The organism is Peribacillus sp. R9-11 (genome assembly GCF_031345095.1).
GTDB classification, from domain to species: domain Bacteria; phylum Bacillota; class Bacilli; order Bacillales; family DSM-1321; genus Peribacillus; species Peribacillus butanolivorans.
The window spans coordinates 4,415,021-4,472,437 of record NZ_CP133763.1 but is presented as its reverse complement, the minus strand read 5'-3'; the positions used below and the strand labels follow the sequence as shown (position 1 = coordinate 4,472,437).

Below are 57,417 nucleotides of genomic sequence, written 5' to 3'. Positions count from 1 at the left end.
GCTCGATGTGGGTGTTAGATAGGATTGCACATACCAATTTAAACATTGATTGGAATGATAAAAAAGACGCAATCACCTATCAAGTGAAACGCCAAAAAACCAACGTCGCGGCAAAAATGAAAAATGGCAAACCTAAAATGTTGATAAAGGTCCTTGTTGAAGGAGATATCCGCGAGGCAAATGTGCCTGTGAATCTAAACAGTCCGCACGTTCTGATAGACATTGAAAAGAAGTTAGCAAAAGACTTAAAGAAGGAGATGGAAGATGCGATCGTTCGTGCCCAAAAAAATAAATCCGATATTTTTGGCTTTGGTGAAATCATGCACGAATCCCATCCGAAAGAATGGAAAAAAATCGAAAAGGACTGGGACGATGTTTCTTTTGCTAAGCTGGAAGTAGATGTGCAGGTAGAGACTTTCATTCGCCGTACAGGATTACGTAATAAGCCGTATCTTTCAAATTTAAAAAAGAGCGATCAATAATGGAAAGGAAGTGGCATCCTCGTGGAAAAGGCAAAAATCAGCGGTTACCAGCTATTCGTCCTTATTTTCCTGTTTGAAATAGGCAGTGCACTTTTGGTTCCGCTTGCAGGTGAAGCCAAACAGGGCGCTTGGCTAGTCATTCTCATTGCGATGATAGGCGGTTTTTTGTTATTTTTCGTTTATTATGGCCTTTTTCAATACTACCCTGATCAGCTGCTAACTGAATATGTAAGACATATAATGGGGGATTTTTTAGGAAGGATAGTAGCTTTTCTATACATCCTATATTTCATGTATCTTGCAGCAAGAGTGTTGAGGGATTTCGGAGAGACGCTGCTTACCTTTGCATATCCTCATGTTCCGTTATTTTTTGCGAACGCAGCATTCATTTTGGTCGTGGTGTATACGGTTCGTAAAGGGATAGAGGTACTGGCAAGGACGGGGGAACTATTCTTTGTTTTAGAGAATTTACTTTTCATGACATTCATTCTTCTGATTGTTGTTTCAGGTATGATTCATTTAAACAACTTAAAACCTGTTTTTGAAATCAGTGGGGTAGAGATGATGAAAATGTCCTTTACTGAAACCTTATTTTTTCCATTTGGCGAAATCATTGTCTTTTTAATGATTTTTCCTTATTTGAACGAACCTCAGAGGCTAAAAAAAATTGGTATAGGGAGTTTGGCTGCAAGCGGTATTTTTCTTGCGTTTATAATGGCTTTGAATGTAGCTGTGCTTGGAGTGGATCTTACAACACGTTCGCAATATCCTTTTCTTTCCCTCATTCAGTCAATTGAGATCGCTGGCTTTTTGGAACGACTCGATGTTTATTTTTTGGTTAAACTCATGATTGGAGGGTTCATCAAAATAAGTGTGTTTACCTATGTAGCTGTAACGGGTACGGCAAATGTTTTCAACTTTAAAGAACCTTCTCGGCTGGCCTATCCAGTTGGTTTTGTCATTTTACTAATATCCATTGTGATTGCAAGTAGCTATTCGGAACATATCCATGAAGGGCTAGGCGCCGTGCCGATTTATATCCACCTTCCATTTCAAGTGATCATCCCATTGCTTCTCTTGATCCTTGCTTTTTTTAAGAATCGAAAAAAAAGCAAGGCTAACACCAAAATAAGTTCCTAAAAGGTGGAGTTGATGAAAAATGAAAATCTTCGGTATTACGGTTTTGATGCTGATTCCTTTAGTGGCCTTTTCTTTAGGCATGGATATTCTTTTAGGGTTTGATTTGGATAATTCCATTAAACATGCCTTTAACCCTTTTCTGGTGAAGGACCCCGCTGAACTTATCCTTTTTCTCGTTCTTCTTTTCCTCCTTTTGTTTAGTTTCTTTTATCGAAGAAAAAAGAAAGGCAACAAAGCCAAAGGACAACAATAAAGATTTACATATTCCCGTTGCTGAACTATAGATGAACTCCATTTCAAATCTTGATTTGATTAAGGGCGTTTGTCTTTTTGCTTTTTTACCACCTCGGATTCCCATTTCATAGTATGATGATAAAATGAGCTTATTTTTCAAATAGAATGGAAAACCACCTTTACATAAATAACAATAGCACAGAGGTCCTCAGGAGGGAGAACGGCATTTTGAATATCAAATTAAATCAAAAAATCATTAAAGATATGTGCGGGACAGTCTCCTTCAAAAGGGGAGATGCTTTTTATCGTGCTAATAAAGTGACATTTGAAAGTTACCGTCCTGATGGTTGTGAAGCAACTGTTAAAGGAATAGAAGATTTCCATGTCTCTATTGAAGTGGATGCTGCCGGAGGCTTTCGCACGAAATGCAGCTGCCCAACGCTTGCTTCTTTTCAACGGGATTGTCAGCATATTGCGGCCGTATTACTGTCGGTATACGAACACCAGCGTCAAGGAACTATTCCTAAAGGTCTAAACGAACCTCAGTCTGACGCTTCAGCAAATATGAAGCTGACAGATGGTTTGCTTACGCTTTTCAATAATCAGCCTGTACGCTCAAGTGGCCATCAGCTCCACTTTGAAAACAGGCAGGTGCTTGATGCGGAGTTTACATGTAAGCCCATCACGATAGGCCAGGGCAGATACATGTTCGGAATTGAAGTGAAGATTGGTTCGGCAAATGTACCAAATCTCAGGGATTTTCTGAAGCAGGTAAAAGAAGGAAAATCTGCCCAAGTGTCCCTTTCATTTCTGTATGATCCTGATCTCCATTGTTTTCAGCGTGAAACAGATGCAGTGATTCAGCAGCTTATCCAAGTGACTTATGATGAACAGGTCTATCTTGACGCGCTTCCGTACAAATCTGACTATACAATGAGCAATCACCTGTTACTCATTCCGCCAACTTCTTTTGAAAGGCTTGTCCCTATCCTTACAATCGCACCATTGGTGAAGCTTGCGTATGACGGGAATACGTTTGATAGTTTTCAGATATCCGGTGAACCGCTTCCTTTGCAGTTTGAATTTGCCGAAAGTGAGGGCAAAGGATATAAACTGAATATTAAAGGGTTGAATGAAATAATTGTGATGAATGCATACAGCTCTGTTTTATCTGAAGGGAAATTGGTTCCCCTCGAAAGTGAAGACTGCCAACGTCTCTCAGATTTAAAACAGATGTTGGAAGATTCAGGAATGAATAAAATTCCAATTCATCAGGAGCAATTAGAGTTATTCCTGGAAAAAGTGGTACCAGGTTTGAAAAAACTAGGTGAGGTTCATTTCTCAGGGGCCATTTCTGAGCAGTTCGAGAAGACACCATTGATTGCTAAGCTATACTTAGATCGCGTGAAAAATAGGCTGCTTGCAGGTTTGGAGTTTCACTATGAAAATATTGTGATTAATCCTTTGGAAAATCAGGAACTCAAGTCAGTTTCCAAGCTTATAAGAGATGTGGATAAAGAGGAAGAGATCCTGCAACTGATGGATGATAGCATGTTTGCCAAGACAGACGGTGGATATTTTTTACATAATGAAGAGTTGGAGTATGAATTTTTGTACCATGTCGTTCCGAAACTTCAAAAGCTTGTTCAAATATATGCCACGACTGCTGTAAGAAATCGGATTTCCCGAGGGAATGCTGCTCCGCAAATTAGGGTGAAAATCAAAAAAGAACGGACTAATTGGCTGGAATTCAAATTTGAAATGGATGGCATTCCTGAAAAACAAATACGAGAAGTTCTAGAAGCTCTAGAGGAAAAAAGGAAGTATTATCGTTTGAGGAATGGATCGTTGCTTTCCCTTGAGACAAGGGAGTTTGAAGAAATCAATCGTTTTCTGAATACACTTCCGGTCCAGAATGAAGATTTGGAAAGTCGCTTAAATGTACCAATCGTAAGAGGGCTTCAGCTTCTTGATTCTGTAAATGACAGCAATACATTTACAATAGAGGAGTCATTCCGGAAGTTCTTGGAAAACATCCGCAATCCAAGTAACCTGGAGTTCGCGGTGCCAAAGAGTTTAGAGCCAATATTACGGGACTATCAAAAAAGCGGCTACAAATGGATGAAAATACTTGCTGGCTATGGCTTTGGAGGAATTCTCGCAGATGATATGGGACTGGGTAAAACACTGCAAAGCATCGCATTCATTTTATCCGAGCTTCCAGACATCCGTAAGAAGAAGCTCCCCGCTCTTATTGTTTGTCCATCATCTTTGACATATAACTGGCTGAGTGAATTCATGAAATTTTCCCCTGATATACAAGCCATCGTCGTGGATGGCAATAAAACAGAAAGGTCAAAGATACAGAAGGAAATAACGGGCATAGATGTTGTCATTACCTCATATCCGTTATTACGTAAGGACATTATGTGGTTTGAGAAACAAGATTTTCACACGGTATTTTTTGATGAGGCACAGGCATTTAAGAATCCAGGGACACAAACGGCACGAGCGGTGAAGAAGATACAAGCGGATCATCGCTTCGCCCTCACTGGTACCCCGGTTGAGAATTCACTAGAAGAGCTGTGGTCCCTTTTTCACGTTGTCTTTCCTGAACTATTCATGGGGTTAAAGGAATACAGTAACCTCTCAAGGGAAAAAATTGCTCGTAGGATCCGGCCATTTTTACTTCGGAGGTTGAAAGAAGATGTATTATCGGAGCTTCCAGAAAAAATCGAGTCGATGGAATCGATGGAACTGCTACCTGATCAGAAGAAACTGTATGCTGCTTATTTAGCAAAGCTGCGACAAGACACATTGAAACATCTGGATAAAAATACACTTCGGAAAAATCGTATTCGAATCCTCGCTGGCTTGACTCGGTTACGACAGATTTGTTGTCACCCGGCCTTATTTGTGGACGGTTATAAAGGAAGCTCAGCTAAATATGAGCAACTAATGCAGATTGTTGAGGAATCAAAGCTTTCTGGAAGAAGGGTACTGATTTTCTCACAGTTTACGAAAATGCTTCAGATCATTGGTAGAGATTTAGCGAATCAAGGGCAGCCCTTTTTCTACTTGGATGGACAAACACCATCAAAAGAACGCGTTGAAATCTGTAATCGATTTAATGCAGGCGAACGTGATATATTCCTCATTTCATTGAAAGCAGGCGGTACAGGTCTTAACCTGACGGGTGCCGATACTGTCATTTTATATGATCTTTGGTGGAATCCAGCAGTCGAGGAACAAGCAACAGACCGTGCTCATCGTATGGGACAGAAAAATGTTGTTCAGGTCATCAAACTTGTTGCCCGTGGCACAATCGAAGAAAAAATGAATGAACTGCAAGAGAAAAAGAGGCATCTGATTGAAGAAATCATCGACCCTGAGGAGAAATCGTCATCTGCTCTTACTGAAGAGGACATTCGGGAAATATTGATGATATAGAAAGCGAGGGCAATTACAGAATGTTAGCAGCAAAGTTCTAAAAAACAGATTATGTTTGCTATGTCCGTTTCATTACTAAACCCCCACGCGATACTTGCTACCGTTGGGGTTATTGGAATCAGTTCTCTTAGCTATACCGGGATAGAGAAAATGACGTTTACCGCTGCAACTATATTAATTTCTTGGATTTGGTTTTTCAGTCTGGCTATCGTGGGAAAAAAGGTAGCAGATATCGATACCGATGGGAGATTTATAAACGTAATCAACAAAGTATCTGCAATTATGATATGGATTGTCGCTCTATATATAGCATTCCAACTATACAAAATGTAGTAGGGTTTTTAACGGCGTTCCTAGTCAATTATAGTGTTAGCCCAAGAAGGCCGCCCTCCAATTGGCGGCCTTTTATGTTTTACCTATTGAAGGGTAACATGAAATTAGAGAGGGCTCCGGGCGCCACTATGAAAGAAGAAAGCCGATTAAGAAGAAAACAATCAGATCAGGTCATACTGCGAGGGAAATCTGTCATATACCATGATTCGCTGAAGGAATTCACTTATTGCTATAACCTTTTCTGATTTTGATCTCCGAAGAAAGGAAAGAGTATATGTGATAAATCCAAACGAACAAAAAGTAAAAAATAATAAAAACCCTATAACTATATAGGGTCAAATCGATTTCTTCATGCCGCACTCTCTGCATTTACGAATATATACATAGTTCTTAACCGAACTTTCAAATTGAGCTTTACCGCAATTGTCACAGCGACCACTAACGATGTCAGGGTAATCTTCGTAGTCATAAATAATTGTGGTGTCATATTCCTTTTTTTCTTCTGGAATTTCTTCAGACAAAGTAAAATCACCTTCACTATTTTATTTAACTAATTTATCATACCAAATTTTTATAGCAGTAGGTAGGTAGTGATAAAACCCAAATCGATTTGTTCTAAATTGATATAGAACTTTTTATACAAAGAAGGAGTGAGAACTTCTTATGAAACAAGTTTTAATCCTATTGCTGCACCTAACACCATTGCAATAAAAACGACTCTTCTCCAGTCTTTTGATTCACCATATAAAAGCATGCCGATTATTGCTCCACCAGACGCACCAATTCCTGTCCAGATTGCATAAGCCGTCCCCATAGGTAGTGTTTTCATGGCATAAGCAAGAAATAGAAAACTTGCCCCAAATCCGAAAAACAACAGCGCCAAGGATTGCCAATTACGGTCTTTATGCAATTTATTTATCATCGCAACACCAAACATTTCAAATAGCCCAGCTAAGATTAAAGAGACCCAAGCCATTAGGATTCATCTCCTTTTTCAACATTATCCTTAGTCACTAGTTTCAAGCCGATTACCCCTGCTAATAACAGTAAAATCAAAAGTGTTTTACTCAATTTAAATGATTCTCCAAAGAATATGATTTCGGAAAAAACGGTTCCTGCTGTCCCCATTCCTACAAATACTGCATATACGGTTCCAACGGGAAGTTTTCGTCCAGCCATTATCATTAAATAGAAGCTGATGATGATAGAAATAACAGTTCCAGTCCAAGTCCAAAAGTCATTTGAGTGTTTTAAACCAATAACCCAAAAAACTTCAAAAAAAGCAGCAATAAATACTTTAATCCAGTTTGTACTCATTAAAAATAACACCTCCAATTTTATTCTTACCAAAAAACAAAAAAAGCCTAAGAGATAACTGTAAAACAGTTTCTCCCAGGCTTTTATCCTTCCGTGACACAGCAAAGCTGTGAGTTTTCTCTCGGACCAGACTAGCACAGACGCTCGCTACGGAACCCTAGAAAACATTTAACATATACAATTAAATTATATTATACATACATTTTAAATTTACTCAAGGTTAAAGGGCTATTTACTTTTTCCAATGAATGTATGAATCTATTCGAAAAAGGCATCCAAATCCTTTCCAGCCTTCTATAATTACGATAACAGGATGAGGACAAATAAAAATGCTCGAATGAAACCTCAATAAATTACCGCTAATTAAGATTGAAAATTACATACTTTCTCAAGTGTTCCAATAAAAATGCATCTGATAAGTACCAACACATTGGTCTTATCAGATGCATTTATAGTCCTGCCTTACTCTTATATTAGTCACTCACTGACTGATTTCGAGGATTGACTTCTTTTATATGAGAAACATAACTATGCAAAATCATCCCAATAATAACGATAAAGATGCCGAACCACGATAAAGGAGAAGGGGATTGTAAAGATAAAAATAGTAATTCCCCGGCAAGAGCAAAAAGGACTTCCATTGATTGTGTGGCTTCAACGGAAGCTAACTTCTGCATATTTCCCCTTACCAAATCGGTCGCTTTGAAAAAAAGGACCGTTGCAATAACTCCAGAAAATAGTGCTACCAAAAGGGATTGAAAACTCTGCATTTTCGTTGGTGCTCCTACCGTAAAAAAACCATACAACGAAAGTAAGAACCAGAATGGCAGACTCGCTAAAGTCATCCCTAACACACGCTGATATGCATCTAAACGTCCTTGGGACACTTCCATCATTTTACGGTTCCCTAAAGGGTATGCAAATGAAGCGATGACGATTGGGATTACGCCCAACCAGAGATTTGCCATAGAAATATGCTTAGTGTGTTCTAGTTGCATAAGTATGATCCCCAAGAGAATGATAAGGGACATGAGAAGACCTTTCAAAGAAATCTCTCCTCTTTTCCTTACGAGTCCATCTTGTGTTTGAACATTTTCAAAAAATAACGGAGCAAGTAAAGCACCTGAGATAATCGTGATTTGCCAAGTACCGGCGATTAGCCAACCGGGTGAGTAGGCAGATGCAAAGCATAAGGGAGCATAGAACAATCCAAAGCCTACAAAACTCCAAAGCAACCAAGGCCCTGGTCGTTCTCTCATCACCTGCAAGAGTGGTCGGAGGTTTTTTCTACTTAGGACGATACATACTAGAAAAGGAACCATAAAGATATATCGAAGCGAAGCACTCCATATCCAACTTCCACCAGATAATTCCATTGACTGATTTAACACAAACGTAAATGCAAAAAAGAAAGCAGAGCAAATACCTAATATAATTGGTCGCAATCGACTCACCTCAATCTGTTTTATGAGCCAATAATTAGCCAAGCCTCTGAAGTATGGCAATCGTTTCGGCTTTCTTATGATTAGAAAAGAATTTAGAACATACCTTTTACGAGATTCAAACCATAAAAGTTTAGGGTTGGAGTAACGAACCAGGTTGTCATGTTTTAACGTACTTTCCCTTCAAGAGCTAATGAGGAGCTTTGTTACGGAAAGATAAGGTGAATATTCTAAATATTAAATCTAACAATCATACTAAATTGTCCTTCAGTTATACAAAAAAATCAACTGCATTCTTTAAGACTGTGAATATGTCTTCTGCAATATTCGACATAAATTATATCTTTAAATAAGAGTATTGACGTTTGGATATGGAAAAAATTAATATACCAATTTTATGTTTAGTATACAAAAAATACCTTATTAAAACTTTTAAAATAGCATAATAGCGCTATTTATAGAGGCTTTATTGAGATATAAGATAATAATCATATAGAGGTAGATAATATACGAAGATACGAGAATTGACGAATTTGGGAGGGAGTGGTATATTTATAGAGTGCAAATTATGTCGAATGTTGACGAAAAGTATAGATGTAAAATTTGAAAGAAAATTAGTGAGGTAAATAAAAATGAAATCTACAGGTATTGTACGTAAAGTTGACGAATTAGGACGGGTAGTAATTCCTATCGAATTACGCCGTACTCTAGGAATTAAAGAGAAAGATGCTTTGGAAATCTACGTAGAACAAGAGCGTATAATCCTTCAAAAATACAAAGCAAACATGACTTGTCAGGTAACGGGCGATATATCTGATGACAATATGAAACTTGCAAACGGTAAATTAATACTTAGCCGTGAAGGTGCTGAACTTCTAATTAAAGAAATTCAAGCAAGCTATGAAACTGCTAAATAATTAATTGAAAATAAAATGAAAAAAGTGTAGAGGAAGGAAATTTCTCTACACTTTTTTCATTTTAAATGGAGAAGTAATAAAAATAATTAGATTCTCGAATAAAACCAATTTTTTCGTAAAGTTTTTGTGCATTGCCGTTATCCTTATCTGTCTCAAGCGACACTCCTTTTGCACCAGTTTCTTTTGCAAAAGTAATAGCGGCTTTTAATAACTTCTCACCAAATCCCTTTTTGCGAGCATTTCCCTTCACAAATAAATCGTTTAACACCCATGAGCGCATCATGCTCACTGATGAAAATGAAGGATATAATTGAACAAAACCAATAGGGTTATCCCCATCAAAGGCCATAAAAATGACCGACTCTTCGTTCGTTAACCTTTCCTTTAAAAACTCCCTTGCACCCTCAAGATTTGACGTTTGCTCATAGAACACTCTGTATAAATCAAAAAGTTCTGTTAAGGAATCAAGCTCATTTAAAGTAGCTTTTTGAATACCCATATGTAATGAACCTCCAGTGTTTATTTTATAGAATACTCTTAATTTACCATTTATTGATAAGTGACTGTGAATAAACTGTTCGATTCATTGCCTAATGCTTCATAGATTGGATACTTCTTTTTTGACGTATGTTCGAAATTTCGTATCTGTTAGAAATTTAAGCTGAAACGCATTCATATTTTTGGATAGCTTTGCTTGTTCAATAGAGGTAAAATCGTTTGCAAAAAATGCAAGCTCTGTTTGGTTATTATCTTTATCCTTCGCATACATCGAAATCGTAAGAACAAAGGCAGTAGAGCCTCCCTTTTGACCTGCATGAACAAGCCATTCACGATTGCTTGGACTTTTCATTAACTGTTCTAATACCGGATCGAGATACAGATAAACGTTTTTATCAAAGTGCGTCTTGCTATTTAGTTTTTTCATTATGGAGACATAGTCTTCTGTAGTTGCTCGGGGCAAACGATCAGACCAATTTTTTTGAAAATCACTACCCATCATTTTCATTGCTTGTTTCTTTTCCTGATCTGTTGGGGGGTGAGTCTGCCACTTATTGTGAATAGCAATCGCCCGATCACGGTATTCACCTTTGTCCATATTTTTCAAGGCCTTTAGGGTATCTTGTTTAGTTAATTTTTTTTCTTTCATTAATTGGTCAGGTATGAACAGCGAACTTACAATGGGATACATTGGCTCATGACTGGTAATGCCTAAGCTCTCTGGAACATGATTGATGTTTTGAAGGCCAAGCATAGTTATTAAGTAATCTGTATTCGCATTAGAACTGTAAGCAATCATTCCATCTACTACTTCACTTAAAGGAACTCTATCTATCTCTTTATCCTTTTTGACCTGAGTAATCCATGCCTCATGTGCTCCCCCGTCTGTTTTAGGAACATAAAATCTGTCTAGGTCGGCTAATTTCACTTCTTGCTCTGGATTGATTTGCCCCACTGCCGCCTGTTGTGCATATTCAATGGCTACGATGATTTTGACGGTGCTTGCTAAAGGAAGCAACGTGTTGGCATTAACATTTACCCATTTCTCATCATTAAGATGGATGGATAAAGAAACGTTCTTATTCTCTGCATTCTCCTTGATAAACTGAACTATATATTCTGGATCCTCTTTGTTGATATCCTTCTTAAACATCCACATCCCAATTCCTAGAATCAAACATAGAGATAGTCCAATACCTCCGATTAAAAAGAGTAATATTTTCAAAATAACACCTGCCTTTTTACATATAAATACATATACGACTGCTCAATGATTAGGTTTCATTTTACTTATGAAGAACTTTTTAAGCATGTAAGCAGTGAGATAGCATAAATAAAATTGCCGGGTCTATGAAGTAGTTCTAAATAGTATACCTGCAATATCAAGGCTGCTGCGCCATCCTTTTTGGTTTGGATTCGAAAAGAAAAGGTAGTCAGAGAAGATATGTAGGCATAAAGGATTTAATGGTAAGGATAAAGAATGTAATAAATAAAGGTACTATAAAAACACCAGGAGGAAATAAAGATGGAAGCAAGATACCCAATAGGGAAGTTTCAGTTTGAAGGGGAGATAACGAAAAGTGTGACTGAGTGCTGGATTAAGGAAATTGAAGCTTTGCCTGGATTGCTGCGAGAGGCAGTACGAAACATGGATGAAGAACAGCTTGATACGGCTTATCGTACAGACGGATGGACTGTTCGCCAAGTCGTGCATCATCTTGCGGATAGTCATATGAATGCTTATATTCGCTTTAAATGGGCTCTTACGGAAGATAATCCTGTTATTAAGCCTTATGATGAAGGGAAGTGGGCAGAGCTTCCTGATAATAAATTGCCGGTTGATATTTCGCTATCCCTACTTGAAGCGGTACATATGCGCTGGGCCAAACTTTTATATAGTCTTAATTCAGCTGACCTGAAAAAAACATTTATCCATCCGGATTCAGGAGAAGTTTCAGTAGGTGAAAATATAGGTATTTACTCGTGGCATGGTCGACATCACCTTGCTCATATTACTTCGTTATCAAAGCGTCAGGGATGGTAAATGGATCTGTTGGAAAGTAAAGAGTCATCTACTGTTTTCTGTGATAAAAACACATCGGGTAGAATCCAACCGCAAATATTGATCTGCATGCTTAAACAATTTGAATGAGGAGGAATTACATATGCTAGCAGTAATAGAAAAAGTTGAAGGTGGAAATATCGCTCGCTTTGAACGTCTACTAAAGCATTCTGTAGAACAGGTCTGGGCTGTTTTAACAGAAAATGATAAGTTGGAAAAATGGATGTCGAATCTTGAAATTGTGGAACTTCGTAAAGAAGGGACCATAAAATTTAATATGAATGATGGGACGGGCTCATCTATTGATATGAAGATAAGAGTCTTCCAAAAACATTCCGTCCTAGAATTCGAATGGGGTGACGGTTGGGTTCGTTTCGAGTTATCCCCTAAAACTGAGGGTTGTTTATTAGTATTAAAAGAATCTATCCACACAATAAGTGACCATACATCAAAAGATTTGGCAGGATGGCATGTATGCCTCGATATGCTGAGTACATTATTGAATGGTCATTATATGGACTTTCCTAAGGATGAATGGGAAAAATGGCATGAGAAGTATATTATCGTAGTCAATCAGATTGAAGGATAAAAAGAATGTGATATCGAATTTGAAGTCATTCCTACAGTTGAAAAATATATGTAAAGGGAGAGGGTTTATGTATGTCACTTAAAGTGGAACTTACGAGATTTAAGGTTAAACCTGGGAAAACGGCGGTTGTTGACCAATGGATGAAGCTATTAAATGATAATATGAGTAGTTTTATTAACACTTAATGATGAAAAAATGTATGTAGAGACCATTTTTCGAGAAGAGATTGAAGGGATTGAATATCTTTATTGGTACTCTGTCCAAGGTGATGGTGGAATCGAGGTTCAAGATTCGAATCACGAAATTGATAAGAAGCACTTAGAATACTGGGAAGAATGTATAGATAATGAATTTCGACCTGTTGATTTAAAAACCGAAGTGATAATGATACAGGATAGTGTTCTTTCTACGATGAAGTAGACAGAGCTTTTGTTAGAAGCGGCTTTTTAGAAGTCGTAGTTTAGAAAAAGAAATATTCCAGGGAGGATTCTATGTGGGAGAAACAGTATGTGCAGTCCACTCAGTCCTCTAAATACCAAATTGAAAGAGATTTTCTCCATTTTAAAGTCTTCTAACTCTACATATTATTAATTTTTTTAACAACTTTCGGAAATATCCAATTTCATAGTGTTAAAAAAAGACCGACACATATCTCATTGTCGGTCTAATTTATGTAATTAAACGTACGCATTAATTGTTCTTATCATTTTCAGAATCCATTTCTTGTTTGATTTCATTCATTCTGTTTTTTCCCCACTCATACATCATTTCAACAATTGGCAGTAAAGTCATTCCAAGTTCAGTCATGGAATATTCAACTTTTGGAGGAACTTCAGGATAAACTTCTCGGTGAACAACACCATCTTCTATAAGTTCACGCAATTGATTCGTTAAGATTTTATGAGATATTTTTGGGAAAAGTCTTTGTAAGTCACTGAATCGGTGTGTGCCTTCTACACCCAAATGCCATAAAATAACGATTTTCCATTTGCCGCTGAAAATTGATAAAGTAAGTTCTTTTTCGCAATTATAATAGCCATTTAAGATTTTTTCTTTGATTTCATCTCTTAATGTTTCTGACATGGATATTTAGCTCCTTTTTTATTTTACCAGTTACTTTTAGGTAACCTCCGCACATAAAAGTGCGTTCTTCACAGGGTATATAACCAGCGCTACAATATGAGTAGTCAGACAGACAATCTATTTCAATTATTAGGAGGAAGACATATATGAGTAAAAAAGCATTACTTATTATACCACCAGAACGTTTTAATGAAGATGAATTATTTCAACCAAAAGAAGTATTAGAAAATGCAGGCGTTACAGTAACGATTGCAAGTACAAAGACAGGTGAGATTACTGGTGACTATCAAGGTAAGGCAAATGCTGAAGTGATCTTTTCTGACGTTTCAGCTAGTGATTTTGATGCTATAGCTGTAATTGGAGGATCTGGTACGAACGATCATCTATGGGGCAATCAAGAATTACAAAGCTACTTGAAACAAGCTCATGAGCAAAAGGTTCTTGTCACAGGAATTTGTGCAGGATCTGTAACTGTGGCTAAAACGGGTTTACTTTCTGGACGAAAAGCAGCATGTTACCCAGTTGATGTCCAAATTGACGAATTGAAAGCTAATCATGTTGAATATGTAGAACAACATGTTGTTGCACATGATGATATTATCACAGGTGACGGCCCAGATGGAGCTAAAGAATTTGGTGAAAGCTTAGCTGCAGCATTACGCTAAATCTTTTGCTTACAGCAACATAAATCATATTATTCCCCATGTGAAACCCTTGGATTCTATAGAATTCAAGGGTTTTTCCATTAGGGGTAAGAATGATAGAAGAAATAACAGCTGTATTTCGGCAAATAACTACTTCATCAAAAGAGATTGCATCGTCGATTGAGGAACAAGCGGCATCAGTCATTGAATTTGCTCAATATACGAATTAGCTTACACAATTAATAAATGACTTAGAGCATATGTTGGGAGAATTTTAGATGAAGAAATAGGTTAAGCAGATGGCCATATAGGGTTTGAAAAGGGGGGAAAGCACTATAGTGGTTTCTCCTTTTTCAAACCGGAATAGTGGGATCTATAAATCTTATTAGAAGATATGTGAAATGTAGTAGGTACCTAACCATGATTCAAAGGTCTAGACTTCTCTCTTTAGTGGACATTTTTACTAGAAGGACAAAGGTACAATTTAGAAGAAGTGGTTTACTATCTTGTGCTTTTTTAATAAGGAGGAATATATATATAGGGATCGGACAAGTAGGGTCCAATGGCTCAAGGCCCGAAAAGGGGAGAATAACATGCATATCGAAATTGGAATGACTATCTTTGTGTTCGTCATGACAATGATAGTCATATTATGGAGGCCAGGAGGTATAAATGAAGCGTGGCCAGCTTCAATCGGTGCGGGTATTATTTTACTAACTGGCATAGTATCACGTGGAGATATTTTGGATATTATCAATAAAATCGGGGGCGCATCGATCACCATCATGGCAACGATTGTCATGGCTGTCATACTAGAAAGTTTTGGTTTTTTTCATTGGGCGGCAGCAAAACTTTCTACCCTTGCTAGAGGTTCAGGATATCGCCTATATTGGTACATTCAATTATTATGTTTTTTAATGACCCTGTTATTTAATAACGATGGTAGCATCATGATTACGACACCCATATTGATATTGCTTCTGAAAAATCTTAGACTGAAACCGCATGAAGCCGTTCCATATCTTTTGAGCGGAGCACTGATTGCGACTGCTTCTAGCGCTCCTATTGGGGTTAGTAACATTGTCAATTTAATAGCATTGCAAATTGTGCATATGACACTTTATATGCATACAGCCATGATGTTTGTACCTGCAACATTGGGTTTAATCTTTATGTCATGGTTGATGTTCGTAGTGGTAAAGAAAAAATTGCCCAAAAAGTTGCCCGATCTTTCATATGACATTGAGGATAGTTTTTTCACTAAGAATTTCCATCCTTTAAAGGGAAAAATGTCGGTTAAAACAAAACGTCAACGTACTAAATTTATGTTAAAGGTATTGCTCTATGTCTTTGTGGTGCGCTGTTTACTCTTTGTTGCTTCGTATCTTTCCATACCAATTGAATTTGTTGCTGTACTTGGGTCTTTATCTTTACTGGTGTGGAGATGGTATCATTTGCGAACCAATCCTGTTGATATCTTAAAAAAGACACCATGGCATATTCTGATATTTGCATTCTCTATGTATGTCATTATTTATGGCCTCCATAATGTAGGACTTACAGCAATACTCGTGCAAATATGTGAACCAATTGTAAACCAGGGGTTATTAAGTGCGAGTTTTGTCATGGGAGGATTAGTTTCGATTCTATCAAACATTTTTAATAATCATCCAGCCTTAATGATTGGTACCATTACCTTAACAGAAATGGGACTTGATCCAATCACGTTAAAAACGATCTATCTCGCGAATATAATTGGGAGTGACATGGGCTCATTGTTATTACCTATTGGTACGCTTGCCTCCCTTATCTGGATGCATATCTTGAAACAAAATAAAATGAAAATAAGTTGGAAAGATTATTTAAACGTATCCCTAATAGTCATACCCTTAGCTACCTTGGTGACGCTGCTTTTATTATACTATTGGGTGCAAATGGTATTTAGCTAATAATACCCTAGGAGGAATTAGTAATTAGTGTGGAGGGCGCATTACTAGGTGAACAGATTGATGCTCAACTCTCAGGAAGTAAATCTTATAGAGGAATTCTTACTGATCTGAGTTCAGATATTCTTGTGTTATTTAATGGACAACAGTTTCTATATTTTCCGATGTTACATGTGTTTAGATTTAAGCAGGGTACTGACATAGATATTGAGAAAAGGGGGAAGCTGCAAATGTGGTTCCCCTTTTTTCTTCTAATAGATTAATGGGGAACTAACTAACGGATTAGGGTTATTTATCAAAAAACCATCGCCTTCATAATCAATTTCTGTTTGATCCGTAAATCGGGCATCTGATGGATCGATTAAAATTTTAATACCATGTAAAACTAGTTCTTCTTCTTGTTCTGTTTTAAATCTTGTCAAACTTAATGAATAGTTCATCTGGTTACAACATGCTCTACTTACACCAAATCTCAAAAATGTTTCCTCTTCCATACTTTGCTGCATGCCTTTAATTATTTCCTGGGCTTTAACTGTTATTGTTATCAAGATGTTCACTCCAATACATTAGGCTCACTTTATCATGATAAACATTACAATCGATACCATTTACTCTTTACTCAACCGATTTTTAGAACCTCTTAAAAAATTTGAATTTTTGAGGATATAATCCATGACAATAGTTCAATAAGTGGTATGCATTTTTTACTCCTTTGAAATCTTTAAATAAATGCGATAGTAGTGATTTCTTTAGATAAGGAATGACTCTAATGTAACTTCGACCATATGATTTCACCAGTCTGTGCATCAATGTATGATATTCTCCTAGAGGATTGTTTATAGACAAGTTCATAATATTCATCGCTTTTCTCTTTGTAGTTATTATCCCAGAGTAGTTCTAGCTCGAAAGCCGAAATGAATCGTTTCCTGGCCTGTTCAGGGGAAATTGCAGGCAGCGTTTGGATTTGCGACAGGGTAACTGGATCAAGATCAGGTCCGAAGAAGGAACCAATGTTACCGGTTGTTTCATTAACTGATAGATAAGCGAGCCCAAAAGGTATTCCTTCATATATCAGCGTAAAGTGAAAAGCGACCTTATGATTCTCTGTATCCGATATAACCTCATTAATATAAAAGTAACGGTTAGCATAAGGATATAGCTTGTAAAGAAATTGACTGGCGATTTTTTTACATTCTGTGATGGATAAGGACAGGGGGCCTCTCGTGTCTTCAAAATTGGCAAACGATGATACCATGCCAGTTTCTTTGTTTGTCTTGATTTTGAAGGCCTGGTCATTCTGAGTAATGAAATAGCTGTCTACACTTAAATCTTGAACTTTTGGCGGTTCTCCCTGTCTCCAAACCGTAACAAGTTCATCACCTAAATCGACTTCCCGTACTTTCGTATAGGCATCGAGGTCAAAACCGATAGCTTTATTAATATCCGGTAATGGCATTTCCTGTTGAGGAAGCGGCAATAATAATGAGTCCTCTTCATTTTCATCCTCTTGTTCATCCCTTTTCATTACAGATGAAGGGTCGGCAGGGTGGCTATAAAAGGGGAGAACCGGTTCATATACTAGACGAGGCAAGTCTTTGCCGTTTTCATGGACTTCCGAGTTAATCATAGCAATAGAAAGCTTCATATCGAGATCTTTCAGGCATTTTTCCATCACTAGCTCTTTAGCAAGAAGGTTTTCTGGCACGGTGATTTCTTTTGCAGCTCCATAATAATGGAAGTGGATAACCTCGCCGTCTAGAGCAGTTTCCACGAAAAATCCAGTGCGAGGAAGCGGTAAATTTAATTGCTGCTGAACATATGTAAATTGCATAGATTTCTTATCATTGTTCACGCTTATTTTTTCCAGGATAAAATTATCCAGTGCTTCGGGATAGTAGACCATGACATATTGTAAGGCTCTTTCATGAAGTGATTTTTCCGCTAATACCACTTTAGATACAGACTCCTTATCAAGATGAAAATCTAGCAGATTGCCGAATACATCCAGCTCTACGATTATCTCCTTAGATCCGCAAGCTGATTTCCAGGCGAACATCAATGTCCCACTTTTTTTATGAAAATCTTCAATTTCTAATGTATATCCACTATGTACCTTCCCTATTTCGATAGCCTTTTGTTTTAATGAATTTTTGTTCAACTAAATCCCTCCCCATTAAATTATATCCGTTTTCCATAAGAAGTGTTCTGATAAGGTAAGAGAAGGGGTCTCTTGAATTTCAGAAGAAGAGGCTCCTTTTTTATGTTTAATTGAAATCTTAGAATGGGAATTTTATCGACTAGATGTTGATTTATTATCATGTGATATGAGTATAAAAAACTATTAATGGTGTGGGAATTTGTTAAAAAACTAAACAAATATATATTTGTTGATAACAGGATAAAAGGCATAGGCTAATTACCGATATTATAAAAGAGGATGAGTATAAAGTGTAATGTTGAATAAGGTATTGAGATAAAAGTTATATATACCTGATTTATTTTAAAAAAACATCTTTATAATCAAGTGTTTTGACTAGATGACTGCATGTTTTAATAAATATTTCTGGTTATAAAGGAAGGGTTAAAATGGGTAAAAGAACATTAGGAAGTATTTTGCTTTTAGCACTAGCCATGTTTAGTTTTACTTTTTCCCCTGGTGTAAAAGTTGAAGCGGCTGATCGAGTTCATTCTGTATCCTCTCAAGACACGGTAGAATCGATTGCATTGACTTATGATATATCGACGGAACAATTAATGAAGACGAATGGTTTACCGGATACTAAGTTATATGAGGGGCAGAATTTACGAATCATTAAAATGGTTTATACTCCTACAAACTATCAATGGGCGGAGAGAGGAAAGCAAATTGCAAACTATGCGAGAACTTTTACAGGATTTAAAAAAACAGCTGGAGAAGAGACGCCTAAAAAAGGGTTTGACTCTAGCGGATTGATTCATTGGGTACTCTCCCAACAAAATGTGCCCATCGACCGTTTGACAGTAGAAGGTTATTATAAGCAAGGAATGGATACAGATACACCTAAGGTTGGAGATATTATATTTTTTCTAGAAAGAGGCAGTTCAAAAGTCGTGACCGCTGGTATCTATTTAGGGAAAGATCAATTTGTCAATTCTGGATATGGAGCAGAAACAGTTCAGGTGAGATCGACCACAGAAGAATATTTTGCAAAATACCAAGCCGTGTATAAAACGTATACACCTAAGGGAGAGCATATCGTCCAAAATGGGGAAACACTTAATAGCATATCGGTTAATTACGGTATTTCGATTAAGACAATCAAAAAGCGTAACGCTTTACCAACTGATAGCTTGATGCAGGGGCAGTATCTTCAAGTATACAGCAATACTTTGTATCCGTTTTATGAAAATCAAGAGGCTTCCTATGATAAAGCTTATGATGTCATTAAGTATGCCTACACTCTACGTGGATTTAACTATGTTTTCGGAGAAGATGATCCGATGATTGGAATGGATTGCAGCGGTTTCATCTATTGGGTCATGAAGGAGCAGGGCCTTTCAGTAAAACGCGGTTCAGCAGAGGACTACTTTTCCTTGTTGCCGAAAATCGAAAATCCAAAGGCAGGGGATTTAGTGTTTTTTAGGGATACGGGCACAAGACTAGGCGTGACCCACGTAGGTATATATCTAGGGGATGGCCGTTTTATCAATACAACAGAAAACGCTGGCGTTCATATATCCAATCTTGAGTCAGTTTATTTTGCCGAGAAGTTCGAAAGCTTTGGTCAAGTCGACAACCTTATGAACTAATGATATATACGAGTGATCACAAGACTAACTTAGATGTTTCTGGGTAGTCTTTTTTTGAATTAATTTTACATTATAAAAAATGTTATGAATAAAAGTTTTGTTTATAACTTATAGTCGCCTTTTCTAATGCGTTGACAAATCGGTCGAAAAGTTCCGATTGGTTTTTCCTGTTTTTTCTGGTGAAGTTATCTTCTTTGAAAAATTTTTTTCGTAGTTTAGTCGAGAGCTCTAATTGAACGCCTTCCCCAGTTTTACTTAAATTTGTGAGGTTCCTTTCACCCATGCCTGAAAGGTGCCTAGGTGCGTCATCCGTTTGAAATCCGGCTTGTTTTAGGGAATGTTCAATCAAGCTCTTGTAGGCTTCATCTCTCCCGCCAATATAGATTAGCGCATTATGAATGTCATAATGACCATGGATGGAGAGATTGGTCATTGCGTTAGATGCTATTCTAACACCGATTGGTTCATCGAATAAGTTGGATGTTATATGGAGGATTTGGTTATTTCTTTGTTTCAGACCTTCAAATAGATAGGTGCTAGCATTCAGTTTTTCTCCAAGAGCTACAGCAATTTCGCTTGTGCCTGGTTCGATATTTCCTCCATGTATGGCTAGGACTGCTATATCAGGATTTCTGTAATAAGCGGTGATGCTGTAATCAATTTTTTCTTGTTCTTTCTGTTGCAGTTCAGCAAAATTTGTATAGCTATTTTTCAGCATGATTTCCACTCCCAATTTGTAGATTATTACCCCTTGAAATCAAAAATAAAAAAAGCAGGGGAGAATGAACTATACCCCGGATAACGGACACACATAAAAAAGTGTCCCTTATCCGGGTTTTTTTATGTTTCAATAGATGTAATGAGTATGGACGGAGGGTTTCTATGAGTAAGAATATATATACTGAATTTCAGATTAAAGAACTTGAAAAGAATCCAAATATCATTAGTGCTTCCGAGCGATCTATTTCCTATAGTCCTGAATTTAAGACAAAAGCTGTTAAGGAATATAAAAAGGGGAAAGCCCCCTCTCAAATTTTCATTGACCAGGGAATTAATCTCGAAATAATTGGAAAGAAACAACCCAAACGTTGTCTACAGCGCTGGCGTAGTACCTTTGAAAGGTTTGGTGAGGAAGGCTTCCTTACGGAACGCCGTGGAAAAGGAAGTACAGGACGCCCCACTTCCAAGCCACAGTCTGTAGAGGATCAACTTAGGAAGGCCGAGGCGAGAATCAAATTCCTTGAAGCAGAAAATGACTTCCTAAAAAAGCTGGAAGAGCTAGAAAGGCAGGCTCTGAAAAAGAAATGATTCTAACTGCTGCTGAGAAGTTCTATCTGATTGAAAGGACGATCAGAATACACCAATTAAAGAAGGCTGTTTCTTATCTATGCAAATTGGCTGGTGTAAGTCGAAGTGGCTACTATGATTGGTTAAAGGCAGCTCCTTACCGTGAGCTTCGTGAAGAACAGGATGAATTGGACATAAAATTGATCAGAAATATCTTCATCAGTAAAAAGGAAAAAGTAGGCGCCCTCCAAATCAAAATGATTATGGAGAATGACTACTCGGCCGTAATGAATCATAAGAAAATCAGACGGTTGATGACAAAATATAATCTCCTAGCGAAAATCAGAAGGGCCAACCCGTATCGGAAGATGGCCAAGGCAACCAAGGAGCACCTTACTTGTCCAAACCTCCTTAATCGTGAATTCAATCAGGAGGTGCCAGGGAAGGTCCTGCTTACTGACATTACCTATCTTTATTATGGGAAAGGCCAAAAAGCGTATTTATCCTGCGTAAAAGATGCCGCCACAAAAGAAATCGTTACGTACCATTTATCTACTTCATTAGAAATGGATATCGCTTACGAGACTTTAAATAAGCTAAAGCAGGCTGTGTGTCACGAGTTCCACCCGAGTGCAATCCTTCATTCTGACCAGGGGTTCCATTACACCCATCCGCTATTTCAACGCAAAGTGAAGGAACTTGGGATAACCCAATCCATGTCCCGCAAGGGAAACTGTTGGGATAATGCGCCAATGGAAAGTTTCTTTGGCCACTTTAAGGATTTGGCAGAATATAAAACATGTACTAATTTAACGGATGTGAAGGAAGAAATTGATCGAGTTATTGAAGAATATAATGAACATCGTTATCAATGGGGGCTAAAGAAAATGGCCCCGGTACAATACCGGGACCACTTATTAGCCGCTTAGGCACTTTTTTATACTGTCCGTAAAATGGGGCACAGTTCAGAAATCCCGGCTTTTTTTATTCTTGGATATTAGTATATTGTTCTATTTTCTTTTGCTCATCCGGTGTTAATGTTTCCGACCGTTTAAACGTATTCATGGTTACAAGCAGGCCTGCTATAAGAATAACAGGGATAACCCAGCCTGCTACTTTTTTTACAATATTCATATTCTCGTCCCCTTATAGATCTTTAAAAATTTATATGTTTAAAGATGAACTGGTACGCCGGATGCTCTTTTTATTGCTGTGCTTTCCAGCTACCATTTCTTCTTTGATCTCCAGCTCCGGATAACCGGCCGTTCTTCTCGTTTTTAACTAGAACTTGAACTCCGCCATAATACATGGGGGAAACCTTTTGAACGACGTTATACCCTGAATCTTCTAATGATGAGATTATTTCATTTGAAAGCCGAGATTCCGTATAGATGGTCTTTCCATCAAAGACAAACCGATAGCGGTCAATAATATCCTGAAATGAGCCTTCATTCTGTGTATATGAATAAAGGACTTGCATCAGTACTTGAGGTATTCTGTCACCACCGGGTGAACCGATTCCAATCGTTTCTTCCCCTTGTTTTTTGAGAACCGTCGGTGCTGTAAAGGTTCTTGACCGTTTATACGCATCTTGAGAATTCAAACCGGATCGGAAATTTTTCAATTGATCGTTAAGGAAGAAACCATTCGTATAATCACCTGAACCGAAGAAGTTACTGAGCGTATTTGTTGCAGAAACGACAGTACCATATTTGTCCATAATCACAAAGTGAGTCGTACTTTCATGTTCTTCGGAATCTCCAGACTCTATATTTTTCCATTCTCCCTCTTGGATCTTATTTTTCAGGTTGCTTAGGTGAATGGGGGATAGTAGTTGTTCAGCCTTAGAGGCACTGATTCCATCCCCAGTATGAGTAACTCGGTCTTGATAGGCAGTGTTTGTGATGGCCCCTAGCTCCTTCATGTAATCTGATTTGCCGGAAGAATCACCAAGGTTTGTTTTCTCAGCAAGCATTAACATTTCAAGAACTGTAATTCCAGAAAAGGGAGGAGGGGCTGACAAAATGTCATACCCAGCAAATGTTCCTTGAACCGGCTCCCGTTCTTTCACCTCATAGTGCTTTAAATCCATCAAGTCGATGTCTGTTTTTCTTTTTATATCGCGTGCGATGTCCTGTTTATAAAAACCGTCAGGGCCTTTCTGCTGTATCAGTTTCAATGTTTCAGCAAGCTTTTCTTGAGTAAGAGTTTTGCCTGGTTTAATGGCATCACCATCAGGATAAAATATTTGGGTCTCTTCAGAAGAAACCCTTGATTGTGATGCGATTAAGCGTGATGTTAACATTTCATTGACTGTAAATCCTTCTTCAGCCAGGTCAATCGCCGGCTGAAGAAGATCTTCCATCGGTACGCTTCCATACTTATCGTGAACAACCTGCATGCCGGCTACTAAGCCAGGAATACCCGTATTGTGTTTTGAACTTGGGTCTTCAGGTGACGTTTCACGATAATCGATAAAATTGGGATCTTCGGATTCGGGTACAATCAGCATACCACCGCCGCCACCAATTCCTGATCCATAAGGTTCAGTTACACCTAATACATAAGATACGGCAATCGCGGCATCTGCAGCTGTTCCGCCGTTATCCAAAATCTCCATTCCAACATCTATTGCGATAGGGCTGGAAGAACTAACTCCATACGATTGATTGGCTGACTTACTGTCTATCGGTTTATTCGTGTCAGAAAGAGGGGATGGCTCCGAACATCCTGCTAAATATATAAGCAAACATAGGGAAAGAAGTACTTTCCTCGTCATACGATTAATCACTAATTGATCCCCTCTTTTCGGTGAGCATCTAAGTTGTGCGTCTCTAATAAGATTCTTATTCACGTGTTTGTTTATAGTTATTTACTGTATTGGTTGGATATCTTGTTGTACAGCAGTTTTCTCTGCTTGCGCTGCTTTCTTTTCTTGTTCAGCTTTTTTTTGTTGTGCAGCTTTCTTTTCTTGCGCTGCTTTTTCTTCTTGTTCACGTTGTGTCTTATGGTCGATTACCTTCTTATGATTCATGGTAATCTCAATATGATTCTCTTTTTTAGACCATTGAACTTTTTCACTAGTTTCCTTCGTCAACTGACGGTAAACTCGTGATTGGTCAATCGAAGAGGTAGCTGGTCTTGGTGTTGCTTCCTCAATTTGGAGGGGAACGACATCAATGGTAGCTTGTCCGTCTTCTGCTAAATGGTATTGAACCATGGCTGAATCTTTTGTGCGTGTCCAACCTTGGTCAAATACAAAGTTTCCTAAACTATAAAAGATTATTCCGTCATTATATACATCAAACGATTGAAGGACATGGGGGTGATGACCGATGATAACGTCCGCACCAGCATCAATGACTGCTTTAGCCAATTCTGTTTGACGTGATGTAGCAGATGTAGAGTATTCTTGTCCCCAGTGCATATTTACCACAACTAAGTCTGCGTTTCCTTGCTTAGCATCTCTAGCTTTACCAATCATTTCAAATAATAAATCCGGATTAGAGTTTAATAAACCAGCTTGATTATTTTTGGATACTGCATCCTTGCCATAGACATCGGTGAAGCCAAGAGTGGCCACACGTACGCCATTAACATCTGAATAATTGATACTTGCTTTAGCATCTGTAGTATTTGATCCAACACCGACGTAATCCATATCCACACTTTTGAATTCATCAATTGTATCAAGCAGGCCTTGTTCTTCAAAGTCCATCATATGGTTGTTGGCTAAGGTCATTACAGAGAAGCCAGCATTTTTTACAGCTTCTACACCACTTTGATATGAGTTTAATCGAATCGCTGTGTCTGCTTCTTTGTATTTAGATACATCTTCTTTTAAAGCAGGGTGTTCATAGTTTCCGCTAACATAATCTGAAGCAGTAAAATAGGGCTTCATGTAACGGAAGAGGTAATCATATCCGTGTTTATCTGTCACTTTTTCAACATATCGTCCCATCATCACATCACCGACCATTGTCATCGTTAATGTTTGATCCGATTTTGAAGCGACTGTGTTCACTTCTTCAGCCCGTCCCATCCAAGTGGTAATGACTAATGCTATTAGTAAAATAGGGAGAATGATTCCAGCATACTTAAGATTCTTTGTCTTCGTATGTTTAATAAAGATAAGTGTTTTTTCTTTTGCATTTAAAGTTCGTTTCATTTTATGCACCTCAGAATAGGTAGTACACGTTCATTAAGCCGAAAGTTAAACCGGATAATAGAAGTGTGCTGCCAAGTGTTAATGGCATTCCTTGTCTTTGAATGGTATTCGCTATTAAACCTGGTACGATTATACCGATTCCTCGAAACTCGAAAATTTCAAATGGCATGACAGGGTAGACGAAATCTAATAGGAGCTTTAAACAAATTCCGGTTACCATCATAGCTGCAAATTTTCTTCTTCCATATAAAATCACCCATCTTGAAAGGCCGTGAGTGACGATTAAATAAGTTACTACACTAATGATCAAGATGACCAGCATGATTTCCCATTGATCAAATACTAATGCCAAATAACCTGGCACAATAAGTCCTGCGGGTACGACACCCGTTTTTTCTGAAAAAATAAGGCTAAGCGTTACCCCTAGTACTAGGGCTACATATAAATCCGATCCAAACATTAAGGTTCCTCCTACTTAACTCGCTTTTTGCTTCGTTTTAGATTTCATAAATGCTTCAATTAATGGTTCTGCTGCACCATGAATGTTACCGACACCGTATACGATTCGGTTTTTCATTAATGGGCGGAGACGGGCTACGATTTCTTCAGTTGACCAGTTTTCTAAATCCCAATACTCTTTTGTATCTAATTTACCTTGCTCAAATACCCGGGTTATCGGTGATGTAGTTTCACCAATGGCAATGACGATTTCAGATTTAATGTAAGGCAATACATCTCTTGCAAACTGCTCTGTACGGTCCACACGGTCAGCACGGCAGTTCATTATGACGATAGGAGCTTCTGTGCTGTATCCAAAGGTACTTACACGTTCCCAGATGTTTAACGTCGACGAAGCGTCATTTGCGGCAAAGCCATTTACAAAGAACGTTGGCTGAATTGGGTCTCCGAATTTAGTGATACGCATGGCACCTGGATCCGGATGTGCATTTAACATGCCACGGAAAGCCGTTTTTTCATCAATGCCCAATGCTTCTGCAACGGCCAAAGCAAGGGATGCGTTATCCGGGAATACCATATAGTCGAATTCGCGTAAAAAGTCTTCCGAAATTTTTGAATTATCAGCAACAATTACTTTCGAATTACGTTTCTTTGCAATTTGTTTGAAAAATTCCAAATATTCACTTTCGATGGTTATTAAATGCCCATTATAGGGAATAGTTGCTGTAAAGGCTTGTGCAACCTCATCCAATGTTGGTCCCATGACATCCATATGATCCTCTAGTACATTTACGATAACTCCGATGTTGGCTTGAATCATTTTATTTTGGAAGATTAGTTGATAGTCAGGCTGTACAGCCATACATTCACAAACTAGTGCTTCTGTTCCTAAATCGGCAACTTCTTTAACTACACGGCGTTGCTCTCCAATATTCGGTCCCTCTGGACGGCGTTTAATCGGTTTTTCTTTGTCCGTAAACCAATAGATCATTCTTGCTGATGTTCCGGTTGTTTTACCTACTGTTTTGTACTTAGCTTCCTGAATCACACCTGTAATTAGACGCGTTACAGTCGATTTCCCTCGAATCCCATTCACATTCACACGTACCGGGATGGAGTCGAGACGCTTCTGATGGCGTTTTTGTTCGAAAATGCCATAGCCAAGCAAAAAGATCGCACAAATAAATATTGGTGCCATTTTTTAACCTCTCTTTTTTTCAAATATTTGAATTACTGAATACACACTACATGATTTTAAACTTAAGAAGCAAGGGTCAAAAATTCTATCGCAATATAGTTATTATTGTATTTTACAAATAAATGTATATATAAGTGTAATAGTATCTAAATGATTAAATGTTTTATGAGACCAAAGATATGGGTGAAAATCCAGTAAAACCTTGGTTTATTTACACTAAAATATGGAAAGTGTAAATAAATACTCATTTTGAATAGCATAAAAATAGTTTCGTGAGTATTTGAACCCAATTCTTAATGGCTATATTTGTATAATTAATTGTTTCTGAAAGTGAGGTTTATTACAGTTTAATAATTGTTTATACCCATTTATTTGACTTCTACGTAACAATAATCATGCATTTGTCATTCTATGTAAGAGATTGCATCTATCGACTCAAATAGTTGTACTCTTTTGAATATGAACAAAGATGAGTAAAAGAACACCCCTCTTTTTTTTATGATTTTCGGTTTTTTAGATGAGAAATACCCATGGGGCTATAGTGTGACTTCTTTCTTTGAAATGAAATAAACTAAATTCAAGCAAATTTTTTTGGAAAAATGCCTAGTTTCTTCTATTAATATAGTGTAAATAGAAGAATGAAAAGAAAAAAAGCTCAGAAGGATATCTGAGCTTTCCGTTTGTATTTTTTAGAATAATAGAATGGGTAAGAAATCTCCGCTAGTTATGGAGTATTCGTAATTTGTGGGAAAGGAGCCACGACGAAAGTAGCTGATTCTGGATTAATTAAGGTTAACTGGATTTCTTTCTGTCAGAAATCTCAGGATTGGAGTCCTTTTTACCACCATCAATAACATAAAGCTTAGGAGCTAATCTCGCTTTTTTTCCTTGTTTTTCAGAATTCATCTTCATATAATTTTCGTATTCTTTGCGAAAGAACTCGTCCGTTTCTCGTTCTAGGGCTTTCCGTTCGTTAAACTCTGCTATGAATTTGAAAAAACGTTTCATATGAATTCCTCCTTTTTGGGTTAAAAAAGTCTTAGTTTAATAGTAACATAGGTTTGGTGAAACTTAGCCCTTTTTTACAATAATGGAGAGAAAAGTACGTTTTATTAGTTATTTGGTTGTGTTTTATTCACTCTTGAAAGAATAATACTAAAGAACCTTCTTGAGAAGAAGTTCCTATGCAATTGGTTGAAATGGATGCTTGGATCATGAGCGTTTGATACTGGAACTTGCCAGTAAGTAGGTGAGTGGAAGTAGATGATACTATTAATTTTAGTGGTAAAAAAATATTCCTGTAGTTATATATATTATACACTAAATATTCTGAAAATAAATCAAAATGTTTTTTGATACGTGCCTGAATCCATTTGTTTTTTATTAATGTGTCTAGTAATATATTCCCCAAATTAACGAAAACGAAACACAATCTATAAAAGAGACATTAGGGAAATAGAAGGTGGGAAAAGAAAAGAAAAAAAGCAATTTCCCGCGTGCAACACGCAGGAAATTGCTAGTATCATAATTGGAACTTTTTAACCTGGTCAGTTAGCTGCTCAGCAGCAGAGGCGAGCTCACGGGCATGATTAGTGATTTCATCCATCGAAGAGCTGGATTGCTGGGCGGAGGCGGAGACTTGTTCAATACCTGCCGCAGACTCTTCAGACACGGCTGCGATGTCTTCGATAGCTTGATTGATTTTTATACTATTGGTAGTGATATAGTTTAAGTCATTTGTAATATGCTGTACTTTTGTACCCATGTTCCCGACTGAATTATTAATTGTTTCAAATGTTTGGCCGGTGAGGGTAATCTGTCTCGTACCTGCATCTACCTGTGTGTATCCATCTTCTAAAGAGTGGACGACGGTTTTTGAACCAGTTTGGATAGCTGTGACAATATTTGTGATATCCCCAACTGAATGTGTGACCTCTTCTGCGAGTTTTCGTACTTCTTCTGCAACGACGGCGAAGCCCTTTCCATGTTCGCCGGCTCGTGCAGCTTCTATAGCCGCATTTAAGGCCAATAAATTGGTTTGATTGGAAATATCCTTGATGACCTGTACAAGCTGTGAGATTTCCTTTGATTGTGAGTCAAGTCCTTTCACTTGTTCGACAGCATTTTTGACAATCTCATCAATCATTTTCATTTGTTGGACCGAGTTACGCATTAATATGATTCCTTCCTTGGTCAAGGATAGAATCTCGGTGGAGCTTTGGGAAACTTCTTCCCCGCAAGAATAGGCCTGCTGGATCTTTCTGGTGAACTCTTCCATCATATGGACCATATCAGCTGCTCGGTGGGCTTGAGACTCTGAACCTTCCGATAGCTCGAACATGGTAGTCGCAATCTGTCTGCTGCCTTGTTGGACCTCATTTGCTGATTGAGTTAAGTCTTCGCTTTGGTTCGAAACGGATTCAGATACAACTAGCATTTTTTCGATAGTATCACTAAGGTTTTTCTGCATCTGGTTGGAGGACAGAGTTAATTCTCCAATTTCATCATTTGACTTTTGCTCTAAAGGTTCATGGTTCAGCTCACCTTTCGCCACTACTTTCATTCTGTCCCTAATTTTAAGGAGAGGTTTTGTAATAATATTGGCTGTTACAAGCGCAAGCAGAAGGCCTATGATGACAGCGGCAATGGATATAATGATACTAGTCGTTTTAACTGATTCTCCACTTGCGATGACGATTTCTCCGGAAGCGACAATTGATTTCTCGCGTTCGGAAGCTAGCTCCCTAAACCCATCCATCAATTCATTGCTTATTGGTGCAACTTCATCCTTTAGTATTTCTTTAGCGCGTTCTTCATTTCCTTGATCATATTGTGTAAATACGCGGTCAATAATAATCGTTCTCCAATCCACGCTTTTCTGAATCAATTCCTTCATTTTGTCAGAATCACTTAGGGATAAAAGATCCTCCTGAATGACTTTGCTTTCTTCGGTATATTTTAAGAACCTCTCTTTATTACTTTCGTCGCCAAATAGAATATAGCCTCTCGCGAGTGCGCTTCTTTGTGCAAGATTATTGAGTAGTTGTTCTTCATCAATAAGAACCGGTAATTCATGTTTAATAATATCTTTGGAATGCACAAGTGACTTATTGCTACTATAGATATTAAATGCTCCTAAGATGATACACAAAGATATAATGAGTGAAAATGCCACCAATATCTTTCCTTTAATACTTCTCACGTTAATGGACCCCTTTTGCTATATTTTTTGTTTACCCTTTTTTATCGGAAAAATAATAGGATATTTAAGGAGGTAAGGGAAGATATGTTGTATAACAAACTTTACCATTCGGTCTTATAATCAGTTTGATATAAACTTCTTGATTTCTTTTCATATTCAAGTTACTATTAATTTGGAAAATTATAATATTCCGCTAGGCGGAAGAGGTTCTAGCTACCCTCTCAAAAAAACTAAGGAGAAACAGTACTCTATTCTTAGGGTGCTGTTTTTTTCCGTAAAAAGGAGTTTTATAGAAATGATGAAGAAGGAAAAGGCAGTGGTTGTGTTTAGCGGGGGACAGGATAGTACGACGTGTTTGTTCTGGGCAATGGAGCGATTTGAGAAAGTAGAAGCGGTTACGTTTGATTATAATCAGCGGCACAGCTTGGAAATCGAATGCGCGCAAAAGATTGCTAAGGAACTGGGCATTACCCATCATATTCTGGATATGTCGCTGTTGAACCAACTAGCGCCGAATGCGTTAACGCGAAGTGATATCGCAGTAGAGGACGGAGAAGACGGGGAACTGCCGTCAACGTTTGTACCAGGGCGGAATTTGCTGTTCCTTTCGTTTGCCGGTGTATTGGCAAGCCAAATTGGGGCTAAGCATATTGTCACTGGTGTCTGCGAGACGGATTTCAGCGGATATCCAGACTGTCGCGATGTATTCATTAAATCGTTGAACGTGACCTTGAATTTGTCGATGGACCAGTCATTTGTGATTGATACGCCGCTTATGTGGCTGAATAAAGAGGAAACATGGGAGCTTGCGGATCAGCTTGGCGCATTTGATTTCGTCCGTGAGAAGACTCTGACTTGTTATAACGGGATTATATCCGACGGCTGTGGTGAGTGTCCGGCATGTAAGCTTCGGAAAAAAGGGTTGGATGACTATGTAAGCAGACGGCAGGTGCTTAAATAATGTACGGTTTTACTATCGTGGATAAGCTTCAAAAAATAGATAAAGATATTCAGCGGAATCAATTAAACTACTCAAGTAAGCGGGTCATGGTCAGCAAGGAATTCACCTTTGATGCCGCGCACCATCTTCATGACTATGAAGGCAAATGCAAGAACTTGCATGGCCACACGTATAGGGTCATTTTCGGATTGAGCGGATATACGGATTCACGCGGTTTGATGATAGATTTTGGTGACATCAAAGAAATTTGGAAAAATGAGATTGAAATACACCTTGATCATCGTTATTTGAATGAAACATTGCCGCTCATGAATACAACAGCTGAAAATATGGTTGTCTGGATTTATGAAAAAATGGCCGAAGCCCTTTTAACCAAGAATTATGAGGGTGCTAGAGTCGAATTTGTTCGTCTATATGAAACGCCGACGAGTTATGCTGAAGCTAGACGGGAGTGGATGGAAAGTGAGTAAGCTGCCTGTTATGGAAATCTTCGGCCCGACAATACAAGGGGAGGGCATGGTCATCGGACAAAAGACCATGTTTGTTCGGACGGCAGGATGCGATTATTCTTGTGCCTGGTGTGATTCCGCGTTTACTTGGGACGGGACTGGTAAGGAAGATACAGTTCAAATGACTGCCGAAGATATATGGGATGAGCTGAAGCGAATTGGCGGTGAGGGCTTTTCCTTCGTTACAATATCAGGTGGAAATCCAGCACTGCTGAAAAATCTAGATGGCTTGATAGCAATTTTAAAAGATAATGGAATGAAAACCGGCGTGGAAACACAGGGAAGCCGTTGGCAGGATTGGTTTCTCGATATTGATGAACTGACTATTTCACCTAAGCCACCGAGTTCTAGGATGAACACGGACTTTGAGGTGCTTGATCGAATAATATCTAATCTTGCCAATCGACATCCCGATAATCATGTCTCGTTGAAGGTTGTAATCTTTGATGATGAAGATTATCAGTATGCGAAAAACGTACATTTCCGGTACCCGGATATTCCTTTTTATTTGCAGGTTGGCAATGATGACAGCAGGACGGCTAATGATCAGCAGCTGATTAGCGGACTTTTGAAAAAATATGAAAAGCTAATTGATAAAGTAATAGCTGATGATGAACTTAGAAATGTGAAAGTGCTGCCGCAGCTGCATACGTATATATGGGGAAATAAGCGGGGAGTGTAAAGGAAGAGAGTAAGAAGCAGTGTGATGCGCAAGATCAATCACACTGCTTTTTTTATGCGGACAATAAACTAAATACCACTATTATACCTCCTGAATGTGTGTAGCCTTGAAAGCCGTTGTGTATTTAAGGCCATATCCTAAAAAACGATCCATTCCAATATGAGCCGTCCAAATTAAACCTACCATTAAAATTGTATCCTGGTTTAGAGAAACAGCTAGTAAAATGATGAGTATTGATATTGTATAAGTATGAAACAAGTTATAAACCTTGGCACCAATTTGATTATTGATTAGATAGGCTAACATAGAAATGTCAGGTGTTAATAGTAATAAAAGGAAAATCAACCAGCTAAATTCATTTATTGAATAGATATAAATTATCGCTATAAGAACTATAAGCCCTTCAGAATGTATTAATTTTTTCACCATATTTAAGCCTCCTAATCTTTATTAACCATTGGTCAATGTATGTGCAAAAAATTATACAATACTCTTCATAATATTTTTAACGTGAAAATTAGCTAAGCTTTTTACATCTTGATATGAAAGTTGTGTATTAATATAAAATGTTATAAAGCCGTGGAGCGAAAGGAAAATAGACCATATTGATGCAGGGTTTAGTTTATTTTCTGTAAGGTCAGTCAGAGAACTGATTAGTTTTTCATATGTTTTATTAGAATCAAGTTGAAGTAAATGTTGAATTTCTTTTTCTTTAGATAAAAACATGATTGCATAATGATTTTGCTGGGTTAACCCAAACTCTATAAAGCATAGTAATATCTTCTCTATTTTTTGAGAAGCATTATTTTCAGTTAGGATGATATCATCTATTTTATTATTCAATAGAGAAAAATCCGTTTTTACCAAACTATAAAATATTTCGGCCTTATTTTTAAAATGATAATAAATGGCGCCATGACTACAATCTAATGTTTTAGCTAATTGCCGCATTGAAACTTTTGAATACCCAACGGATGCAAAAAGTTTCCGGGCTTCATTCAATACCATTTCCTTAGATAGTTCTATTCCTTCTGATTTCCTTGGCGACATAGTATCACCTCCATATTTATTGACCAGTGGTTAATAACATCATATAGCATTGTTTTTCAATTGTCAAATATTAGAATAAAATGATTTGACAGGAGCTACTCCAATCCACATATGTAGTAACAAAATTCGAAACATCAGCCATAAGTCTAATTATTAATAAAGTATTTACTGAATTCGTTTTAGAAATAGGTAATGTGGAAACTTCTTGATTTCCATTCGTTTTCAAGCTACGATAAATTAGGAAAAAGATAATCCGCTCATGCGGAAGAGGTTCTAGCTACCCTCTCAAAAAAACTAAGAAGAACAGTACTCTTTCTTAGGGTGCTGTTTTTTTTGTATAAGGAGAATGTAAGAAATGTTAAGAATTATATTGTATTTAGTGTCCATTGTCACCGCGAATGTGGTTACAGCAGCTTTTGCACCATTACAGCTTGGTGTGTTTATTATTCCGATGGGGACATTACTAATCGGGGGAACCTTCATCTTTCGGGATCTAGTTCAGAATAAATTTGGCAGAGTGAAGACGTATGTGTGCATTGTCACGGCACTAATATTATCAGCGTGCGTATCATTTTTATTAGGAGATACCCTTTTAATTGTGTTTGCTTCCGCACTATCGTTCGTGGTGGCAGAAACAGCTGATACTGAAATTTATACCCGGTTAAAACTTCCGATGAGTTGGAGAGTATTTTACAGCGGGATTGTCGGAGGATTTTTCGATTCGGTGATATTTGTTGTGATTGGACTTAGCCCACTTGGTGCCAACGTTCTGCCATGGGAAGCCGTACCCGCTGCGATTTTTGGCCAAATCATTGTTAAAACAGTCATTCAGTCAATCGGTGCCGCGCTGTTGGGCCGAATCAATGTAAGACTGGAGAAGCGCGTTATCTCCGGTTAAAATAGTAGGAGGGAAGCACTCAATGGATGGACCCAAAAAGGAAGAAGATAGATGCTATTGCCTGGAAGCTTTTCGTGAAAAATATGGTCCGGATGTCCAAGGAGACTGTATGAAGCTATCCTGCGCCAATTATCGGAAGCATAAGGGAATAGACAATCAAGATAAACGTAAACATTAATATAAATAGGAAACGATCTGTATAAGTAGAGAAGGAAGGACCAAATTTGGTTCTTTTTTTTTGTGTGAATTATAGGTTCGCGAGTAAATCGTGAAAATTCACGAGTAAATCAGCCAAATTCACGAGTAAATCGTGAAAATTCACGAGTAAACCAGAAACTTACGAGTAAATCGTGAAAATTCACGAGAAAAACAGAAACTCACGAGTAAATTAGCCAAACTTACAAGTAAATCGTGAAAACTTACGAGTAAATCAGCCAAACTCACGAGTAAATCGTGAAAATTCACGAGTAAATCAGAAATTCACGAGTAAATCGTGAAAATTCACGAGAAAAACAGAAACTCACGAGTAAATTAGCCAAACTTACAAGTAAATCGTGAAAACTCACGAGTAAATTAGCCAAACTTACAAGTAAATCGTGAAAACTTACGAGTAAATCGTGAAAACTCACGAGTAAATTAGCCAAATTCACGAGTAACCCCATAAAAAAAGCTTCCGGCACCGTCAATAATTGGTGTCGGAAGCCTTTTTATTAATTAGGTAACAAAATTTCTTCCGGGTTGTCTCCATCAATCCCCACTTTATATAGGTGATACTGTGGATCGCTTTTGCCGAATTTCTTATCTACCATAAAATAGACCGTTTTTGAATCGCTGCTGATGACTGGGCGATCTGTGTATTCTTGAAGATGGGTCAGCTGCTTTTCGGTCTTGGTTTTGAGGTCATAGCTATAAAGCTCATAAATATAGGTACTACCTGATTGCTCGTTGGAGATGGACTGGAAAATCATCGTTTTTTCATCCGGGGTAATTGTGAAATCAAAAATATCGACATCACGTTTAGAGTCTGTAACGGTTTCGATACCTGTTTGGTCAAATTTCACTTTGAAAATCCGTTGATGCGTTTCGAAAATCTCATCAGCCGTTTTAGCATCCGCATCATCATCGGTTTGATAATAAGCGGCTTTTCCATCTGTGGTGACATTTAGGGAACTAAGACCATATTTCTTAAAAGAGGTCAGCTGGGTGGACTCCTTTTTTTCTATATCAAATTCATAAATATCGAGATCGTGAGGGCGGGGACCCGTGATCGGCGAATAGTTTTTAAACGAACCGGCTCCAATATAAAAGAGAGAGCGGCCGCTTTTTGTGAAATCGAGTTCTGTGATCAGGAAGTCTGCTTTGAATAATTCACTGATTTTCTGTGATTTCATATCAAGAAGCTGAATGGAACTAGTTGAATCTTCTTCTTGGTTTTTTTTAGCTACAATAAAGGCAAGCATATTTCCATCGTAGGAATAAGTCGGGTCGAGGATTTGTTCATCGTTGCTCAATTCAAGGACTTTTTCTTCAACGGATAATGTTGGATTATAGAGTTTTAATTGTGGTTTTCCCTTAAAGTGTGTGACGTATGCAATTGTACCCTGAGTGGATACGTCGTATTGATTGGTTAAGCCCTGCTGCTTTTCATTTTCTTCTTTTTTAAAGATCAAGCCGGCGATGACAAACAAGACAGTCACAATCGCAAGCGTGATCAGAATGAGATAGATGTGCTTCTTTTTCATTTGAAGGACTCCTTAACGGTAGAGTATCATCATCGTAAAAATAATTGCTAGAACAAGTAATACCTGTAGAACAGCACATATATTTGATGCCGTAGGATGCTTTTTTAACAGTTTAATCTGTAGGATATATAACGAAATCCATAAGACAGTCGGGATGAAAAATAATAGCATAAACGGCTGGACTTCACTTGAGAAGATTAAAAAAGCATATAAGAAAAATAAGGTAACTGACAAAATAAAGATGCCGAGTGTAATATTGGAAATGTGCAGAAGTTTTACTTTTTTTAAATTCTTTCCACTATATCCTGGAAGAACCAAGGCTGTTTTGTAAATGAGGTAAAGGGATAGTAGGAGAATCGCTGCCATAATCAGGCTGAATAAAGGAAATAATGTAAAGTCAAGGGCGGACGCAATTCCCCATCCATATATATAGACAAGGGCATGGGTCACTAACACGGTGTTGACCATGATTTTCCGGTTGATAGAGACTAGGAGGTTAAGTGTAAGTGAGAGTAAAGTTGCACTAGTCAGTATCGAAAAAAGAAGCCAGCCGATGTAAGCATCTCCTTCTTGGAATAGTTGCAGCGCATACACCGAAAACGTAAAAAGAATTGAAACGATGGATAAAGTCAGCATAAGCTCTTTTCGGTATGGAAAAATGGCCTGCTGAATTTGACTGCCGATTTCCCATTCGTCGCCAAAAAGGATTAATGCCATTTTCTCGGCTTCTTTTGGGGTCTTCCCCTGCTTTATTAAATCATCCCGGCTCAACTCCAGATGGAGAAGCAGTTCTTCAAACATATCTTCTTTTTCTTCCTTGGTACAATCGGTTTGGTTGACTATTTTTTTTACATACTTTTCAAATGTTGTTTTCATCAGAAATCCTCTGCGCTTTTCCGAACTAAATTTTCAAGGAAGGTAAAGCTGCTGCGTTTACGTTCAAGCTCGGTTTGGCCGCTGTCTGTGATACGATAATATTTCCTGCGTCCGGACTCGGACTCTTTCCAATACCCTTCTATAAATTCCTTTCTTTCTAAACGCTTAAGAGCCGGATATAGGGTGCCTTCACTGATTTCGTATTGCCCCTCGCTCATTTGCCTTAGAATCTTCGTCATTTCATAGCCATACAGCTCTTTTTGTGAAAGAAGTGAAAGCAGGAGGAGGTCAATACTTCCCTTCATCAATTCTTTATCCAAAAAATCACCTTCTTTTTTCATTTGCTTTAGTGTAATACGATGTACATCGTATTACAAGGTATATTTTACTTTTTTAAAAAAAAATGGTTAAATGACGATTGCTAAATAAAATCAATCATAGTAAAATGTGCTTCTGAACGGATGAGTTGTAAAGAGTGTGGTAAGGATACTATATACTTGATTTAACTGTTTTAATGAAAATACGGAATAGGATAGAAGAAATCCCACTCAAGGGGTATTAATTGATTTTTTTTTGAAAATCATTTAGATTCTATTTATCAACAAGAGCAGAAAGAAGGTCCTAGATAGATGAAAGTGAAAGCACCTGAGTCATTCACATACAGAGGTGGAAATAGAGCTGTTCTTTTACTTCACGGGTTTACCGGAAGTACAGGAGATATGAAAAAATTAGGGAAATACCTGAATGATCGCGACTATACCTGTCACGGGCCTCTTTATAGAGGGCACGGAGTATCAGCCGAGGAACTTGCTAAAACAGGTCCAAAGGAATGGTGGAAAGACGTAGTGGATGGTTATCAATTCCTTAAAGATGAAGGCTACGAGGAAATTGCTGTTGTAGGAATTTCTTTAGGAGGAGTGTTCTCATTAAAAGTAGGAATTGAACTTCCTGTGATAGGGGTGGTTTCAATGTGTGCTCCGACGCAAGGAAAAAGTATCGATCGACAAAAAAACCGCTTGCTCAATTATGCACAGGCTTATAAGAAGTTTGAAGGCAAAGATGCAGACCAAATTGCTGCCGAAGTGAAGCTGTTGGAAGAAGAGCCTATGACTCAACTGAAAGATGTGGTGAATATAATAAATGAGACTGGTGAAAATTTAGATTTAATCACATCACCAACTCTTGTTCTACAAGGGCGCTTGGATGATCCCGATTATACGAACAGTGCTACAGCGATTTTCAGTGAAGTCGATACGCAGCATAAACACTTGATATGGTACGAAAACTCTGGCCATATAATCACATTAGGCAAAGAACGTGAGCAGGTTTATGAGGATGTGTATAAGTTCTTAAATACACTACTTTGGTAGAAGCAGAGGGAAGTTTTCTCTATGTATAAACAGGGGTAATCTTGTCCTAAGAAGGCCACCAATTTGATGGCCTTTAACATTCAGGGTATAAAACTACTCTCTTCCTTAAGTAAAAGTAAATCGTATTAAATAGAGGCATAGCTAAGAGGACTTACTTTATATGGTTTAGCTTCAAAATCTATTTGTATAAAAAGATTTTCACTGTATCGTTATTATCAATGGTTGCTAATAAAATATCATATACGTCCTCACTGTATGCAGTTTTTATTCGGTTTTTAAGCCATTCTTCGTCTTTACCAATGCGGGTTAATTCACTAAAATCAATTTTTCCCTCTTTAATAATCGTTCTAGGAAAAGAAAAGGTTTTTGTTACTAGTTCTAAATCGGCAGGGGTTACGGCTTCATATTGAGGGTTTAAAAAAAATGAAATTGTACCATCTGGTTCCCATAATGCAAGCGCAACTTTTTGAATATCTTCAATTTTTTCTTTTCTTAATTCAGATAATAAAAAATCGATAGAGATTCTTGCTTTGGCTAAGCTTTTATAAACAATTTGCCCATTTTCTATAAGGGGAAAAGGAGAGTTTTCAAAAAAACTTCGAAGTTTTCCCCACTTTAGGCTCAAAAAAACGCAAAAAATATATAAAAGTACTAATACGGCTGTCGTTATCAATGGTCCCTTTAAACCTAACTGTTCATCAGATAAAGGATGGGCAAGGATGTTTCCAATAATTAATGCTATTAAAAAATCAAGTAATCTTAACTGAGAAATAGCTCGTTGCCCCATTATTTTAGCTGCAAATAGTAAAAAGAAGTAAGACACAATGGCCCTTAAGATCCACTGAATTATAGTAAGTGCTTCTTGGCCGTGAAAAAAGTCCATCTAAACTCACATCCTTTTTTTAATGGGGTTTAAGGTTTAGTATGGAGCTTTTGACCAATGATTATCACAAGAAAATAATATAGATGAAGTACAAATTAATTAGATTTTCAGATAAAAGATGGACTTCCATATGGAGTCCATCTTTTATTCGCTTTGAAATTATTATTCCTACAAACTAATCTTCCATTTGCGGCTGTAAATCTGTTTCGAAAGCATTATTCATTTGATGCTGTCTAATAAATTTTCTGACCTGTTCTTTTGTTATTCCGCTTTGTTTCGCTTCAATGATAAGCGCAATCCACATTCTTTCGAGCGGTTCCTGCTGCGATTGCTTTATAGAATTCATAATAATACTCCCTATCAACTATATTTTAAATAATAGTTAGAAAAGTAAAATGAATTATTAGGTCTTAACTAACAATCCGTCCAACAAAAGGTGTACAATTTCATTCGCTAATATTTCAGGCTGAATGTTTTCTTCAAAAATTTGAGTTATGGTTAAACGTTCAATAATTCCGACCAAGCTTTCAGCTATAATCAACATGTTAGCATCTGGATGGAAATAGCCATTTTGTTGTTCATAAATCAGGTTTTCTTTTATTTGTGCAGCTAACTGCTTCTTTATTTCTTCAGCCTCTTGAGAGAGAAAAAAACCAATTCGAGTTAAACTTTGATTTTCAGCAAAGAAACGAAATATCGCGGCTAATCCTTGGGTGATTTTGAGGGGAATAGCGTTTAAATCAAGCCCAGTTTCAAGCCGGCTCTGTATAGTAAGATTAAATAATTCATATCGGAATTTCTTAACTAACTCCTTAAAAATGGCCTCTTTACTTTCAAAATACAGATAAAAAGTAGGCTGACTTAAATTTGCTCTATGAACGATTGTACTAACTTTTGTTTCAAAATAACCCTTCCGAGCAAACTCATCTGCCGCGATGAAGAGTAGTAAAGCTCGACTCTGTTCACCGTTGGCACCCTTTTTTCTACCTCTTTTCATCATAAATCCGTTACCCCAAAGTTTAATTTGTCATTATATTACTCTTAAGTATTATCTTATAGTGTTAAAGTTCCAGTCAAGAAAAATAAACTGAATATTATAAAAATAAAAAGCAACTATAATGTAAAGAAGATAACTCTAGGACGGTGTTGAGATTCTTTTAAAATCAGGAGGATAGAATCAAAAAAGGCCGTGCGGGATTTCTCCAGAAACGGCTTTTTGATATTACTTCGTTAAATAATTTTCTGTATAATACGGTTTTGCATTATCTTCAAAGGCGACGCCGACTCCGAGAGATTCAAAATCTTTTTGTAATTTATTTTCCCTGTGTCCGATGGAGTTCATTAACCCTTCATGAGCAAAGATACTGCTGTTCTGACCGGCTGCGAGGTTTTCCCCAGCCATTCGAAAAGTGATTTTGTCATCTTCCATTCGGTCAAAGGGGGATTCTCCTTCAAGGTTATTATGGTTGAAGTAATGATTCACTGCCATATCGGCACTGTGATCCTGAGCGGTCACTTTCACTTGTTTATCCCAAGAAAGGACCGAGAGATCATGGTTAACCCTTGATGCATTAGTCAGGTCAAATAGTTGATATTCAAAGCCGTTCTTTAACTCCGGACTGGCTTCTGCAAAATAGGCACTCTTTTGTTTTTCCAATTTTGCGTCGATAATTTGGATTGATGCAACTGTATTTTTCTCATGTTTGTCATAGAAGATAGTCACATAGCTCTTATCCATTTCAAACATATCGTATTCGCCATCGCTTCGAATCTGGTAATAGACGTTTCCTTTAAGGAGTTTTGTTACAGGATCTCCTAATTTTTCAGTCACTGCTTCTTTAGGCGTGCCGCGTTTAATTCCTTGTTTTGAGGAGATTAAATCTTGGTTCGTATATAATCCAACAACTTTATCGTCAGTATCGTAGGCAACCATGAAGAAATTTTGATAATTTTCGTGATAAGCGAACCAGTCTACGCCATATTCATTCCGGGTTTGCCGCTTTGCTACACCAGCCAGTTTTTCAACAGCAGCCTTAGTGTCGCCAATTTCGATATTACGGACTGAAAAGGAGGCCTCAGCGGGAGCTTCCAATGTTGGTTTTTTCACTTGTTCCGTTTCAGGTTGTTCTTCTTTAGAAGCGTTATCCAACGTTTCTGTTAGCTCGCCTATCAGGTAGTTGACTCCGGTATTCAGCTTGTCCAGGGCAGTCGAAACCTCTGGTCCGTTTATAAGGGAGCGAACATCGGATGCAAAGGATCTAACCCCGGCCTTAAACCCAGACTCCTGAATGTCATTACCATAACCGTACCAAAATCCACCGAGTAGGAGTAAGAGAACAACAATATTAAACAGTTTCCGCAAATCGTTCACTCCTGCTCTATTTGAAATTCAGGAACTATTCTCCTGTTTATTGTTGGTTAAATAGATAAGCTTAAAAGGGGTGGTGAAACTAACAATAAGAGTGAACACAGGATCAGTGACAGTGAGACCTTTTTGGGCAGCTTTTCTCTCCCATTTCCAGTGTACCATCCACTGAACTGCAACTTGTTTCTATACCAAACAAATAATAAAAAAAGTATCGCAATAGAACCTAGCCAGCCATACTGATCCATGTTAACGCCTATGCTTGTATATATGGCGATTAGTACGGTGGAAATAATCGCTCCGCCTAATCCTAATATTAATAAAATACGTATCAACTCTAAAATGACCCTCATATTTCCTCCATAAGTTTATTTATGACTTTTAATTGATTTGGTTTTAATACGATCATGCTATTATACCAAAAGAAAAAGAACTAATAAAAGCATGTTATGCAATCTCATGACCATGGAAAAATGGCAATCCAGTGTGTTGCAAAGTTTGATTGATTCGATATGGGAATATGGAATATGCTGATTCAATCTAGGGTGGCTTTATTTATTTGATCAAGAGGTGACTCATTTACTTGGCACTCATTTTTCCCTAACCAAAAACGAAATCCCTCTATAGTGGATTTCGTTTTTGGTGTTTTTAGATTCTTAATTTTAATTTAAGTGAATTACTTTAATCATTTAATATACTTTCCTCAAGAACGGCAAACTTATCCCCATATACTTTGGTTATATGATTTTCTCCCCACGTACATAGCGCGGTTAAAATACTTTCTAAACTCTGTCCATATTCACTAAGTTCATATTCAACTTTGGGCGGAACTTGGTTGTAAACGATCCGATTGATCACTCCGTCTTTTTCTAACTCACGTAATTGTTGGGTCAACATTTTTTGCGTAATGTTTGGCATAAGACGTTTTAATTCGCTTGTACGTTTTTTACCATGTGTTAGATGGCAAAGAATCACACATTTCCATTTTCCACCTAGTACCTCCAGTGTAGCTTCGACTGAAATATTGTACTTCTTTTTCTGCATAATTTTTTAACTCTCCTTACTTTATAGGCACTTAAAGGTGCCTATAACACTTTAAAGTACGTACTGTTTTTTATTTCTATTATAAATCATAATAACATTTGTCGACAGATTATCACTGTACATTTTATTGCTATAAGCAATTTCATGATAGAACAAATCAATTAAAAGGAGAAGATAATATGATTATAGATAAAAAAAGAAGTACGTTGGCATTACTGGCTTTAGCAATCAGTGCCTTTGCAATTGGAACAACAGAGTTTATTAGTGTGGGACTGTTACCACTAATTTCAAAAGATCTACACATTACAGTGACAACTGCCGGATTAACAGTTTCCTTATATGCTTTAGGTGTAATGTTCGGAGCACCTATTCTGACGTCTCTAACATCTAATATGTCTCGCAAATCTTTATTACTCTGGATTATGATAGTGTTTATTGCTGGAAATACACTTGCGGCTAGTGCTACTGGCATCGGGGTATTACTGACAGCCCGTGTCATCTCTGCCTTAGCTCATGGTGTTTTCATGTCAATAGGTGCTACGATTGCAGCAGATTTAGTACCTGAAAATCGCAGAGCGAGTGCGATTGCCATTATGTTTACAGGGCTAACGGTAGCGACTGTGACAGGTGTTCCTTTTGGAACTTTTATAGGGCAACATTTTGGTTGGAGATTTGCTTTTATTATTATTGTGGCAATCGGCATAATTGCTTTCCTTGGGAACAGCATCCTTGTTCCGTCTGATTTACAAAAAGCTACTCGCACCACGTTCCGTGATCAAATCAAATTAGTAACAAATGGCCGCTTATTGCTTGTATTCATTATTACAGCATTAGGATATGGAGGTACATTCGTTGTCTTTACTTATTTATCTCCCTTGCTACAGCAGGTGACAGGATTTAAAGAAGGAACAGTTGCCGTAATTTTGCTAGTATATGGAGTGGCCATTGCTATAGGGAACACAATTGGCGGAAAGCTAGCTAATCGCAATCCTATTAATGCCCTATTCTATATGTTTCTTATACAGGCTATTGTACTTGTGATTTTATCTTTCACGGCTCCGTTTAAGGTAGCTGGATTAATTACTATTATTTTAATGGGGTTATTTGCCTTCATGAATGTGCCAGGACTTCAAGTCTATGTTGTGACGTTAGCTGAGCGTTTTGTCCCGAGTGCAGTTGACGTGGCGTCTGCTATCAATATTGCTGCATTTAATGCAGGAATTGCTATTGGTGCCTACTTAGGTGGAATCATTACGGATTCTATCGGGCTCATCCATACAGCTTGGATAGGTGGAGTGATGGTGTTTGTAGCCGTAATATTAACAGGTTGGAGTCGATCTCTCGAAAGTAAAGATAGAAAGCGGGAAGGAATGAAAGAAGGGAATAGTAAGAAAGGTGAAGCGTGTTAGGGTAAGAAACTTATTAATAATTTCCACGGTCAAATAATATGTCAAGGGATCATTGCATCCCTTCAGTGAATGCGGAAGATTCCTTGAAGGGATGTAATGATCCTTTAGGGCATTATATGATTTCAATTAATAGAAATTTTGGAGGTAGATTGATTATGGTGAAAAATTTACAAGATACAACAACGTTGCACAACGGTGTTAAAATGCCTTGGTTCGGCTTGGGCGTATTTAAGGTAGAAGAAGGTCCTGAATTAGTAAATGCGGTCAAAGTGGCGATTAAACATGGCTATCGCAGCATTGATACGGCAGCAATTTACGAAAATGAAGAAGGAGTTGGGCAAGGAATCCGTGAGGGGCTAAAAGAAGCTGGAATCTCAAGAGAGGATTTATTTGTAACTTCAAAAGTTTGGAATGCTGATTTAGGATACGAATCCACAATCGCAGCATACGAAACAAGCTTAAAGAAACTTGGCTTAGAGTATTTAGATTTATATCTTATACATTGGCCTGTCGAAGGAAAATATAAAGAAGCTTGGAAAGCATTAGAGACTCTTTATAAAGAAGGAAAAGTTAAAGCAATCGGAGTAAGTAATTTCCAGATTCATCATCTTAAAGACGTAATAAAGGACGCAGAAGTGAAGCCTATGGTCAATCAAGTCGAATGTCATCCACGCTTGACTCAAAAAGAAGTACAAGCATTTTGTAAGGAACAAGGCATTCAACTAGAAGCTTGGTCTCCATTAATGCAAGGTGAATTACTGGATAATGAGGTATTACAAGAAATTGCGACTAAGTATGGCAAATCTGTTGCACAAGTCATTTTACGTTGGGATTTACAAAATGGGATTGTAACGATTCCAAAATCAACAAAAGAACACCGTATAGTAGAAAACTCATCAGTATTTGATTTCGAATTGACTGAAGAAGATATGAACCGAATCAGCGACTTGAATCAGAATCATCGGGTTGGTCCAGATCCTGACAATTTCGACTTTTAATTAATGTAGGGAGATAGACGAGAGTGTGCGTCTATCTCATTTTCAATATCTGTTATTACTTCTTCCCATAACCTTATTTAGGAAGTCGGACATAGGAAATAAGCCCGCATTCTGATGAATGGGGCGCAAAATTTAATGTAACCTATACAGCGTTATCCAGATGAGTCATTCATTCTCCTGAAGACTGCTCTTTACATTAATAAAGAATTTCAGTGCAGTGTCGATATCACTGGTCTTTAATGATTTTTCAAGTGTTTCATTAACCGTTGTTAGTATTTCTTGAAGTCGTAGCTCTCCCCGGTCTGTTATGGTTGCACATACACCACGGCGATCATCTTCATATCCAAGCCTTTGAATGACACCACAACTTTTATTTTCCATTCTTACAGAAAGTCTGGACATCGCACTTTGGCTTAAGCCTACTAACTGCTGCAATTCTAATAGCCTCAGTTTTTTTTCCGGAGTTTTCGATAAAAATAATAGAACATAAAACTCATTTAAAGTCGTTTGGTGTCTTGCTTGCAATATTCGATCTAGCTCATTTGAGAGCTCGGCATGAATACGTGTAAAGGATAGCCATGTATTTATAAGGTTTTGTTCACTGGACAATTATTTTCGCCTACCTCTGCTTACTTATTTTAAATATAACATAAATAAAAATAAATGTACCAACAGAGGATAACGTTTACAACATCAGAATTAGGTGTTCAAGAGAATCTGATTAATTGACACAAAGTTATCAAGATGATATAAATGCATGTGCATGCATTAAAAAATAATCTGTAAGGGAGATATAAAAAATATGACTCATTTATTTTCACCTTATCGTATAAAAGAGCTTGAACTTAAAAATAGGGTTGTTATGCCACCAATGTGCCAATACTCTGTCGAAGCTGAGGATGGTATCCCTACAAATTGGCATCTTCATCATTATGTAAGCAGAGCAGTTGGCGGAGCTGGATTAATTATAGTGGAAATGACCGATGTAGAGCCGGACGGACGTATTTCGAATGGTGATCTTGGATTGTGGTCTGACGATCAAGTTGAAGCTTTCGCCAAAATTGTTAAAGAAGTTCATCAATACGGTGCAAAAATCGGTATCCAAATTGCTCATGCAGGGCGTAAAGCGCAGGATGCAGAAACGCCGGTAGCGCCATCAGCCATCGCGTTTGACGAAACGTTTAAGACACCAAGAGCTTTGGAGACAGAAGAAGTTAGGGAAATGGTCGATAAATTCCGTAACTCAGTTAGAAGAGCCGTTCAAGCAGGCTTTGACGTTATTGAATTGCATGGGGCACACGGATATTTAATTCACCAATTCACCTCGCCACTTACGAATAAACGTGAAGATGAATACGGAAAAGACTTAACTAAATTTGGAGTAGAAGTAATTAAAGCAGTGAAAAGCGAAATGCCAGCTGATATGCCTTTAATTATGCGTATTTCTGCAAAAGAATACGTGGAAGGCGGATACGGTCTGGAAGAAAGTATTGAGTTTTCCAAAGTCTTTAAAGAAGCCGGTGTGGATATGTTCCATGTCAGCTCTGGCGGAGAAGGCCCGATTGGAGCAGACGGAAGACCGGGCACGCATGCTAGCTATCAAACGCCATTGGCTAGGGAAATTAAAAAAGCTTTGGATATTCCAGTGATTGCTGTAGGTAGATTAGATGATCCAATTCTTGCAAACTCAATCATTGGAAATGAAGAAGCAGATTTGGTGGCCGTAGGAAGAGGGATGTTGCGCAACCCTTACTGGTCTCTAGAAGCATCAAAAACTTTGAATAAACAAGTTGAGATTCCTAAACAATATGAGCGAGGTTTCAGACATTAAGAATGATTTATTAGTTCAAAATAAAACGCTAGCGAAAATGATATTCGCTGGCGTTTTATTTTTTAAATTAGCTGCCTTGTTAGGTGCGCTTTTATCAGAATGGTTATAGACATAATAAAAAGATGAGTGTTTTTAAAAATAGGGGTTCAGTTCCTCACCATCTAAATGGATGGAGGACTGGACTTTTTTCATGTAGTATAAATGTGGAAACATATTACAAATAAGGCTGAACTTCCGAGGGTATATACCATACTATTACACATGTACTTCGTGAAAGAACTTTAGTTAATGGAAGGAGGAGTAACGTGGGGGAAAATAAAAAACAATTTCTAGGATTAGCATGTTTTTTAACATTTCTAATGATAATGTGCATGCTTTTTATTAATTCTTATTATAGTCATCGGGGTATAATGGATGCCAGTAATAAATGTTTTGATCATAATGGAATGCCTATGGTAGAAAAAAGTGAAAATGCATTTTCAATTAGCTGGTCGGTTGTATGTGAACCTTAAATATCCATAATCCATAAAGTAATGTTTGGCTGGAATATTTGTTATAATAAATAAGAAAAATTAAACAATAATTTGAGGTGCTAAGTATGGAAGAAATCAAAATCGTTACAACAGAAGAAGTGGAAGCTAAGCTTGAGGCAGGCGAAGCTATGGAGCTTGTTGATGTACGTGAAGACGAAGAAGTGCAAGAAGGCATGATTGAGGGCGCTAAACATATTCGTATGAATGATATCCCAGCCAACCTTGACTATTTTGATAAAGAAAAAGAATATATTTTTATCTGCCGTTCAGGACGCCGCAGTGAAAATGTGTGCCATTATCTTCAGGAACAAGGCTATAAAGTGGCAAACATGGTTGGCGGAATGCTTGAATGGGACGGCGAAGTTATCGTTAAGTAATGGGTTTTTTCAAAAAAACTTGTTACTTTTGTAAGCGGAAATCTAAGAACGTAACGTTTTATTACGATAAAGAAAGAAAAAAGATTACTGTTTGTTCACAATGCCGGGAATATGCGGAAAGACGTGCATATTTAAAAGCATGACGCAGGAGCCCTTTCACCATGAAAGGGCTCTTTTGTCTTTAGTCAATCCTATATCTATATAACCTTTTATCAAGGTTATAACTAGGGAATTCTCCGGAAAATCCTTAACGCAGATACTCTTAAACCCATGCTTTTTCATAAAAATAGCGTAGTGGTTCCGAGATAGATTTTTTTCTCTCACCCAACTCATGGCTGTTTCAAATAGAAGATTTGCGGCTTTATAGGTGAAGCAGCGGAAAACGGATATTTGGCTGAGCTTGAAAGAGGGAAATGGTGATATATGTTAAAATTAGGGTGCTGAAATCTGAAAATATAGATAAAGGAGCGTCCGCTGAATGAATGTTTATAAAATAGCGGTCATTGCGGGAGATGGAATTGGTCCCGAAGTGATCAATGAAGGCGTGAAAGTACTAAACAAGGTGGCTGAATTAGCTGGGGATTTTTCGTTCGAGTTTACATATTTTCCTTGGGGCTGCGAATATTATCTCGAGCATGGGAAGATGCTGCCCGACGATGGTATGGAGCAGTTGAAGAAGTATGAAGCCGTGTATCTTGGGGCTGTCGGTTATCCTGGAGTTCCGGACCATATCTCACTAAGGGAACTTCTGCTGAAAATCAGAAAGCAATTCGATCAATATGTGAATGTTCGTCCTGTTAAATTGCTTCAGGGAGCACCTTGTCCGTTAAAAGACGTGACGCGTGATCAAATCGATATGGTAGTCATCCGTGAGAACAGCGAAGGCGAATATGCAGGTGCTGGTGATTGGTTATTCAAAGGGAAGCCAGAAGAAGTCGTGCTGCAGACGGGGGTTTTTTCGCGAAAAGGAACGGAGAGGATCATCCGCTATGCGTATGAACTGGCGCGCAAAACAGGAAGAACACTAACTAGTATAAGTAAGGCGAACGCATTGAATTATTCGATGGTTTTTTGGGATCAGGTTTTTGAAGAAGTCGGACAGGAATATCCTGATGTAGAAACACACTCCTATTTGGTTGATGCGGCAAGCATGTTTTTTGTTAAACAGCCGGAACGGTTTCAAATCGTTGTCACATCCAATTTGTTTGGTGATATCATCACCGATTTAGGTGCAGCCATTGCAGGTGGGATGGGTCTGGCGGCCGGTGCCAATTTAAATCCGGAACGAGTCTATCCTTCGATGTTTGAGCCGATTCATGGTTCAGCGCCGGATATTGCTCATCAAGGCATTGCCAATCCACTTGCTGCTCTTTGGTCAGCGAGTCAGATTCTTGATTTCTTTGGGCATGAAAATTGGGGCGCAAAAGTATTAGATGTGATCGAACAGGTAATGGTTGATAAAAAGACCCTGACTCCTGATATGGGCGGGGTGTCTTCTACAGAAGAAGTCGGCAATGAAGTAGTGGCTTTATTATCCGCTTTGAAAACCAGTCAGGTATAATTTTAAGGAAAAATGGGAATCCTGCTCAATAACTATCATTATAGTAAAAAGGGCAGGGGAGAGCCGATGATTCAAGTGAAATTATTTGATTATGAGCATGAACAGGACTTAGAAGATGAAATGAATGTCTTCCTTGAAGACATCCGTGATAATCAAATTGTCGATATCAAATACAATGTCGCCACTACAGGTGAAGAGGAAGAGAAACAGATTTACTGCTTTAGCGCGATGATTATTTATAAGAAAAGATAAAGGCTGAACTGCCCTATCATTTTAAGTCATATAAATAAAACCATTATTAGACTACCCTTTGCTTTTAACCGAGCGGACTGAGGTAGTCTAATTTTGTAGCTCTACAACCTTCAAAACCGAAAGCGATCTTGTAAGGAATCGCAAAAGATATACTCCTAAGGTACTAACATAATCATTGGAGTAGTCAAATGAAAAAGGGGGGCATGTCGTCTAAGTTGCGTAAATCCTAGATTTATAGAGAGCCGTTAGGATGATGTCACTTCCCCGCCATTGACATGAAGTGTTTGTCCGGTAACAAAACGTGAATCATCGGAAGCGAGATAGACAAAGGTAGGGGCTAGTTCAAAGGGCTGGCCTTGGCGTTCCATTGGATTGTCAACTTGGGTAACTTCGTCTGCGGAGAAACTAGAGGGGATGAGGGGCGTCCATACCCGTCCAGGAGCAACAGCGTTCACCCGGATGCCTTTATCTACTAGACTGTTTGCCAGTGCACGAGTAAAACCAATGTTAGCCCCTTTAGTTGCTGTGTAATCAATCAATTGTTTATGACCTTTAAAGGCCACAACGGAAGATGTATTAATGATAGAACTTCCTGCTTTTAAGTACGGAAGGGCTGCTCGAGTTGTGTAAAAGTGTGAATAGATGTTTACTTTAAAGGTATTATCGAACTGCTCATCCGTGATCTCTAGCAAGCTTAATTGCTGAAATTGAATACCGACGTGGTTACAAAGAATATCTAGCTTTCCAAATGTTTCGATGGTTTCTTCCACGATATGGATACATTGCTGTTTTTCTCTTAAGTCACCAGGCAATAATAAGCAATGTTGTCCAAGCTCTTCAATTCTCGATTTTGTTCGATTGGCATCCTCATGTTCATCCAAATAAGCAATAGAAACATCTGCGCCTTCTTTTGCAAAAGCAATCGCTACTGCTGCACCAATTCCGCTGTCACCTCCTGTTATAAGTGCGACCTTTCCTGTTAATTTCCCGCTGCCGCAGTAATTAAGGTTTTCAATGATTGGTTGGGGCACCATTAGTTTTTCTACACCGGGTTGGCGATATTGGCGCTGTTCCGGAACCGTGATAGGAAGGTCTTGGTAACGTGTGATCTTTCCATAGTTGGGATACATGGGATAGTCTTGATCGGATGACTTCTTTTGATTGTCTTGTGACATGAGGAATCCTCCTAAAAAGAATATAGTCGGTTTACCTTATGTCAAATAGGCTATTGCCGTGCATGATAAAATCGAATAAACCAGCTTAAGTACCGGCTCATTGCTGTGCAATTTGAATATGCTGAAGGGTAGAAAAAAAAGATTTGGAGGCATCATTATGCAATATTATTTTAGCGAAGAAGTGAAGTTGCTCTTGGTCGGACAGTCGGATGAAAAAGTAGAGTTGTTATACGATTCTGATTCCTACACTTTTGAAATGCCCCTCATAGGACCTAGACAGCCTTATTATTGTAATCCACGTTATGTACCCTATTATCCTGTGATTTAAATTGTGATTATAGTGCACAGCCTAAATAAATTAGTAGTTTAAAGAGAGACGCTTAACATCGGAATTTGTACATTAAGCAATATATCATACTGGATTAGGCTACCTTTGCTTCGTAAACAAGCGGACAGAGGTAGTTCGCTATACTATTATATTGCAAATATTCACACTAGCTTCTACATAAATTTTGTATATTATTTAGTGAAAACAGATTATAGTATACAATGAATTTTACAAACACGCGAATAATAGGTAAAGTTAAACATAATACACTGTGGTGACTGATGTATTAAAAGGGGAGATCCATTTTGGATAACAATATGAAACAACTGATTAAAGATATACAGCAATCGAACGGGGCCCATATATTATACTGTTTTAATGAACTGGAAACCTACATGGAGAAAGAGGCTATGTTCATTATTTCCGGTGTTGAGCAGGGGGATCATATCTTGGTCGTCGAAAATGATCGAATCTTTCCTTTCGTATATAAGAAATTGCAACTTCATTTAAATGAGGAGCAATTGGCGAAAGTGCATCATATTAATAATTTTGATTTTTACTGTTTTCATGGCGATTTCCATCCTTCAACGATGATTAATTATTTCTTGGAAAATATCGATACATATTCTGAAAGGAATATTTTCGTCAGAACCTGGGGCCATGTTGAATGGGGAAATGACGACCAAGCTATGGATGCAATAGGTGAATATGAAAAAGGTATTGATAAATTGATTACTGAACGAGGTTTGATTTCTGTATGTGCTTATGATGATTACAGAGTACCTGCCGCGCTTAAATCAATCTTGATTAAATATCATAGAGTTCTCATAACCGATGAAAAAATTACGATTTTGGCTAACTGAAATTACTAATAAGGGGAGAGGGATTTGGAGAGTTTTACTGAACGAGTGATTACGATTATTCAACATATTCCCGCCGGAAAAGTGATGACATATGGGCAGATTGGACAGCTGGCTGGAAGTCCGCGCGGTGCAAGACAGGTTGTTAGGATTCTTCATTCTAGCAGCGAAAAATATAACCTTCCTTGGCATAGGGTGATCAATGCCAAAGGTGAGATTGGTATAAAAGCAGAAGGCGCCGCGTCCCACCAGAAATGGATGCTAGAAAGTGAAGGAGTCACATTCACAGAGCGGGACACAATTGATTTAGAAGTATATCGCTATCATCCTGAGAGTTTTTAATGGTGGATTGAATAATCGGGTTTGTGGTCGGAAAAATTCCGCGAAGGTCGAATTATTCGACGTGAAGGTCGGAAAAATTCCGCGAAGGTCGAATTATTCGACGTGAAGGTCGGAAAAATTCCGCGAAGGTCGAATTAGTCGACGTGAAGGTCGGAAAAATTCCGCGAAGGTCGAATTACTCGAAGTGAAGGCCGAAATAAATCCGCGAAGGCCGAATTAGTCGACGTGAAGGCCGGAATAAATCCGCGAAGGTCGAATTACTCGAAGTGAAGGCCGAAATAAATCCGCGAAGGTCGATTTAGTCGACGTGAAGGACGAAATAAATCCGCGAAGGTCGAATTACTCGACGTGAGGGATGAAATAAATCCGCGAAGGTCGAATTAGTCGACGTGAAGGACGAAATAAATCCGCGAAGGTCGAATTAGTCGACGTGAAGGTCGGAAAAATTCCGCGAAGGTCGAATTAGTCGACGTGAAGGACGAAATAAATCCGCGAAGGACGAATTACTCGAAGTGAGGGACGAATTAAATCCGCGAAGGTCGAATTAGTCGACATGAAGGCCGAATTTCCTCAAAAAAGAAGAGGCTGATCCCAACGGATCGGCCTCTTCTTAAATTATGAACGAGCATATATGGCAGCATTCATGCCGGCTAGTCTTCCGGTTACTAATGCTGATGTGATGTTATAGCCGCCTGTGTATCCGTGTATATCCAAAATTTCACCGCAGAAATATAGTCCGTCCATTAGTTTGGAGGCCATTTCCTTTGGATGGATTTCTTTCACGGATACGCCGCCGCCTGTGACGAAGGCTTTTTCAAGCGGCTGGGTGCCATGTACTCCAAATTGGAAGTCCTTACATAGTTCGGCAAAGCGGCGAATTTTTTCATTGGATATCGTCGCTCCCTGTTCCTGAAGGTCGATGCCGCTCCGCTCAAGTAAGAAGTGTAGATAGCGTTCCGGAACCAGGCCTTTTAATGTATTCTTTATGGCTTTTTTCGGCTCAGTTTTGATTTCTTTCATGATGTCCTGGAAGACTTCTTCCTTGTTTCGATCCGGAAGGGCATCGAGTTTCATTGTAACTTCGGATAGGTTCCATTTTTTCATCGCTTTCACGACAAATTGACTGCACCTTAGAACCGCTGGACCAGAGACACCAAAATGGGTGAATAGCATATCCATCTTGTGTGTAATCAGAGCCTTGCCTTTTGGGTTCAGCACACTCAATGAAACATCCCGAAGTGCGAGCCCTTGAAGCGTTCGATCTTTTATGAATGTTTCATGGCTAAGTACAGGTACCTCAGTCGGGAAGAGGTCGGTTATCGTATGGCCCGCCTTTTTTGCCCAAGCGTAGCCGTCGCCAGTTGAGCCGGTGTGAGGGACTGATTTTCCACCTACTGCAATCACGACCGCATTTGTGTCAAATGTCTGTCCATCTTTTAACCGAACTCCGCTTGTTTTTCCATTTTCATAGAGAACCTCAGCAACTGGAGAGTTCTTGTAAATGGTCACCTTCAAATTCGAAAGGCGTGTCAAAAGTGCATCTACGACACTTTGCGCCTTATCGTTGACCGGGAACATCCGGCCATGATCCTCTTCTTTTAGAGCCACACCTAATTTTTCAAAGAACTGAATAATGTCTTCGTTATTAAATTCTGAGAAAGCACTGTATAAAAATCGCCCGTTTCCAGGGATATGCTGAATGATTTCATCGATCGAGAGCCTGTTCGTCACGTTGCAGCGTCCGCCGCCAGAGATCGCAAGTTTCCTTCCAAGCTTCTCGCCTTTATCCACTAACAATACATGTGACCCTTTTTCTCCGGCTGCAATTGCTGCCATCAATCCGGAAGGACCGCCGCCAATTACCACTACATCATATTTCAAATTGATCACCACTTTATCATTTTCAGTCCCTTCATTATATAGCAAGAGCCCGTCAGATTGCGAATGTAGAAAAAAAGGAATTATTTGTTTGTGTATTATCTTCGAAAACGATAAACTTGAGTGTAGTTTTCTATAGAAAAAATACTTTAATATGATAAGATAAAGAGCGTGTGAAACGTAACTGACAGAGGCAGGAAGGGATTAGATGTCATCTAAGTTTTTAAAAGGGGCTTTTATATTAACGCTGGGAGCGATCATTTCCAAGATACTTGGTTTATTTTACGTCATCCCATTTGAACATATGGTTGGGAATAAAGGGGCTACCCTCTATCAATATGGGTACGTTCCATATACCATTTTCATTAGCTTTGCAACGGCAGGCATGCCGCTTGCTGTTTCTAAATTCATTTCGAAGTATAATGCGCTCGAGGAGTACGCCGTCGGTGAGAAGTTATTTAAATCGAGCCTGAAATTAATGGTTGTCACCGGTTTTCTCGCTTTTTTGATTCTCTATACGATGGCCCCGCTGTTTACTGGAGTCTTTGGGGTCAGGCAGGAAGATGTCAGGGATGTCACGGAGATCATACGGGCAGTCAGCTTCGCCTTGATTTTTGTACCGTTCATGAGCATCATCCGCGGCTTTTTTCAAGGTCATGAAGCGATGGAACCAACGGCCATATCTCAGGTTATCGAACAAATTGTCCGCATCGTGTTCCTTTTGGCTGGTGTGTATGTTGTTTTGAATGTCCTAGATGGAGAGTTAGTGAGAGCCATCCAAGTAGCTACGTTCGCGGCGACGGTAGGGGCTGTCGGCGGTTTAGTGGTGTTATTTTGGTATTGGAAAAAACAAAAACCCCATTTGGACAGCTTGATGAAGAAAGACCGGGGGACGATGGAAATTTCCCTGAAGGAGATCTATAAAGAAATATTTCTTTCGTCGATTCCTTTCATATTTGTAGGAATCGCGATGCCATTGTTTCAGTTTGCAGACTTGTTGTCTTTTAATAAAGCGATGGCATCCATCGGATTACAGCATGTCGCAGAAGATGCTCTTGGAGTTTTGAATGTATATGCCCAAAAGCTTGTCTTGATTCCGATGACGCTTGCAACCGGGTTTTCAATGGCGCTTCTTCCCTCGGTGACGAAGGCATATGTAAGCGAGGATTCGGAAGAGTTAAACCGCCAGCTGAACCAAGCCTTCCAAATTTTGTTGTTCATTACGATTCCAGCGGTTGTTGGTATGTCGGTGCTAGCGGATCCAATCTATAGCGCCTTTTACAGCCATGATCCACTTGGAATCAGTGTCCTGAAGGCATATGCGCCCGTTTCCATCTTATTTGCGCTTTTTTCCGTTTCGGCGGCCATTTTACAAGGCATCAATCAGCAAAAATATACGGTGCTCAGCCTGCTTGTTGGCTTTTTAATCAAATTGAGCTTGAATATCCCGATGATCAAGTTGTTTGAAACGGAAGGATCCGTTTATGCCACGGCATTCGGCTACTTGGCTGCTGTGCTGCTGAATTTGTATGTCATTACCTACTTTACTGGATATCGTTACAGCCTTACCATCAGAAGATCAGTTTTGATAACTGTTTTTTCAATTATAATGGGACTGGCTGCATGGGGCATGTTCAGTTTATTATCACTGTGGCTTACAACGGAAGGGCGATTCCAGGCGATTTTGATTTGTGCGGTTAGTGCGATTTTTGGGGCCCTCATTTATGCGGCGCTTTCCTTGAAAAGCAAGCTTGCACATCGTTTATTCGGTAGCCGGATCGACAGGTTAAAGCAGAAATTGGGATTATAAGATAGAAGTTTACGATGTAAAAAAAAGGGTATTATGAATGGAGTAATCCCCTGATTAAAATATACTGGCCTTGCCTGTCATAAAAGTGGGCAAGGCTTTTTACTGAATAGGCTTTAGGAGGAAATAATGAGAATTGATAAGATATTATCCAATATTGGTTACGGAAGCAGAAAAGAAGTAAAAAAACTCTTGAAATCTGGAGCCGTGAAGGTCAATGAACGGCTACTGAAGGACCCGAAGGAACAAGTGGATCCTGATACAGAAATCGTAACGGTTCATGGTGAACGGGTTGAATATAGAGAATTTATATATTTAATGATGAATAAGCCGCCAGGTGTGTTGTCGGCTACTGAAGATAAACACCAGGAGACGGTCATTGACATCTTAGAGCCAGAGGATTCGGTTTTCGAACCATTCCCAGTCGGGCGTTTGGATAAAGACACAGAAGGCCTATTGCTGATCACGAATGACGGAAAGCTTGCCCACCAACTACTTTCCCCGAAAAAACACGTCCCTAAAACGTATTTTGCGGTCATTGACGGCGAAGTAACGGAGCGAGACATTGCTGCATTCCGCAACGGCGTTACCCTAGATGATGGGTACGAAACAAAACCAGGTGAATTAAATATTTTAAAATCAGGGCTTACATCGGATATTGAGCTAACGATTATGGAAGGGAAGTTTCATCAAGTGAAACGGATGTTTGAGTCCGTAGGGAAACGGGTCGTGTATCTAAAGCGTCTCTCGATGGGAAGCCTGCAGCTTGATGAAGAACTTGAACTTGGCGAATACAGGGAGTTAACAGCAGAAGAGCTCGAACAACTGAAAGCTGGCCAGCCGACTGAATAATAAATAAGCAAGAAAAAATGAGGCGAACAATTATGTCCGCCTCAAACTTATTTTACATATCGATTTTCGTTCGGGTGGTCGTTCTTTTTAAGATGACATCTTTACCTTTTTACTTGTTGTCGTCCAAAGGCCGCGGCTTGGGCTTTGAACAAGGTCATTGTAAGCTAAGACATTTAAATCGCGCTGCACAGTTCGAGGAGTGATGCCAAATTCTTCTACAAGCTCTTGAGTAGAAACCGTACCGTTATTACTAATGAACATATAAACGGATTTAATACGGGTTAACATGCGATTTGTTGAAGGTTTCAAAAAATCACTCCTTATTCTTTTCATTGTTATTCTGAACAAATGAAAACAACCGATATGTCGGACAGCATTTCAGCTGTCACTATGTACTTGCTATACCCACCCTATAACTCCTCGGAAACATTTAGAAAAAACAAGATGTCATTAGCTATATTTTACCCCTTTACAAAACTAAATTCTATAAAAAAATGACAATTGACTAAATATTACATTTATTATATCAAATTTTAACAAAAATATTACAGTAAATGATAATAGAGGTAATTTTTTATTTCATATCACCTTTTG

62 protein-coding genes, 2 pseudogenes and 3 riboswitches (1 of these 67 running past the window's edge) are annotated in these 57,417 nt (G+C 38.4%); of the genes and pseudogenes, 32 read left to right on the top strand and 32 right to left on the bottom strand.

The genetic code is table 11. The features are described 5' to 3' along the window. From RE409_RS21760 to RE409_RS21740, 5 genes and pseudogenes are all read left to right on the top strand, one after another. Positions 1–482: the end of a Ger(x)C family spore germination protein gene (locus tag RE409_RS21760; RefSeq protein ID WP_309558044.1), read on the top strand. It extends 742 nt beyond the left edge of the window; the window shows 482 of its 1,224 coding nt (coding positions 743–1,224); its start codon lies off the left edge, out of view; it ends in the stop codon at positions 480–482. Positions 483–503: 21 nt separating this feature from the next. Then, on the top strand, positions 504–1,622 hold the full coding sequence (locus RE409_RS21755) for a GerAB/ArcD/ProY family transporter (protein WP_309558043.1): 1,119 nt from the start codon (positions 504–506) through the stop codon (positions 1,620–1,622). 19 nt (positions 1,623–1,641) lie between these two features. Next, entirely contained in the window at positions 1,642–1,875 is a 234-nt protein-coding gene (locus tag RE409_RS21750; protein WP_201223304.1) for a YczF family membrane protein, read from the top strand. A gap of 209 nt (positions 1,876–2,084) precedes the next feature. Then, on the top strand, positions 2,085–5,306 hold the full coding sequence (locus tag RE409_RS21745; RefSeq protein WP_309558042.1) for a DEAD/DEAH box helicase: 3,222 nt from the start codon (positions 2,085–2,087) through the stop codon (positions 5,304–5,306). 36 nt (positions 5,307–5,342) lie between these two features. Next, positions 5,343–5,639, top strand: a pseudogene (locus tag RE409_RS21740) (LysE/ArgO family amino acid transporter); the annotation flags it as partial. A 335-nt stretch (positions 5,640–5,974) separates the two neighbouring features. Here the strand turns inward: RE409_RS21740 and RE409_RS21735 are convergent. The 4 genes from RE409_RS21735 to RE409_RS21720 form a co-directional block, all read right to left on the bottom strand. Next, positions 5,975–6,160, bottom strand: a complete 186-nt coding sequence (locus RE409_RS21735) for a DUF8096 family protein (protein ID WP_063577886.1) — start codon at positions 6,158–6,160, stop codon at positions 5,975–5,977. 140 nt (positions 6,161–6,300) lie between these two features. Further along, the gene (locus tag RE409_RS21730; protein ID WP_053347444.1) at positions 6,301–6,615 is read right to left on the bottom strand and encodes a DMT family transporter; all 315 of its coding nucleotides are present in this window, start codon (positions 6,613–6,615) and stop codon (positions 6,301–6,303) included. After that, the gene (locus RE409_RS21725; RefSeq protein ID WP_057214620.1) at positions 6,615–6,956 is read right to left on the bottom strand and encodes a DMT family transporter; all 342 of its coding nucleotides are present in this window, start codon (positions 6,954–6,956) and stop codon (positions 6,615–6,617) included. The genes RE409_RS21730 and RE409_RS21725 overlap by 1 nt, the downstream gene beginning before the upstream one ends. 70 nt (positions 6,957–7,026) lie before the next feature. Next, positions 7,027–7,128, bottom strand: a riboswitch (guanidine-I (ykkC/yxkD leader). A 301-nt stretch (positions 7,129–7,429) separates the two neighbouring features. Further along, entirely contained in the window at positions 7,430–8,401 is a 972-nt protein-coding gene (locus tag RE409_RS21720) for a DMT family transporter (RefSeq protein WP_053347442.1), read from the bottom strand. Between the two features lie 629 nt (positions 8,402–9,030). Between RE409_RS21720 and RE409_RS21715 the strand changes: the two genes are divergently transcribed. Next, on the top strand, positions 9,031–9,315 hold the full coding sequence (locus RE409_RS21715) for a transition state genes transcriptional regulator AbrB (protein WP_053347441.1): 285 nt from the start codon (positions 9,031–9,033) through the stop codon (positions 9,313–9,315). Between the two features lie 61 nt (positions 9,316–9,376). Here the strand turns inward: RE409_RS21715 and RE409_RS21710 are convergent, their stop codons facing one another. Continuing rightward, a complete protein-coding gene (locus RE409_RS21710; protein ID WP_309558041.1) occupies positions 9,377–9,814 on the bottom strand; it encodes a GNAT family N-acetyltransferase in 438 nt (145 codons plus the stop codon). A 99-nt stretch (positions 9,815–9,913) separates the two neighbouring features. Further along, positions 9,914–11,038: a serine hydrolase gene (locus RE409_RS21705; protein WP_309558040.1), complete on the bottom strand. Its 1,125-nt coding sequence runs from the start codon at positions 11,036–11,038 to the stop codon at positions 9,914–9,916. 185 nt (positions 11,039–11,223) lie between these two features. Between RE409_RS21705 and RE409_RS21700 the strand changes: the two genes are divergently transcribed. From RE409_RS21700 to RE409_RS21685, 4 genes and pseudogenes are all read left to right on the top strand, one after another. After that, positions 11,224–11,376 carry a hypothetical protein gene (locus RE409_RS21700; RefSeq protein ID WP_309558038.1) on the top strand — a complete coding sequence of 51 codons (153 nt, stop codon included), beginning with the start codon at positions 11,224–11,226 and terminating at the stop codon, positions 11,374–11,376. Continuing rightward, positions 11,339–11,857, top strand: a complete 519-nt coding sequence (locus tag RE409_RS21695; protein WP_309558037.1) for a YfiT family bacillithiol transferase — start codon at positions 11,339–11,341, stop codon at positions 11,855–11,857. The genes RE409_RS21700 and RE409_RS21695 overlap by 38 nt, the downstream gene beginning before the upstream one ends. 121 nt (positions 11,858–11,978) lie before the next feature. Continuing rightward, positions 11,979–12,464 carry an SRPBCC family protein gene (locus RE409_RS21690; protein ID WP_309558036.1) on the top strand — a complete coding sequence of 162 codons (486 nt, stop codon included), beginning with the start codon at positions 11,979–11,981 and terminating at the stop codon, positions 12,462–12,464. Positions 12,465–12,535: 71 nt separating this feature from the next. Further along, positions 12,536–12,884, top strand: a pseudogene (locus RE409_RS21685) (DUF6176 family protein). A gap of 270 nt (positions 12,885–13,154) precedes the next feature. Here RE409_RS21685 and RE409_RS21680 read toward each other — a convergent pair. Further along, positions 13,155–13,547, bottom strand: coding sequence for a winged helix-turn-helix transcriptional regulator (locus tag RE409_RS21680; RefSeq protein ID WP_201250524.1), 393 nt, complete (start codon positions 13,545–13,547; stop codon positions 13,155–13,157). Between the two features lie 146 nt (positions 13,548–13,693). Between RE409_RS21680 and RE409_RS21675 the strand changes: the two genes are divergently transcribed. Beyond that, on the top strand, positions 13,694–14,212 hold the full coding sequence (locus tag RE409_RS21675) for a DJ-1/PfpI family protein (RefSeq protein ID WP_056521661.1): 519 nt from the start codon (positions 13,694–13,696) through the stop codon (positions 14,210–14,212). Between the two features lie 572 nt (positions 14,213–14,784). Further along, complete coding sequence (locus tag RE409_RS21670; protein WP_201225104.1) at positions 14,785–16,140, top strand: arsenic transporter; 1,356 nt, start codon at positions 14,785–14,787, stop codon at positions 16,138–16,140. A gap of 248 nt (positions 16,141–16,388) precedes the next feature. Here RE409_RS21670 and RE409_RS21665 read toward each other — a convergent pair whose 3' ends face one another. Both RE409_RS21665 and RE409_RS21660 read right to left on the bottom strand, forming a co-directional pair. Next, a complete protein-coding gene (locus tag RE409_RS21665; RefSeq protein ID WP_309558035.1) occupies positions 16,389–16,685 on the bottom strand; it encodes a HesB/IscA family protein in 297 nt (98 codons plus the stop codon). Between the two features lie 218 nt (positions 16,686–16,903). Continuing rightward, a complete protein-coding gene (locus RE409_RS21660; RefSeq protein ID WP_201186340.1) occupies positions 16,904–18,295 on the bottom strand; it encodes a YcdB/YcdC domain-containing protein in 1,392 nt (463 codons plus the stop codon). Positions 18,296–18,723: 428 nt separating this feature from the next. On the opposite strand from RE409_RS21660, the gene RE409_RS21655 reads away from it, so the two are divergent. Then, positions 18,724–19,926, top strand: a complete 1,203-nt coding sequence (locus RE409_RS21655) for a C40 family peptidase (RefSeq protein WP_309558034.1) — start codon at positions 18,724–18,726, stop codon at positions 19,924–19,926. Positions 19,927–20,008: 82 nt separating this feature from the next. Here the strand turns inward: RE409_RS21655 and RE409_RS21650 are convergent, their stop codons facing one another. After that, on the bottom strand, positions 20,009–20,644 hold the full coding sequence (locus RE409_RS21650) for a poly-gamma-glutamate hydrolase family protein (protein ID WP_201223317.1): 636 nt from the start codon (positions 20,642–20,644) through the stop codon (positions 20,009–20,011). 164 nt (positions 20,645–20,808) lie between these two features. On the opposite strand from RE409_RS21650, the gene RE409_RS21645 reads away from it, so the two are divergent. Beyond that, positions 20,809–22,142, top strand: a protein-coding gene (locus RE409_RS21645; protein ID WP_201221481.1) for an IS3 family transposase whose coding sequence is annotated in 2 segments (ribosomal slippage) — positions 20,809–21,181 and positions 21,181–22,142 — 1,335 coding nt in all. Because the reading frame shifts where the segments join, the coding sequence is not laid out codon by codon here. 55 nt (positions 22,143–22,197) lie between these two features. Here the strand turns inward: RE409_RS21645 and RE409_RS21640 are convergent. From RE409_RS21640 to RE409_RS21610, 7 genes are all read right to left on the bottom strand, one after another. Continuing rightward, a complete protein-coding gene (locus tag RE409_RS21640; RefSeq protein ID WP_157443839.1) occupies positions 22,198–22,347 on the bottom strand; it encodes a CapE family protein in 150 nt (49 codons plus the stop codon). A 70-nt stretch (positions 22,348–22,417) separates the two neighbouring features. After that, complete coding sequence (locus RE409_RS21635) at positions 22,418–24,004, bottom strand: gamma-glutamyltransferase family protein (protein WP_309558033.1); 1,587 nt, start codon at positions 24,002–24,004, stop codon at positions 22,418–22,420. Positions 24,005–24,085: 81 nt separating this feature from the next. Beyond that, the gene (locus RE409_RS21630; RefSeq protein ID WP_201186334.1) at positions 24,086–25,381 is read right to left on the bottom strand and encodes a CapA family protein; all 1,296 of its coding nucleotides are present in this window, start codon (positions 25,379–25,381) and stop codon (positions 24,086–24,088) included. Between the two features lie 10 nt (positions 25,382–25,391). After that, complete coding sequence (pgsC, locus tag RE409_RS21625; RefSeq protein WP_053347415.1) at positions 25,392–25,841, bottom strand: poly-gamma-glutamate biosynthesis protein PgsC; 450 nt, start codon at positions 25,839–25,841, stop codon at positions 25,392–25,394. A 15-nt stretch (positions 25,842–25,856) separates the two neighbouring features. Then, positions 25,857–27,038: a poly-gamma-glutamate synthase PgsB gene (gene pgsB / locus RE409_RS21620; protein WP_201223318.1), complete on the bottom strand. Its 1,182-nt coding sequence runs from the start codon at positions 27,036–27,038 to the stop codon at positions 25,857–25,859. A 792-nt stretch (positions 27,039–27,830) separates the two neighbouring features. Continuing rightward, entirely contained in the window at positions 27,831–28,046 is a 216-nt protein-coding gene (locus tag RE409_RS21615) for a hypothetical protein (RefSeq protein WP_201186330.1), read from the bottom strand. A gap of 514 nt (positions 28,047–28,560) precedes the next feature. Further along, positions 28,561–30,240 carry a methyl-accepting chemotaxis protein gene (locus RE409_RS21610; RefSeq protein ID WP_201186328.1) on the bottom strand — a complete coding sequence of 560 codons (1,680 nt, stop codon included), beginning with the start codon at positions 30,238–30,240 and terminating at the stop codon, positions 28,561–28,563. A 197-nt stretch (positions 30,241–30,437) separates the two neighbouring features. Further along, positions 30,438–30,480: riboswitch (PreQ1 riboswitch) on the top strand. Between the two features lie 58 nt (positions 30,481–30,538). On the opposite strand from RE409_RS21610, the gene queC reads away from it, so the two are divergent. From queC to queE, 3 genes are read left to right on the top strand one after another with little or no spacing between them, the layout of a single operon-like run. Beyond that, positions 30,539–31,201, top strand: a complete 663-nt coding sequence (queC, locus tag RE409_RS21605; protein ID WP_056521783.1) for a 7-cyano-7-deazaguanine synthase QueC — start codon at positions 30,539–30,541, stop codon at positions 31,199–31,201. Next, positions 31,201–31,671 carry a 6-carboxytetrahydropterin synthase QueD gene (gene queD / locus RE409_RS21600; RefSeq protein ID WP_053347411.1) on the top strand — a complete coding sequence of 157 codons (471 nt, stop codon included), beginning with the start codon at positions 31,201–31,203 and terminating at the stop codon, positions 31,669–31,671. The genes queC and queD overlap by 1 nt, the downstream gene beginning before the upstream one ends. Further along, positions 31,664–32,392 carry a 7-carboxy-7-deazaguanine synthase QueE gene (gene queE / locus RE409_RS21595; RefSeq protein ID WP_309559301.1) on the top strand — a complete coding sequence of 243 codons (729 nt, stop codon included), beginning with the start codon at positions 31,664–31,666 and terminating at the stop codon, positions 32,390–32,392. Before queD ends, queE begins: the two co-directional genes overlap by 8 nt. Before the next feature lie 81 nt (positions 32,393–32,473). On the opposite strand, the gene RE409_RS21590 is transcribed toward queE, so the two are convergent. After that, positions 32,474–32,821, bottom strand: a complete 348-nt coding sequence (locus RE409_RS21590; RefSeq protein ID WP_201186326.1) for a DUF4260 domain-containing protein — start codon at positions 32,819–32,821, stop codon at positions 32,474–32,476. Positions 32,822–32,872: 51 nt separating this feature from the next. Then, a complete protein-coding gene (locus RE409_RS21585) occupies positions 32,873–33,442 on the bottom strand; it encodes a TetR/AcrR family transcriptional regulator (RefSeq protein ID WP_201186324.1) in 570 nt (189 codons plus the stop codon). A 261-nt stretch (positions 33,443–33,703) separates the two neighbouring features. Further along, positions 33,704–33,746: riboswitch (PreQ1 riboswitch) on the top strand. A 51-nt stretch (positions 33,747–33,797) separates the two neighbouring features. Between RE409_RS21585 and RE409_RS21580 the strand changes: the two genes are divergently transcribed. Both RE409_RS21580 and RE409_RS21575 read left to right on the top strand, forming a co-directional pair. Further along, positions 33,798–34,340, top strand: coding sequence for a VUT family protein (locus RE409_RS21580; protein ID WP_053347407.1), 543 nt, complete (start codon positions 33,798–33,800; stop codon positions 34,338–34,340). Positions 34,341–34,362: 22 nt separating this feature from the next. Next, positions 34,363–34,518 carry a hypothetical protein gene (locus RE409_RS21575; protein WP_201186322.1) on the top strand — a complete coding sequence of 52 codons (156 nt, stop codon included), beginning with the start codon at positions 34,363–34,365 and terminating at the stop codon, positions 34,516–34,518. A gap of 532 nt (positions 34,519–35,050) precedes the next feature. Here RE409_RS21575 and RE409_RS21570 read toward each other — a convergent pair. From RE409_RS21570 to RE409_RS21560, 3 genes are read right to left on the bottom strand one after another with little or no spacing between them, the layout of a single operon-like run. Beyond that, positions 35,051–36,082: a TolB-like translocation protein gene (locus tag RE409_RS21570; RefSeq protein ID WP_201186320.1), complete on the bottom strand. Its 1,032-nt coding sequence runs from the start codon at positions 36,080–36,082 to the stop codon at positions 35,051–35,053. A 12-nt stretch (positions 36,083–36,094) separates the two neighbouring features. After that, on the bottom strand, positions 36,095–36,958 hold the full coding sequence (locus RE409_RS21565) for a permease prefix domain 1-containing protein (RefSeq protein WP_309558032.1): 864 nt from the start codon (positions 36,956–36,958) through the stop codon (positions 36,095–36,097). Next, positions 36,958–37,299, bottom strand: a complete 342-nt coding sequence (locus RE409_RS21560) for a PadR family transcriptional regulator (protein WP_242486929.1) — start codon at positions 37,297–37,299, stop codon at positions 36,958–36,960. Before RE409_RS21560 ends, RE409_RS21565 begins: the two co-directional genes overlap by 1 nt. A 288-nt stretch (positions 37,300–37,587) precedes the next feature. Here RE409_RS21560 and RE409_RS21555 point away from each other — a divergent pair, with 288 nt between their 5' ends. Beyond that, positions 37,588–38,328, top strand: a complete 741-nt coding sequence (locus RE409_RS21555) for an alpha/beta hydrolase (protein ID WP_053347403.1) — start codon at positions 37,588–37,590, stop codon at positions 38,326–38,328. A gap of 178 nt (positions 38,329–38,506) precedes the next feature. Here the strand turns inward: RE409_RS21555 and RE409_RS21550 are convergent, their stop codons facing one another. The 6 genes from RE409_RS21550 to RE409_RS21525 form a co-directional block, all read right to left on the bottom strand. Then, on the bottom strand, positions 38,507–39,211 hold the full coding sequence (locus tag RE409_RS21550) for a DUF421 domain-containing protein (RefSeq protein ID WP_053347402.1): 705 nt from the start codon (positions 39,209–39,211) through the stop codon (positions 38,507–38,509). A 175-nt stretch (positions 39,212–39,386) separates the two neighbouring features. Next, the gene (locus RE409_RS21545) at positions 39,387–39,557 is read right to left on the bottom strand and encodes an anti-repressor SinI family protein (protein ID WP_201186317.1); all 171 of its coding nucleotides are present in this window, start codon (positions 39,555–39,557) and stop codon (positions 39,387–39,389) included. A 57-nt stretch (positions 39,558–39,614) separates the two neighbouring features. Then, entirely contained in the window at positions 39,615–40,211 is a 597-nt protein-coding gene (locus RE409_RS21540) for a TetR/AcrR family transcriptional regulator (protein ID WP_201223325.1), read from the bottom strand. A 222-nt stretch (positions 40,212–40,433) separates the two neighbouring features. Then, on the bottom strand, positions 40,434–41,582 hold the full coding sequence (locus RE409_RS21535) for a CAP domain-containing protein (protein ID WP_309558031.1): 1,149 nt from the start codon (positions 41,580–41,582) through the stop codon (positions 40,434–40,436). A gap of 47 nt (positions 41,583–41,629) precedes the next feature. Next, positions 41,630–41,929 (bottom strand): hypothetical protein, encoded by a 300-nt coding sequence (locus RE409_RS21530; RefSeq protein WP_201223329.1) that lies wholly within the window; start codon positions 41,927–41,929, stop codon positions 41,630–41,632. A gap of 328 nt (positions 41,930–42,257) precedes the next feature. Beyond that, complete coding sequence (locus RE409_RS21525; protein ID WP_053347398.1) at positions 42,258–42,620, bottom strand: winged helix-turn-helix transcriptional regulator; 363 nt, start codon at positions 42,618–42,620, stop codon at positions 42,258–42,260. A 179-nt stretch (positions 42,621–42,799) separates the two neighbouring features. Here RE409_RS21525 and RE409_RS21520 point away from each other — a divergent pair, with 179 nt between their 5' ends. Next, positions 42,800–44,029 carry an MFS transporter gene (locus RE409_RS21520; RefSeq protein ID WP_309558030.1) on the top strand — a complete coding sequence of 410 codons (1,230 nt, stop codon included), beginning with the start codon at positions 42,800–42,802 and terminating at the stop codon, positions 44,027–44,029. 155 nt (positions 44,030–44,184) lie between these two features. Next, positions 44,185–45,027: an aldo/keto reductase gene (locus RE409_RS21515; RefSeq protein WP_201186312.1), complete on the top strand. Its 843-nt coding sequence runs from the start codon at positions 44,185–44,187 to the stop codon at positions 45,025–45,027. 165 nt (positions 45,028–45,192) lie between these two features. Here the strand turns inward: RE409_RS21515 and RE409_RS21510 are convergent, their stop codons facing one another. Next, positions 45,193–45,636, bottom strand: coding sequence for a MarR family winged helix-turn-helix transcriptional regulator (locus RE409_RS21510; RefSeq protein ID WP_201186310.1), 444 nt, complete (start codon positions 45,634–45,636; stop codon positions 45,193–45,195). Between the two features lie 193 nt (positions 45,637–45,829). On the opposite strand from RE409_RS21510, the gene RE409_RS21505 reads away from it, so the two are divergent. The 5 genes from RE409_RS21505 to RE409_RS21485 all read left to right on the top strand — a co-directional run bounded on the left by RE409_RS21505 (position 45,830) and on the right by RE409_RS21485 (position 49,581). Beyond that, on the top strand, positions 45,830–46,858 hold the full coding sequence (locus tag RE409_RS21505; RefSeq protein ID WP_201186308.1) for an NADH:flavin oxidoreductase/NADH oxidase: 1,029 nt from the start codon (positions 45,830–45,832) through the stop codon (positions 46,856–46,858). A gap of 305 nt (positions 46,859–47,163) precedes the next feature. Continuing rightward, on the top strand, positions 47,164–47,370 hold the full coding sequence (locus tag RE409_RS21500) for a hypothetical protein (RefSeq protein WP_056521723.1): 207 nt from the start codon (positions 47,164–47,166) through the stop codon (positions 47,368–47,370). Between the two features lie 86 nt (positions 47,371–47,456). Next, a complete protein-coding gene (locus tag RE409_RS21495; protein ID WP_056521725.1) occupies positions 47,457–47,768 on the top strand; it encodes a rhodanese-like domain-containing protein in 312 nt (103 codons plus the stop codon). A gap of 478 nt (positions 47,769–48,246) precedes the next feature. Continuing rightward, positions 48,247–49,329, top strand: coding sequence for a tartrate dehydrogenase (locus RE409_RS21490; protein ID WP_056521728.1), 1,083 nt, complete (start codon positions 48,247–48,249; stop codon positions 49,327–49,329). A 66-nt stretch (positions 49,330–49,395) separates the two neighbouring features. Further along, positions 49,396–49,581, top strand: a complete 186-nt coding sequence (locus RE409_RS21485) for a sporulation protein Cse60 (RefSeq protein WP_053347393.1) — start codon at positions 49,396–49,398, stop codon at positions 49,579–49,581. A 245-nt stretch (positions 49,582–49,826) separates the two neighbouring features. Here the strand turns inward: RE409_RS21485 and RE409_RS21480 are convergent, their stop codons facing one another. After that, positions 49,827–50,756: an SDR family oxidoreductase gene (locus RE409_RS21480; protein WP_201223333.1), complete on the bottom strand. Its 930-nt coding sequence runs from the start codon at positions 50,754–50,756 to the stop codon at positions 49,827–49,829. Between the two features lie 118 nt (positions 50,757–50,874). Here RE409_RS21480 and RE409_RS21475 point away from each other — a divergent pair, with 118 nt between their 5' ends. The 3 genes from RE409_RS21475 (at position 50,875) to RE409_RS21465 (ending at position 52,286) form a co-directional block, all read left to right on the top strand. Further along, entirely contained in the window at positions 50,875–51,084 is a 210-nt protein-coding gene (locus RE409_RS21475) for a hypothetical protein (RefSeq protein ID WP_201225220.1), read from the top strand. Between the two features lie 305 nt (positions 51,085–51,389). Continuing rightward, positions 51,390–51,947 carry an MEDS domain-containing protein gene (locus RE409_RS21470; RefSeq protein ID WP_309558028.1) on the top strand — a complete coding sequence of 186 codons (558 nt, stop codon included), beginning with the start codon at positions 51,390–51,392 and terminating at the stop codon, positions 51,945–51,947. Positions 51,948–51,971: 24 nt separating this feature from the next. Beyond that, complete coding sequence (locus tag RE409_RS21465) at positions 51,972–52,286, top strand: MGMT family protein (RefSeq protein ID WP_201186304.1); 315 nt, start codon at positions 51,972–51,974, stop codon at positions 52,284–52,286. A gap of 615 nt (positions 52,287–52,901) precedes the next feature. Here the strand turns inward: RE409_RS21465 and RE409_RS21460 are convergent. Then, entirely contained in the window at positions 52,902–54,167 is a 1,266-nt protein-coding gene (locus RE409_RS21460; protein ID WP_309559300.1) for a BaiN/RdsA family NAD(P)/FAD-dependent oxidoreductase, read from the bottom strand. A gap of 205 nt (positions 54,168–54,372) precedes the next feature. On the opposite strand from RE409_RS21460, the gene RE409_RS21455 reads away from it, so the two are divergent. Further along, the gene (locus RE409_RS21455) at positions 54,373–55,974 is read left to right on the top strand and encodes a putative polysaccharide biosynthesis protein (protein ID WP_201186302.1); all 1,602 of its coding nucleotides are present in this window, start codon (positions 54,373–54,375) and stop codon (positions 55,972–55,974) included. 126 nt (positions 55,975–56,100) lie between these two features. Further along, positions 56,101–56,823 (top strand): pseudouridine synthase, encoded by a 723-nt coding sequence (locus RE409_RS21450; protein ID WP_057214741.1) that lies wholly within the window; start codon positions 56,101–56,103, stop codon positions 56,821–56,823. Between the two features lie 87 nt (positions 56,824–56,910). On the opposite strand, the gene RE409_RS21445 is transcribed toward RE409_RS21450, so the two are convergent. Further along, on the bottom strand, positions 56,911–57,132 hold the full coding sequence (locus tag RE409_RS21445) for a DeoR family transcriptional regulator (protein WP_034309346.1): 222 nt from the start codon (positions 57,130–57,132) through the stop codon (positions 56,911–56,913). Positions 57,133–57,417 lie beyond the last annotated feature (285 nt).

Bases quoted from the DNA above. Each gene is read 5' to 3' on its own strand.
- RE409_RS21750 (WP_201223304.1), top strand. From the start codon at position 1,642: ATGAAAATCTTCGGTATTACGGTTTTGATGCTGATTCCTTTAGTGGCC.
- RE409_RS21730 (WP_053347444.1), bottom strand. From the start codon at position 6,615: ATGGCTTGGGTCTCTTTAATCTTAGCTGGGCTATTTGAAATGTTTGGT.
- RE409_RS21725 (WP_057214620.1), bottom strand. From the start codon at position 6,956: ATGAGTACAAACTGGATTAAAGTATTTATTGCTGCTTTTTTTGAAGTT.
- RE409_RS21715 (WP_053347441.1), top strand. From the start codon at position 9,031: ATGAAATCTACAGGTATTGTACGTAAAGTTGACGAATTAGGACGGGTA.
- RE409_RS21710 (WP_309558041.1), bottom strand. From the start codon at position 9,814: ATGGGTATTCAAAAAGCTACTTTAAATGAGCTTGATTCCTTAACAGAA.
- RE409_RS21695 (WP_309558037.1), top strand. From the start codon at position 11,339: ATGGAAGCAAGATACCCAATAGGGAAGTTTCAGTTTGAAGGGGAGATA.
- RE409_RS21690 (WP_309558036.1), top strand. From the start codon at position 11,979: ATGCTAGCAGTAATAGAAAAAGTTGAAGGTGGAAATATCGCTCGCTTT.
- RE409_RS21680 (WP_201250524.1), bottom strand. From the start codon at position 13,547: ATGTCAGAAACATTAAGAGATGAAATCAAAGAAAAAATCTTAAATGGC.
- RE409_RS21675 (WP_056521661.1), top strand. From the start codon at position 13,694: ATGAGTAAAAAAGCATTACTTATTATACCACCAGAACGTTTTAATGAA.
- RE409_RS21670 (WP_201225104.1), top strand. From the start codon at position 14,785: ATGCATATCGAAATTGGAATGACTATCTTTGTGTTCGTCATGACAATG.
- RE409_RS21655 (WP_309558034.1), top strand. From the start codon at position 18,724: ATGGGTAAAAGAACATTAGGAAGTATTTTGCTTTTAGCACTAGCCATG.
- RE409_RS21650 (WP_201223317.1), bottom strand. From the start codon at position 20,644: ATGCTGAAAAATAGCTATACAAATTTTGCTGAACTGCAACAGAAAGAA.
- RE409_RS21640 (WP_157443839.1), bottom strand. From the start codon at position 22,347: ATGAATATTGTAAAAAAAGTAGCAGGCTGGGTTATCCCTGTTATTCTT.
- RE409_RS21630 (WP_201186334.1), bottom strand. From the start codon at position 25,381: ATGAAACGAACTTTAAATGCAAAAGAAAAAACACTTATCTTTATTAAA.
- pgsC (WP_053347415.1), bottom strand. From the start codon at position 25,841: ATGTTTGGATCGGATTTATATGTAGCCCTAGTACTAGGGGTAACGCTT.
- pgsB (WP_201223318.1), bottom strand. From the start codon at position 27,038: ATGGCACCAATATTTATTTGTGCGATCTTTTTGCTTGGCTATGGCATT.
- RE409_RS21615 (WP_201186330.1), bottom strand. From the start codon at position 28,046: ATGAAACGTTTTTTCAAATTCATAGCAGAGTTTAACGAACGGAAAGCC.
- queC (WP_056521783.1), top strand. From the start codon at position 30,539: ATGAAGAAGGAAAAGGCAGTGGTTGTGTTTAGCGGGGGACAGGATAGT.
- queD (WP_053347411.1), top strand. From the start codon at position 31,201: ATGTACGGTTTTACTATCGTGGATAAGCTTCAAAAAATAGATAAAGAT.
- RE409_RS21590 (WP_201186326.1), bottom strand. From the start codon at position 32,821: ATGGTGAAAAAATTAATACATTCTGAAGGGCTTATAGTTCTTATAGCG.
- RE409_RS21585 (WP_201186324.1), bottom strand. From the start codon at position 33,442: ATGTCGCCAAGGAAATCAGAAGGAATAGAACTATCTAAGGAAATGGTA.
- RE409_RS21580 (WP_053347407.1), top strand. From the start codon at position 33,798: ATGTTAAGAATTATATTGTATTTAGTGTCCATTGTCACCGCGAATGTG.
- RE409_RS21575 (WP_201186322.1), top strand. From the start codon at position 34,363: ATGGATGGACCCAAAAAGGAAGAAGATAGATGCTATTGCCTGGAAGCT.
- RE409_RS21570 (WP_201186320.1), bottom strand. From the start codon at position 36,082: ATGAAAAAGAAGCACATCTATCTCATTCTGATCACGCTTGCGATTGTG.
- RE409_RS21565 (WP_309558032.1), bottom strand. From the start codon at position 36,958: ATGAAAACAACATTTGAAAAGTATGTAAAAAAAATAGTCAACCAAACC.
- RE409_RS21560 (WP_242486929.1), bottom strand. From the start codon at position 37,299: ATGAAAAAAGAAGGTGATTTTTTGGATAAAGAATTGATGAAGGGAAGT.
- RE409_RS21555 (WP_053347403.1), top strand. From the start codon at position 37,588: ATGAAAGTGAAAGCACCTGAGTCATTCACATACAGAGGTGGAAATAGA.
- RE409_RS21550 (WP_053347402.1), bottom strand. From the start codon at position 39,211: ATGGACTTTTTTCACGGCCAAGAAGCACTTACTATAATTCAGTGGATC.
- RE409_RS21545 (WP_201186317.1), bottom strand. From the start codon at position 39,557: ATGAATTCTATAAAGCAATCGCAGCAGGAACCGCTCGAAAGAATGTGG.
- RE409_RS21540 (WP_201223325.1), bottom strand. From the start codon at position 40,211: ATGATGAAAAGAGGTAGAAAAAAGGGTGCCAACGGTGAACAGAGTCGA.
- RE409_RS21530 (WP_201223329.1), bottom strand. From the start codon at position 41,929: ATGAGGGTCATTTTAGAGTTGATACGTATTTTATTAATATTAGGATTA.
- RE409_RS21525 (WP_053347398.1), bottom strand. From the start codon at position 42,620: ATGCAGAAAAAGAAGTACAATATTTCAGTCGAAGCTACACTGGAGGTA.
- RE409_RS21520 (WP_309558030.1), top strand. From the start codon at position 42,800: ATGATTATAGATAAAAAAAGAAGTACGTTGGCATTACTGGCTTTAGCA.
- RE409_RS21515 (WP_201186312.1), top strand. From the start codon at position 44,185: ATGGTGAAAAATTTACAAGATACAACAACGTTGCACAACGGTGTTAAA.
- RE409_RS21505 (WP_201186308.1), top strand. From the start codon at position 45,830: ATGACTCATTTATTTTCACCTTATCGTATAAAAGAGCTTGAACTTAAA.
- RE409_RS21495 (WP_056521725.1), top strand. From the start codon at position 47,457: ATGGAAGAAATCAAAATCGTTACAACAGAAGAAGTGGAAGCTAAGCTT.
- RE409_RS21490 (WP_056521728.1), top strand. From the start codon at position 48,247: ATGAATGTTTATAAAATAGCGGTCATTGCGGGAGATGGAATTGGTCCC.
- RE409_RS21485 (WP_053347393.1), top strand. From the start codon at position 49,396: ATGATTCAAGTGAAATTATTTGATTATGAGCATGAACAGGACTTAGAA.
- RE409_RS21480 (WP_201223333.1), bottom strand. From the start codon at position 50,756: ATGTCACAAGACAATCAAAAGAAGTCATCCGATCAAGACTATCCCATG.
- RE409_RS21475 (WP_201225220.1), top strand. From the start codon at position 50,875: ATGCTGAAGGGTAGAAAAAAAAGATTTGGAGGCATCATTATGCAATAT.
- RE409_RS21455 (WP_201186302.1), top strand. From the start codon at position 54,373: ATGTCATCTAAGTTTTTAAAAGGGGCTTTTATATTAACGCTGGGAGCG.
- RE409_RS21450 (WP_057214741.1), top strand. From the start codon at position 56,101: ATGAGAATTGATAAGATATTATCCAATATTGGTTACGGAAGCAGAAAA.